57 protein-coding genes and 1 tRNA gene (2 of these 58 cut by a window edge) are annotated in these 55,619 nt (G+C 63.8%); 31 read left to right on the forward strand and 27 right to left on the reverse strand.

The genetic code is table 11. The annotated features are described in order from the left end of the window. A protein-coding gene (locus HDG32_RS04540; RefSeq protein WP_184029020.1) for a homoserine dehydrogenase crosses the window boundary here: on the reverse strand, positions 1–1,264 show its 5' portion. 68 nt of this gene lie to the left of the window's left edge; the window shows 1,264 of its 1,332 coding nt (coding positions 1–1,264); its start codon is at positions 1,262–1,264; its stop codon lies beyond the left edge, outside the window. A gap of 111 nt (positions 1,265–1,375) precedes the next feature. After that, complete coding sequence (locus HDG32_RS04545; protein ID WP_311539526.1) at positions 1,376–2,623, reverse strand: pyridoxal phosphate-dependent aminotransferase; 1,248 nt, start codon at positions 2,621–2,623, stop codon at positions 1,376–1,378. Between the two features lie 444 nt (positions 2,624–3,067). Here HDG32_RS04545 and HDG32_RS04550 point away from each other — a divergent pair, with 444 nt between their 5' ends. The 13 genes from HDG32_RS04550 (at position 3,068) to HDG32_RS04605 (ending at position 16,098) form a co-directional block, all read left to right on the forward strand. After that, positions 3,068–3,442: an Mth938-like domain-containing protein gene (locus HDG32_RS04550; protein ID WP_090804589.1), complete on the forward strand. Its 375-nt coding sequence runs from the start codon at positions 3,068–3,070 to the stop codon at positions 3,440–3,442. 71 nt (positions 3,443–3,513) lie between these two features. Next, entirely contained in the window at positions 3,514–5,367 is a 1,854-nt protein-coding gene (locus HDG32_RS04555) for a glycosyltransferase family 39 protein (protein WP_184063744.1), read from the forward strand. A gap of 24 nt (positions 5,368–5,391) precedes the next feature. After that, positions 5,392–5,763: an SMR family transporter gene (locus HDG32_RS04560; protein WP_013089326.1), complete on the forward strand. Its 372-nt coding sequence runs from the start codon at positions 5,392–5,394 to the stop codon at positions 5,761–5,763. A gap of 176 nt (positions 5,764–5,939) precedes the next feature. After that, positions 5,940–7,091, forward strand: coding sequence for a DegT/DnrJ/EryC1/StrS aminotransferase family protein (locus tag HDG32_RS04565; protein WP_184063747.1), 1,152 nt, complete (start codon positions 5,940–5,942; stop codon positions 7,089–7,091). A gap of 6 nt (positions 7,092–7,097) precedes the next feature. Then, positions 7,098–8,141: a glycosyltransferase gene (locus tag HDG32_RS04570; RefSeq protein ID WP_184063750.1), complete on the forward strand. Its 1,044-nt coding sequence runs from the start codon at positions 7,098–7,100 to the stop codon at positions 8,139–8,141. Then, positions 8,138–9,067 (forward strand): formyltransferase, encoded by a 930-nt coding sequence (locus tag HDG32_RS04575; RefSeq protein ID WP_184063753.1) that lies wholly within the window; start codon positions 8,138–8,140, stop codon positions 9,065–9,067. Before HDG32_RS04570 ends, HDG32_RS04575 begins: the two co-directional genes overlap by 4 nt. Further along, complete coding sequence (locus tag HDG32_RS04580; protein WP_184063756.1) at positions 9,064–10,110, forward strand: bifunctional UDP-4-keto-pentose/UDP-xylose synthase; 1,047 nt, start codon at positions 9,064–9,066, stop codon at positions 10,108–10,110. The genes HDG32_RS04575 and HDG32_RS04580 overlap by 4 nt, the downstream gene beginning before the upstream one ends. A 10-nt stretch (positions 10,111–10,120) precedes the next feature. After that, positions 10,121–11,014: a polysaccharide deacetylase family protein gene (locus HDG32_RS04585; protein WP_184029077.1), complete on the forward strand. Its 894-nt coding sequence runs from the start codon at positions 10,121–10,123 to the stop codon at positions 11,012–11,014. 197 nt (positions 11,015–11,211) lie between these two features. After that, positions 11,212–11,673: a peroxiredoxin gene (locus HDG32_RS04590; protein WP_184063758.1), complete on the forward strand. Its 462-nt coding sequence runs from the start codon at positions 11,212–11,214 to the stop codon at positions 11,671–11,673. 117 nt (positions 11,674–11,790) lie between these two features. After that, positions 11,791–11,925, forward strand: coding sequence for a hypothetical protein (locus HDG32_RS36160; RefSeq protein WP_260321379.1), 135 nt, complete (start codon positions 11,791–11,793; stop codon positions 11,923–11,925). A gap of 103 nt (positions 11,926–12,028) precedes the next feature. Then, positions 12,029–13,876, forward strand: coding sequence for a PhoH family protein (locus tag HDG32_RS04595; protein ID WP_184063761.1), 1,848 nt, complete (start codon positions 12,029–12,031; stop codon positions 13,874–13,876). Between the two features lie 212 nt (positions 13,877–14,088). After that, entirely contained in the window at positions 14,089–15,240 is a 1,152-nt protein-coding gene (locus HDG32_RS04600) for a C40 family peptidase (RefSeq protein ID WP_184063764.1), read from the forward strand. Positions 15,241–15,291: 51 nt separating this feature from the next. Continuing rightward, positions 15,292–16,098 carry an SDR family oxidoreductase gene (locus HDG32_RS04605; protein WP_184063767.1) on the forward strand — a complete coding sequence of 269 codons (807 nt, stop codon included), beginning with the start codon at positions 15,292–15,294 and terminating at the stop codon, positions 16,096–16,098. Positions 16,099–16,240: 142 nt separating this feature from the next. Here the strand turns inward: HDG32_RS04605 and HDG32_RS04610 are convergent, their stop codons facing one another. From HDG32_RS04610 to HDG32_RS04655, 10 genes are all read right to left on the reverse strand, one after another. Continuing rightward, entirely contained in the window at positions 16,241–17,251 is a 1,011-nt protein-coding gene (locus HDG32_RS04610) for an inorganic phosphate transporter (protein ID WP_184063769.1), read from the reverse strand. Continuing rightward, complete coding sequence (locus HDG32_RS04615; RefSeq protein ID WP_018418171.1) at positions 17,251–17,877, reverse strand: DUF47 domain-containing protein; 627 nt, start codon at positions 17,875–17,877, stop codon at positions 17,251–17,253. The genes HDG32_RS04610 and HDG32_RS04615 overlap by 1 nt, the downstream gene beginning before the upstream one ends. A 115-nt stretch (positions 17,878–17,992) precedes the next feature. Beyond that, entirely contained in the window at positions 17,993–19,381 is a 1,389-nt protein-coding gene (locus HDG32_RS04620) for a replicative DNA helicase (RefSeq protein ID WP_184029116.1), read from the reverse strand. 169 nt (positions 19,382–19,550) lie between these two features. Beyond that, on the reverse strand, positions 19,551–20,003 hold the full coding sequence (gene rplI / locus HDG32_RS04625; protein WP_184063772.1) for a 50S ribosomal protein L9: 453 nt from the start codon (positions 20,001–20,003) through the stop codon (positions 19,551–19,553). 27 nt (positions 20,004–20,030) lie between these two features. Continuing rightward, the gene (rpsR, locus tag HDG32_RS04630; RefSeq protein WP_013588504.1) at positions 20,031–20,306 is read right to left on the reverse strand and encodes a 30S ribosomal protein S18; all 276 of its coding nucleotides are present in this window, start codon (positions 20,304–20,306) and stop codon (positions 20,031–20,033) included. Between the two features lie 2 nt (positions 20,307–20,308). Continuing rightward, positions 20,309–20,608, reverse strand: coding sequence for a primosomal replication protein N (gene priB, locus HDG32_RS04635; RefSeq protein ID WP_008922420.1), 300 nt, complete (start codon positions 20,606–20,608; stop codon positions 20,309–20,311). Between the two features lie 69 nt (positions 20,609–20,677). Beyond that, positions 20,678–21,052: a 30S ribosomal protein S6 gene (gene rpsF / locus HDG32_RS04640; RefSeq protein WP_090804556.1), complete on the reverse strand. Its 375-nt coding sequence runs from the start codon at positions 21,050–21,052 to the stop codon at positions 20,678–20,680. Between the two features lie 191 nt (positions 21,053–21,243). After that, positions 21,244–22,260: an anti-sigma factor gene (locus HDG32_RS04645; protein ID WP_184063775.1), complete on the reverse strand. Its 1,017-nt coding sequence runs from the start codon at positions 22,258–22,260 to the stop codon at positions 21,244–21,246. Next, entirely contained in the window at positions 22,250–23,122 is an 873-nt protein-coding gene (locus HDG32_RS04650; RefSeq protein ID WP_184063778.1) for an RNA polymerase sigma factor, read from the reverse strand. Before HDG32_RS04650 ends, HDG32_RS04645 begins: the two co-directional genes overlap by 11 nt. Before the next feature lie 175 nt (positions 23,123–23,297). After that, entirely contained in the window at positions 23,298–24,212 is a 915-nt protein-coding gene (locus HDG32_RS04655) for a substrate binding domain-containing protein (protein WP_184063781.1), read from the reverse strand. A gap of 171 nt (positions 24,213–24,383) precedes the next feature. Here HDG32_RS04655 and gcl point away from each other — a divergent pair, with 171 nt between their 5' ends. The 3 genes from gcl (at position 24,384) to HDG32_RS04670 (ending at position 28,082) form a co-directional block, all read left to right on the forward strand. Further along, entirely contained in the window at positions 24,384–26,159 is a 1,776-nt protein-coding gene (gene gcl, locus HDG32_RS04660) for a glyoxylate carboligase (protein ID WP_184063784.1), read from the forward strand. Positions 26,160–26,288: 129 nt separating this feature from the next. Beyond that, positions 26,289–27,098 carry a 2-oxo-tetronate isomerase gene (otnI, locus tag HDG32_RS04665; protein WP_184063787.1) on the forward strand — a complete coding sequence of 270 codons (810 nt, stop codon included), beginning with the start codon at positions 26,289–26,291 and terminating at the stop codon, positions 27,096–27,098. A gap of 72 nt (positions 27,099–27,170) precedes the next feature. Further along, the gene (locus HDG32_RS04670; protein ID WP_184063790.1) at positions 27,171–28,082 is read left to right on the forward strand and encodes a 2-hydroxy-3-oxopropionate reductase; all 912 of its coding nucleotides are present in this window, start codon (positions 27,171–27,173) and stop codon (positions 28,080–28,082) included. A gap of 259 nt (positions 28,083–28,341) precedes the next feature. Here HDG32_RS04670 and HDG32_RS04675 read toward each other — a convergent pair whose 3' ends face one another. The 6 genes from HDG32_RS04675 to HDG32_RS04700 form a co-directional block, all read right to left on the reverse strand. Then, the gene (locus HDG32_RS04675; protein WP_184063794.1) at positions 28,342–29,388 is read right to left on the reverse strand and encodes an asparaginase; all 1,047 of its coding nucleotides are present in this window, start codon (positions 29,386–29,388) and stop codon (positions 28,342–28,344) included. 161 nt (positions 29,389–29,549) lie between these two features. Then, positions 29,550–30,476, reverse strand: coding sequence for a CysB family HTH-type transcriptional regulator (locus HDG32_RS04680; RefSeq protein ID WP_184063795.1), 927 nt, complete (start codon positions 30,474–30,476; stop codon positions 29,550–29,552). A gap of 118 nt (positions 30,477–30,594) precedes the next feature. After that, on the reverse strand, positions 30,595–31,653 hold the full coding sequence (locus tag HDG32_RS04685; RefSeq protein WP_184063798.1) for a sulfate/molybdate ABC transporter ATP-binding protein: 1,059 nt from the start codon (positions 31,651–31,653) through the stop codon (positions 30,595–30,597). Further along, a complete protein-coding gene (cysW, locus tag HDG32_RS04690; RefSeq protein ID WP_184063801.1) occupies positions 31,654–32,661 on the reverse strand; it encodes a sulfate ABC transporter permease subunit CysW in 1,008 nt (335 codons plus the stop codon). Next, positions 32,658–33,554, reverse strand: coding sequence for a sulfate ABC transporter permease subunit CysT (gene cysT / locus HDG32_RS04695; protein ID WP_184063804.1), 897 nt, complete (start codon positions 33,552–33,554; stop codon positions 32,658–32,660). Before cysT ends, cysW begins: the two co-directional genes overlap by 4 nt. Before the next feature lie 158 nt (positions 33,555–33,712). Next, positions 33,713–34,759, reverse strand: a complete 1,047-nt coding sequence (locus HDG32_RS04700) for a sulfate ABC transporter substrate-binding protein (RefSeq protein WP_184063807.1) — start codon at positions 34,757–34,759, stop codon at positions 33,713–33,715. A 311-nt stretch (positions 34,760–35,070) separates the two neighbouring features. On the opposite strand from HDG32_RS04700, the gene lexA reads away from it, so the two are divergent. From lexA to HDG32_RS04715, 3 genes are all read left to right on the forward strand, one after another. After that, entirely contained in the window at positions 35,071–35,721 is a 651-nt protein-coding gene (gene lexA, locus HDG32_RS04705; RefSeq protein WP_184029221.1) for a transcriptional repressor LexA, read from the forward strand. A 102-nt stretch (positions 35,722–35,823) separates the two neighbouring features. Further along, a complete protein-coding gene (locus tag HDG32_RS04710; RefSeq protein WP_018418189.1) occupies positions 35,824–36,168 on the forward strand; it encodes a hypothetical protein in 345 nt (114 codons plus the stop codon). Positions 36,169–36,287: 119 nt separating this feature from the next. Further along, complete coding sequence (locus tag HDG32_RS04715; protein WP_184063810.1) at positions 36,288–36,905, forward strand: DUF2939 domain-containing protein; 618 nt, start codon at positions 36,288–36,290, stop codon at positions 36,903–36,905. 118 nt (positions 36,906–37,023) lie between these two features. Here the strand turns inward: HDG32_RS04715 and HDG32_RS04720 are convergent, their stop codons facing one another. Next, positions 37,024–37,491, reverse strand: a complete 468-nt coding sequence (locus HDG32_RS04720; protein WP_018418191.1) for a universal stress protein — start codon at positions 37,489–37,491, stop codon at positions 37,024–37,026. Between the two features lie 421 nt (positions 37,492–37,912). Here HDG32_RS04720 and nodI point away from each other — a divergent pair, with 421 nt between their 5' ends. Both nodI and HDG32_RS04730 read left to right on the forward strand, forming a co-directional pair. After that, positions 37,913–38,827 (forward strand): nodulation factor ABC transporter ATP-binding protein NodI, encoded by a 915-nt coding sequence (gene nodI / locus HDG32_RS04725; protein WP_184063813.1) that lies wholly within the window; start codon positions 37,913–37,915, stop codon positions 38,825–38,827. Positions 38,828–38,846: 19 nt separating this feature from the next. Continuing rightward, entirely contained in the window at positions 38,847–39,674 is an 828-nt protein-coding gene (locus HDG32_RS04730; RefSeq protein WP_184063817.1) for an ABC transporter permease, read from the forward strand. Positions 39,675–39,766: 92 nt separating this feature from the next. Here HDG32_RS04730 and HDG32_RS04735 read toward each other — a convergent pair whose 3' ends face one another. Both HDG32_RS04735 and HDG32_RS04740 read right to left on the reverse strand, forming a co-directional pair. Then, positions 39,767–40,189, reverse strand: a complete 423-nt coding sequence (locus HDG32_RS04735; protein WP_090804526.1) for a hypothetical protein — start codon at positions 40,187–40,189, stop codon at positions 39,767–39,769. Between the two features lie 280 nt (positions 40,190–40,469). After that, positions 40,470–41,453, reverse strand: a complete 984-nt coding sequence (locus tag HDG32_RS04740; protein ID WP_184063820.1) for a LysR family transcriptional regulator — start codon at positions 41,451–41,453, stop codon at positions 40,470–40,472. Positions 41,454–41,708: 255 nt separating this feature from the next. On the opposite strand from HDG32_RS04740, the gene HDG32_RS04745 reads away from it, so the two are divergent. After that, positions 41,709–43,133, forward strand: a complete 1,425-nt coding sequence (locus HDG32_RS04745) for a M20 family metallopeptidase (RefSeq protein ID WP_184063823.1) — start codon at positions 41,709–41,711, stop codon at positions 43,131–43,133. A gap of 95 nt (positions 43,134–43,228) precedes the next feature. Here the strand turns inward: HDG32_RS04745 and HDG32_RS04750 are convergent, their stop codons facing one another. Then, positions 43,229–44,281 carry an NADP(H)-dependent aldo-keto reductase gene (locus tag HDG32_RS04750; protein WP_184029240.1) on the reverse strand — a complete coding sequence of 351 codons (1,053 nt, stop codon included), beginning with the start codon at positions 44,279–44,281 and terminating at the stop codon, positions 43,229–43,231. Positions 44,282–44,449: 168 nt separating this feature from the next. On the opposite strand from HDG32_RS04750, the gene HDG32_RS04755 reads away from it, so the two are divergent. After that, positions 44,450–44,677: a DUF3820 family protein gene (locus HDG32_RS04755; protein ID WP_184063826.1), complete on the forward strand. Its 228-nt coding sequence runs from the start codon at positions 44,450–44,452 to the stop codon at positions 44,675–44,677. 247 nt (positions 44,678–44,924) lie between these two features. Beyond that, a complete protein-coding gene (locus HDG32_RS04760) occupies positions 44,925–45,170 on the forward strand; it encodes a hypothetical protein (protein WP_184064178.1) in 246 nt (81 codons plus the stop codon). An 86-nt stretch (positions 45,171–45,256) separates the two neighbouring features. Here HDG32_RS04760 and HDG32_RS04765 read toward each other — a convergent pair whose 3' ends face one another. Then, a complete protein-coding gene (locus HDG32_RS04765; RefSeq protein WP_260335664.1) occupies positions 45,257–45,751 on the reverse strand; it encodes a sulfotransferase in 495 nt (164 codons plus the stop codon). A 272-nt stretch (positions 45,752–46,023) separates the two neighbouring features. On the opposite strand from HDG32_RS04765, the gene HDG32_RS04770 reads away from it, so the two are divergent. From HDG32_RS04770 to HDG32_RS04780, 3 genes are all read left to right on the forward strand, one after another. Further along, positions 46,024–46,422: a hypothetical protein gene (locus HDG32_RS04770; RefSeq protein ID WP_184063830.1), complete on the forward strand. Its 399-nt coding sequence runs from the start codon at positions 46,024–46,026 to the stop codon at positions 46,420–46,422. A 124-nt stretch (positions 46,423–46,546) separates the two neighbouring features. After that, positions 46,547–47,548, forward strand: a complete 1,002-nt coding sequence (dusA, locus tag HDG32_RS04775) for a tRNA dihydrouridine(20/20a) synthase DusA (RefSeq protein ID WP_184063833.1) — start codon at positions 46,547–46,549, stop codon at positions 47,546–47,548. Positions 47,549–47,637: 89 nt separating this feature from the next. Next, a tRNA-His gene (locus HDG32_RS04780) sits at positions 47,638–47,713 on the forward strand. Between the two features lie 624 nt (positions 47,714–48,337). Here HDG32_RS04780 and HDG32_RS04785 read toward each other — a convergent pair. Then, positions 48,338–49,324, reverse strand: coding sequence for an aldo/keto reductase (locus HDG32_RS04785; RefSeq protein ID WP_184063835.1), 987 nt, complete (start codon positions 49,322–49,324; stop codon positions 48,338–48,340). A gap of 754 nt (positions 49,325–50,078) precedes the next feature. Between HDG32_RS04785 and HDG32_RS04790 the strand changes: the two genes are divergently transcribed. Continuing rightward, entirely contained in the window at positions 50,079–50,345 is a 267-nt protein-coding gene (locus tag HDG32_RS04790; RefSeq protein ID WP_184063838.1) for a hypothetical protein, read from the forward strand. An 819-nt stretch (positions 50,346–51,164) separates the two neighbouring features. Here the strand turns inward: HDG32_RS04790 and HDG32_RS04795 are convergent. Together HDG32_RS04795 and HDG32_RS04800 are read right to left on the reverse strand one after the other, a co-directional pair. Next, positions 51,165–52,316, reverse strand: coding sequence for a C1 family peptidase (locus HDG32_RS04795; protein WP_184063842.1), 1,152 nt, complete (start codon positions 52,314–52,316; stop codon positions 51,165–51,167). A 180-nt stretch (positions 52,317–52,496) separates the two neighbouring features. Beyond that, entirely contained in the window at positions 52,497–52,760 is a 264-nt protein-coding gene (locus tag HDG32_RS04800) for a hypothetical protein (RefSeq protein ID WP_184063845.1), read from the reverse strand. On the opposite strand from HDG32_RS04800, the gene HDG32_RS04805 reads away from it, so the two are divergent. The 3 genes from HDG32_RS04805 to HDG32_RS04815 all read left to right on the forward strand — a co-directional run bounded on the left by HDG32_RS04805 (position 52,720) and on the right by HDG32_RS04815 (position 55,155). Further along, positions 52,720–53,049 carry a hypothetical protein gene (locus HDG32_RS04805; RefSeq protein ID WP_184063848.1) on the forward strand — a complete coding sequence of 110 codons (330 nt, stop codon included), beginning with the start codon at positions 52,720–52,722 and terminating at the stop codon, positions 53,047–53,049. The genes HDG32_RS04800 and HDG32_RS04805 overlap by 41 nt on opposite strands. Before the next feature lie 485 nt (positions 53,050–53,534). Then, a complete protein-coding gene (locus tag HDG32_RS04810) occupies positions 53,535–53,876 on the forward strand; it encodes a DUF4148 domain-containing protein (protein ID WP_184063851.1) in 342 nt (113 codons plus the stop codon). A gap of 1,009 nt (positions 53,877–54,885) precedes the next feature. Then, the gene (locus HDG32_RS04815; RefSeq protein ID WP_184003324.1) at positions 54,886–55,155 is read left to right on the forward strand and encodes a hypothetical protein; all 270 of its coding nucleotides are present in this window, start codon (positions 54,886–54,888) and stop codon (positions 55,153–55,155) included. A gap of 223 nt (positions 55,156–55,378) precedes the next feature. Here the strand turns inward: HDG32_RS04815 and HDG32_RS04820 are convergent, their stop codons facing one another. Then, positions 55,379–55,619, reverse strand: the 3' portion of a protein-coding gene (locus HDG32_RS04820; protein WP_184063854.1) for a DUF6566 family protein. The gene runs 2 nt beyond the window's last position; the window shows 241 of its 243 coding nt (coding positions 3–243); only part of the start codon is in view: it crosses the right edge, with 1 base visible at position 55,619; it ends in the stop codon at positions 55,379–55,381.

Genomic DNA, 55,619 nt, shown 5'->3' on the forward strand with positions numbered 1-55,619 from the left:
TGATCGCGGCATTGACCTGCTTTTCGACCGTCTCGTGCGTGATCAGCAGAATGTCGGTTTCGCCCTTGCCGTTCGCGTCGACGAGCTCCGATTCCTTTTGCAGCAGCGCGTCGATCGAAATGCCGGTGTCCGCCAGAATGCGCGTGATGTCGGCGAGCACGCCGGTCACGTCGGCGACGCGCAAACGCAGGTAGTAGCCGCTCGTGACTTCTTCGATCGGCAGGATCGGGGTGTTCGACAGGCTGTCCGGCTGGAATGCCAGATGCGGCACGCGGTGCTCGGGGTCGGCCGTGTGCAGACGCGTCACGTCGACGAGATCGGCGACCACGGCGGAAGCCGTCGGCTCGGCGCCCGCGCCCTTGCCGTAGTACAGCGTCGTGCCGACCGCGTCGCCATGCACGACGACCGCGTTCATCGCGCCTTCCACATTCGCGAGCAGGCGCTTTTCCGGAATCAACGTGGGGTGCACGCGCAGCTCGATGCCCTTGTCGGTGCGTCGCGTGATGCCGAGCAGCTTGATGCGGTAGCCGAGCTCCTCGGCGTATCTGATGTCGATCGCGGCGAGCTTGCTGATGCCTTCGACGTACGCGCGGTCGAACTGCACCGGCACGCCGAACGCGATCGCGCTCATGATCGTCGCCTTGTGCGCCGCGTCGACGCCCTCGATGTCGAAGGTCGGGTCGGCTTCCGCGTAGCCGAGCTCCTGCGCGGCCTTCAGCGCGGTCGCGAAATCGAGCCCACGGTCACGCATCTCCGACAGGATGTAGTTCGTCGTGCCGTTGATGATGCCCGCGATGTACTGGATGCGGTTCGCCGTCAGCCCTTCGCGCAGTGCCTTGATGATCGGAATGCCACCCGCCACCGCCGACTCGAACGCGACCATCACGCCGTTCGCGCGCGCCGCCTCGAAAATCTCCGTGCCATGCACCGCGAGCAGCGCCTTGTTGGCGGTGACCACGTGCTTGCCGTTGTTGATCGCGCGCAGCACGAGGTCGCGCGCGATACCGGTGCCGCCGATCATTTCCGCGACGATCGCGATCGAAGGATCGTCGACGACCGCGTTGAAGTCATCGGTCAGCGCCACGCTGCCGGCTTCGCCGCCGAGCGCCGCGGTCGCCTTGGCCGGGTTGCGCACGGCAATGCGCGCAATCTCGATGCCGCGACCCGCGCGACGTTTGATTTCTTCCTGATTGCGGCGCAGTACCGTGAAGGTCCCGCTGCCTACCGTGCCGAAGCCCAGCAGTCCAACTTTGATCGGTTCCATGCAGCGTGTGTTTCTAGTAGAGGTTTGAAAAGGGTGTCGAGGGTGTCGGGGGTGGCACGAGCGGCGCGCCTCATTTGACACATCAGGCGCCACATCGTACGCGACCCCGGCTCAGGCTGTGTGACGTTTGCGGTAGCCGTCGAGGAAGCGCGCGATCCGGTTGATCGAATCCGCGAGGTCGTCGACGTTCGGCAGGAACACGACACGGAAGTGATCCGGCGTCTTCCAGTTGAAGCCAGTGCCCTGCACGAGCAGCACGCGCTCTTCGAGCAGCAGGTCGAGGATGAACTGCTGGTCGTTCTGGATCGGATACACCTTCGGGTCGAGGCGCGGGAACATGTACAGCGCCGCCTCGGGCTTCACGCAGCTCACGCCGGGGATCGCCGTCAGCATGTCGTAGGCGAGCTCGCGCTGCTTGTACAGGCGCCCGCCCGGCACGATCAGGTCGTTGATGCTCTGATAGCCGCCGAGCGCGGTCTGGATCGCGTACTGGCCGGGCACGTTCGGACACAGCCGCATCGACGCGAGAATGCCGAGCCCTTCCAGATAGTCTTTCGCGAGCCGGCGGTTCTCGCCGGTCAGGCCCGAAATGGCCATCCAGCCGGCGCGATAGCCGCACGAGCGGTAGCTCTTCGACAGGCTGTTGAACGTGACGGTCAGCACGTCTTCGGACAGCGACGCCAGCGACGTGTGCGTCTTGCCGTCGTAGACGATCTTGTCGTACACCTCGTCGGCGAAGATCACGAGGCCGTGCTGGCGCGCGATCTCGATCAGGCCGAGCAGCAGTTCGTCCGAGTACAGCGCGCCGGTCGGGTTGTTCGGGTTGATCACGACCAGCGCGCGCGCGTTCGGCGTGATTTTCGCGCGGATGTCATCGAGGTCGGGCATCCAGCTATTCGACTCGTCGCAGATGTAGTGCACCGGCGTGCCGCCCGCGAGGCTCACGCCGGCGGTCCACAGCGGGTAATCGGGCGCGGGCAGCAGCACTTCGTCGCCGTCGTTGACGAGGCCCTGGAGCGCCATCACGATCAGCTCGGACGCGCCGTTGCCGATGTAGACGTCGTCCAGTTCGACGCCGTGCACGCCCTTTTTCTGCGTGTAGTGCATGATCGCCTTGCGCGCGGCGAACACGCCCTTCGAGTCGGAGTAGCCCGACGAGCTGGGCAGGTTCAGGATCATGTCCTGAATGATCTCGTCCGGCGCCTCGAAGCCGAACGGTGCCAGATTGCCGATGTTCAGCTTGATGATGCGGTGACCCTCTTCTTCGAGCCGCTTCGCATGTTCGAGGACGGGCCCGCGAATGTCGTAGCAGACATTCAACAACTTGTTGGATTTGAGAATTGGTTTCACGGCGGGCACTTGATCCTGGTTGATGGCTGGGGCAAACCTTGGGCAAACGGGGCCTGGCTGACGACGCCGGGCCGCTCGGATTCACCGCTACGGGGAATTCGGACGCGACGGCGGCCAGTCGCGAAATGGGGTCGAACTGTCGAGCGGCCGCGGCTTTTCGGGTTCCGGCGTGAAAAAAAACGCAGCGAAAGCGGGCGATGCCAACCCAGGTGGCCGGTGGGCCACGGCGATGCGCCCAGCGCGGCTTGTGGCGGCACTTGAGCGAGGGGCGCCGCAAGGCGGCTAAAAAGTTATAATTTAGCGGATTTTGGCCGACTTCCGCAATGCACCACCCGCATCGGCAAGCCTTTTCGGCCTTCTCGTGTGTCACACGCGTCGAACCGCGCGGCCTGTGCGACGTGCAGCCAGGCCGGCAACACGCATGACGTCTCACGACGACTTCGGAAAACCAATTTGAAATTACATCAGGATTCCAGCGGCGCGCTCAATACCGTTACCGGCTACGGCGCCGACTACGTCGAAATCAATCTGGTGCGTCACGCGGGCAGTATTCTCGTGCTGCCGGACGCGCCGGTCATTCCCTGGCCCGTCTCGTCGTTCGAGCAGTTGAGCGCCGAGCATTTCGCGATGCTGGTCGACGCCGCGCCCGAAGTGGTCGTGTTCGGCAGCGGCGAGCGGCTGCGCTTCCCGCACCCGCGCCTGACCGCCGCGCTGACCGCGAAACGCATCGGCGTAGAAACGATGGACTTCAAGGCCGCCTGCCGCACCTACAACATTCTGATGGCCGAGGGCCGCAAGGTCGCGGCCGCGTTGCTGATCGAGGCCTGAGCGTGCCCGGTTCTGGCCCCCCGCGTCGCGCCCGTGCGCGCGCCGTCGATAACAAGAAGGGTTGATATTTCATGAACGATACGCCGTCGAGGCTACCGCTCAATCGCACCGCGATCCTGTTGCTGGTGCTGGTTCTCGCCGTGATCTGGTTCGTGCCGCTCGGCTGGCGCCATCTGCTGCCGAGCGACGAAGGCCGCTACGCCGAAATGGCGCGCGAAATGTTCCTGACCGGCGACTGGATCACGCCGCGCTACAACGCCTACAAGTACTTCGAGAAGCCGCCGCTGCAAACCTGGGCGAACGCGCTGACGTTCGCGTGGTTCGGCATCGGCGAATGGCAGGCGCGCCTCTATACCGCGCTGACGGGCTTCGCCGGCGTGCTGCTGATCGGCTTTACCGGCGCCCGCGTGTTCAACGCGGCGACCGGCGTGTTCGCGGCACTCGTGCTCGCCTGTTCGCCGTACTGGAACCTGATGGGCCACTTCAATACGCTCGACATGGGCCTGTCGCTCTGGATGGCGCTCACGCTGTGCGCGCTGCTGCTCGCCCAGCGCCCGAATCTGCGGCCCCCATGCGTGCGCGGCTGGATGTGGGTGTGCTGGGCGTCGATGGCGCTGGCGGTGCTCTCCAAGGGCCTGGTCGGGCTGATCCTGCCGGGCGCGGTGCTGGTGCTCTACACGCTGATCGCGCGCGATTGGGCGCTGTGGAAGCGTCTGCATCTGGTGAGCGGGCTGATCGTTTTTTTCGCGATCGTGACGCCGTGGTTCGTCCTCGTGCAGCAGCGCAATCCGGAATTCCTGAACTTCTTCTTCGTCGTTCAGCAGTTCAAGCGCTATCTGACGCCCGAGCAGAATCGCCCCGGCGCGTTCTACTACTTCGTGCCAGTACTGCTGGTGGGCTTCCTGCCGTGGCTGTCGGTAACCGTGCAAAGCGTGCGCCACGCGTGGCGCCAGCCGCGTCAGCCGAACGGCTTCGCGCCGGTCACGCTGATGCTCACGTGGATCGTCTTCATTTTCCTGTTCTTCAGCGCGTCGCACTCGAAGCTGCTGTCCTACACGCTGCCGATCGCGCCGCCGATCGCGATGCTGATCGGCATGTATCTGCCGCTCGTCACGCGCGAGCAGCTGCGCCGGCATCTGGCGGGCTACGCGCTGTTTTTCGTGGTCGCCGCGTTTGCGGCGCTGTTCCTGCCGCGCTTCGGCACCGCGCGCAATCCAGCCGAGCTGTATGCCGAATACCGCGTGTGGGTGCTCGCCGCGCTAGCCGTCGCGTTCGTGCTCACGCTGTTCGCGCTGTGGCTGAACCGCCGCGGCCAGGGCGGCGTGGGCGCCAACGCGCGAGTCGGTCTCGGCAGCCTCGCCGCGTTCGGCGCGGGCTGGCTGCTGCTCGGCACCATCGCGGGCACCGGCCACGACGTGTTCGGGCGCCTGAGTTCCGGCGCGCCGCTCGCGCCCGCGATCAAGGCCGAGCTCGCGAAGCTGCCGCCCGACACGCCGTTCTACTCGGTCGGCGTGCTCGACCACACGCTGCCGTTCTACATCGGCCACACGATGATCATGGTCGCGCACCCGGACGAGCTCGCATTCGGCGTGTCCGTCGAGCCGCAAAAATGGGTGCCGACGGTCGACGCGTGGATCGAGCGCTGGAAGGCCGATCGCTACGCGCTCGCGCTGATCCCGCCGCCGACCTACGACCGCCTCGTCAAGCAAGGCGTGCCGATGCAGGTGATCGCGCGCGATCCGCGCCGCGTGGTGGTGATGAAGCCGCTCGCCGACGCGGCTCCCGCCGCCGCCCCGGCCGCAGCGGCAGCAGCAGCGCCCGCTACCCCCGCTACCCCCGCTAACGCCGCCTCGGCAGTCGTGGAAGTGAGGCCCGCGGCATCGGCCACGCCGGCCCCCGTCTCCACGCCCGCGGCAAAGCCCTAACCCTTTCGAGAACCAGACCGTTCGATGAACCCGATTTCCCTGTTCTGCATCCTGGCCGGCGTCACGCTGAATGCCGGCGCGCAGCTGCTGCTCAAGGCCGGCACGAATGCCGTTGGACACTTCGAATTCACCCGTGCGAACATCCTGCCCATCGGCTTCAAGCTGGCAACCCAGCCGCCGATCATCGGCGGACTCGCCTGCTACGTGATCAGCGTGGCGGTGTGGATCATCGGGCTCTCGCGCGTGGACGTGTCGATCGCCTATCCGATGCTGTCACTGGGCTACGTCGTCAACGCGATCGCCGCGTGGTACCTGTTCGGCGAAGTGATGTCGGTGCAGAAGCTGGTCGGCATCGGCATCATTCTCGTCGGCGTGGTCGTGCTCGCGCGCAGCTAGGCGCGGCGCCCCGCGTAGGAACCGGCGCGGCACACGCGCCGCCTAAGCGTGACGTAAGGTAGGCCGCGGTAAGCTGTGCGGTTGCGTTTTTTAAGCCGCGGCCTTGGGTTTGCGGGTAGTTTGTGGTTTACTTCGCGCCCGTCGGGCGGCGCCCCTTTCAATCGAGCGATGCATTCATGAGCCAGTCACAAGTCCCGTTTTTGCCGTTTGTCAAACCCGAGATCGACGAGGAAACGATCCAGGGCGTCGCCGACGTGCTGCGTTCCGGCTGGATCACCACCGGCCCGCAGAACCAGAAGTTCGAGGCCGCGCTGTCCGAGTTCTGCGGCGGCCGCCCGGTGCGCACCTTCAATTCCGGTACCGCGACGCTCGAAATCGGCCTGCGCATCGCCGGCGTCGGCCCCGGCGACGAAGTGATCACGACGCCGGCCACCTGGGTGTCGACCTGCAACGTGATCCTCGAAACCGGCGCGACGCCAGTGTTCGCCGACATCGACCCGATCACGCGCAACATCGATCTCGACCTGCTCGAAAAAGCGATCACGCCGCGCACCAAGGCGTTGCTGCCGGTGTTCCTGTCGGGCCTGCCGGTCGACATGGACCGTCTGTACGGGATCGCCCGCGCGCACGAGCTGCGCGTGATCGAAGACGCCGCGCAGGCATTCGGCTCCACCTGGAACGGCGAGCGCATCGGCAAGCTCGGCGACATCGTGTCGTTCAGCTTCCACGCGAACAAGAACCTGACCTCGGTCGAAGGCGGCGCGCTGGTGCTGAACAACGAGGAAGAAGCGGTGCTCGCGCAGAAGTACCGGCTGCAGGGCATCACGCGCACCGGCTTCGACGGCATGGACTGCGACGTGCTCGGCGGCAAGTACAACCTGACCGACGTCGCCGCGCGTGTCGGCCTCGGCCAGCTGCCGCATCTCGAGCGCTTCATCGCGCAGCGCAAGAAGCTCGTGCGCGCGTACTTCGCGCAACTCGAAGGCGGCGCGGCCCTTCGGCTCGGCGTCGGCCTGCCGCCCGCGGACTTCGAAAACAGCAACTGGCACATGTTCCAGATCACGCTGCCGCTCGAAAAACTGTCGATCGACCGCGCCGGCTTCATGGGCGAGCTGAAGGAGCGCGGCATCGGCTCGGGCGTGCACTACCCGGCGCTGCACCTGTTTTCCCTGTACCGCGCGCGCGGCTTCAGGGAAGGCATGTTCCCGCACGCGGAGCGCTTCGGCGCCACCACCGTCACGCTGCCACTCTTCACGCTGATGAACGAAGGCGACGTCGAGCGCGTGTGCCGCGCGGTCAACGAAATTTGCGAACACTACGGAAAATAAGCGGACATGACTTATTCGGAACATCGCGCCGTCGCACCGGAAGTGTCGATCATCATTCCGGTGTATAACGAGGAAGCCGGACTGGCCGCGCTGTTCGCGCGCCTCTATCCGGCGCTCGACGCGCTCGGCACCGGTTATGAAGCGATCTTCATCAACGACGGCAGCCGCGACAAATCCGCGGCGCTGCTCGCCGGGCAGTTCCGCGCGCGCCCCGACACCACGCGCGTGATCCTGCTGAACGGCAACTACGGCCAGCACATGGCGATTCTCGCTGGCTTCGAGCAGTCGCGCGGCGACATCGTGATCACGCTCGACGCCGACCTGCAGAATCCGCCCGAGGAAATCGGCAAGCTCGTCGCGAAGATGCGCGAAGGTTTCGACTACGTCGGCACGATCCGTCGGCAGCGCCAGGACAGCCTGTGGCGCCGCAAGGCGTCGCGCGCGATGAATCATCTGCGCGAGCGCATCACGCGCATCAAGATGACCGACCAGGGCTGCATGCTGCGCGCCTACAGCCGCCATATCGTCGATACGATCAACCGCTGCGGCGAAATCAACACGTTCATCCCGGCGCTCGCGTACACGTTCGCGCAGAATCCGGTGGAAATCGAGGTCGCGCACGAGGAACGCTTCGCCGGTGAGTCGAAGTACTCGCTGTACTCGCTGATCCGTCTGAATTTCGACCTCGTCACCGGCTTCTCGGTAGTGCCGCTGCAATGGCTGTCGTTCATCGGCGTGATCCTGTCGCTAGGGTCTGCGGCGCTGTTCGTCCTGCTGCTGATTCGCCGTTTCATCATCGGCGCGGAAGTGCAAGGTGTGTTCACGCTGTTCGCCATCACGTTCTTCCTGCTCGGCGTGATCATCTTCGCGCTCGGCCTGCTCGGTGAATACATCGGCCGGATCTATCAGCAGGTGCGTGCGCGGCCGCGTTATCTGGTGCAGACCATTCTCGAGCAACGCGACGGCGGGGCCGTCGCCGAAGCGCCGCGTCAGACCGTCGTGCAAGGCGTGCAGCCGGTGCCGGTCGCCGACCAGGGACACCATCCATGAAGCCGCGCGCCGTCGTATTCGCGTATCACAACGTCGGCGTGCGCTGCCTGCAGGTGCTGCTCGCGCGCGGCGTCGAGGTCGCGCTCGTCGTGACCCACGAAGACAACCCGAGCGAGAACATCTGGTTCGGCAGCGTCGCATCGGTGGCAGCCGGGCACGGCATTGCCGTCGTCACGCCGGCCGATCCGAAGAGCCCCGAACTGCGCGCCGCGGTGAGCGCCGCGCGGCCGGACTTCATCTTCTCGTTCTACTACCGCCACATGTTACCGCTCGACCTGCTCGCGATCGCCGCACGGGGCGCTTACAACATGCACGGCTCGCTGTTGCCGAAGTATCGTGGACGCGTGCCGACCAACTGGGCGGTGCTCAACGGCGAAAGCGAAACCGGCGCAACGCTGCACGAAATGGCCGCGAAGCCCGACGCCGGCGCGATCCTTGCGCAAACACCGGTGCCGATCCTGCCCGACGACACCGCCGCGCAGGTCTTCGACAAGGTCACGGTCGCCGCCGAGCAAACGCTGTGGCGCGTGCTGCCGGCACTGCTCGCGGGCGAGGCGCCGCATCTGCCGAACGATCTCGCGCATGGCAGCTACTACGGCGGGCGCAAACCGGAAGACGGCCGCATCGACTGGAATCAGTCCGCTCAACAGGTCTACAACCTGATCCGCGCGGTCGCGCCGCCGTATCCGGGCGCGTTCACCGAGCTGAACGGGCGCCGTTTCATCGTCGCGCGCGCGCGTCTGGCCGCGCCCGGCGCGCTCCGCTCGGATTTGCCCCCGGGCCTGCACGTAAGCGATAATGCCGTTTTCGCGATCTGCGGCGACGGCCGCGCGATCAACATCCACGAATTGCGGCACCAGCACGACGGCGGCGAGTCTGCCGTCAGTCCGGCGGAATTCGCCCAGCTCATCCAATCTCATTCATGAAAAAAGTCCTGATTCTGGGTGTGAATGGCTTCATCGGCCATCACCTGTCCAAACGCATTCTCGAAACCACCGACTGGGAAGTGTTCGGGATGGACATGCAGACCGAACGTCTCGGCGACCTCGTCAATCATGAGCGGATGCACTTCTTCGAAGGCGACATCACGATCAACAAGGAATGGGTCGAATATCACGTCAAGAAGTGCGATGTGATTCTGCCGCTCGTCGCGATCGCCACGCCCGCAACGTATGTGAAGCAGCCGCTGCGCGTGTTCGAACTCGACTTCGAGGCGAACCTGCCGATCGTGCGTTCAGCCGTCAAGTACGGCAAGCATCTGGTGTTTCCGTCGACCTCCGAGGTCTACGGCATGTGCACGGACGAGCAGTTCGATCCGGAAGAATCGCAGCTGTCGTACGGCCCGATCAACAAGCCGCGCTGGATCTACGCGTGCTCGAAGCAGCTGATGGACCGCGTGATCTGGGGCTACGGCATGGAAGGCCTGAACTTCACGCTGTTCCGTCCGTTCAACTGGATCGGCCCGGGCCTCGACTCGATCTACACGCCGAAGGAAGGTAGCTCCCGCGTGGTCACGCAGTTCCTCGGCCACATCGTGCGCGGCGAGAACATCAGCCTCGTCGATGGCGGCGCGCAGAAGCGCGCGTTCACGGACATCGACGACGGCATCAGCGCGCTGATGAAGATCATCGAGAACAGGAACGGCGTCGCCACCGGCAAGATCTACAACATCGGCAACCCGATCAACAACTTCTCGGTGCGTGAGCTCGCGCACAAGATGCTGGCACTCGCGGCCGAATTCCCCGAATACGCGGACTCGGCCAGGAAGGTGCAACTGGTCGAAACGTCGTCGGGCGCGTACTACGGCAACGGCTATCAGGACGTGCAGAACCGCGTGCCGAAGATCGACAATACGAAGCAGGAACTCAGCTGGGCACCCACGTCGACTTTCGACGAAGCGCTGCGCAAGATTTTCGAAGCGTATCGCGGCCACGTCGCGGAAGCCCGCGCACTCGTCGAACAGCAATAAGGGCGCGTCCTTGGCTCGCATCGTCCTGAAGATCGACGTCGACACGCTGCGCGGCACCCGCGAAGGCGTGCCGAATCTCGCGCGCATCTTCGACCGCTTCAAGGCGCGCGCCACCTTCCTGTTCAGCCTCGGGCCCGACCACACCGGTTGGGCGATGCGCCGCGTGCTGCGGCCGGGCTTTCTGAAGAAGGTGTCGCGCACGTCGGTGGTCGAGCATTACGGCGTCAGGCAGTTGATGTACGGCGTGCTGCTACCCGGTCCGGACATCGGCGCGAAGGCCGCGGCCGAGATGCGCGCGATCCACGAAGCCGGCTTCGAGTGCGGCATCCATACGTGGGATCACGTGTATTGGCAGGACAACGTGCGCGCCAAAGATCGCGCGTGGACCGTCGCGCAGATGCAGCGGAGCCACGCGCGGTTCATCGAGATATTCGGCGCGCCGCCCGTCACGCACGGGGCCGCGGGCTGGCAGATGAACGGCCACGCGTTCGAGCAGATCGACGCGTGGGGCATGCGCTACGCTTCCGACGGCCGCGGCCACTCGCCATATCTGCCGGTGGTCGACGGCAGGACGCTGAAGCACGTGCAGATGCCGACCACGCTCCCGACGCTCGACGAAGTGCTCGGTGTCGATGGTGTCGATACGCACAACGTCGCCGCGTGGATGCTGAAACAAACTGAAAAAAATCCGCACGACCAGGTGTTCACGCTGCACGCGGAACTCGAAGGACAGAAACTCGCGCCGGTTTTCGAACAGTTGCTCGAAGGCTGGCGCGCCCAGGGCCACACGTTCGCGACGATGGGCGATTACTACGCCACGCTAGACCGCGACACGCTGCCATCGTACCCTGTCGCGTGGGGCGAGATTCCGGGACGCTCCGGCGAACTGATCGTCCAGCCCTGAAGGCCCGCGACGCGGGAGTCGTTAGAAGGCGCGCCGCTTGTTACCCGCCCGTTGCCCGCCTGTTGCCCGCTTCCTTGCCGGGTCTGACGATCGGACGACCGCGCGCCGACCGTATTCCCGAACAACAACAACCTCGACGACAGACCGGCCGACGCCGCGGCACCTAGCGACGCCAGCCCCAATAACCGGAGAACCTCGTGTCCATCGCAGTCGACCAACCCATCCCCGACTTCACCGCCGCCGCGACGGGCGGCGAAATTACGCTGTCAAAGCTGCGGGGCAAGAAGGTGGTGCTGTATTTCTATCCGAAGGACAACACGCCGGGCTGCACGACCGAAGGGTTGCAGTTCCGCGATCTGTATCCGAAGTTCAAGAAAGCCGGCGCGGAAGTAATCGGCGTGTCGCGCGACAGCCTGCGTTCGCATGACAACTTCAAGGCTAAGCTCGAACTACCCTTCCCGCTGATTTCCGACCCGGAAGAAACGCTGTGCGCCCTCTTCGCCGTCATCAAAATGAAGAAAATGTATGGCAAAGAGGTACGGGGCATCGAGCGCTCCACGTTCCTCATCGACGCCGATGGCGTGCTGCGCCGGGAGTGGCGCGGCGTTAAAGTGCCGGGCCACGTCGACGACATTCTGGAGGCTGTACAAGCGCTTTGATGCGCGTTATATTGGCCCGCAATGAGTGCCTGTCCACCCCACATTGTTCTCCGCTGCGCCAGCCCTGACGGCCGCCTGACCGGATCCACCGGTGCCGTGCGGAGCGTGAGGCGCAACGTGAGCATCATCGTCGAGCCGCTTGCCCCGAATGCCGGGGCGGCGGCTTTTTTAATTGCGCGCGACCGTTCGTTCATTGGTTCACGCGCTTCCGTCAAGGAGCCTATCGAAAACCAGGCGAACCGGCATCTCTAGACCGAATGCGCGCCTCCTTGCGCAAACTCGATGTCCCATGAGGGCATCGTCAGAATGCGACGGGCGGCGCACGATATGTGACCCGATCATTCCGAGGGAAACCATGCCTTTGCCTACTCCCCCCAACAAGCTCGGCAATCTTTTGTCGCCTGACGAATACAAGGCCAAAGCCGTCACGCCCGCGCGCTCCACCGCGAAAAAACAGGCGCGTGAAGGGGAATCCGCAGAGTCGGCCGATTACGGCCGCGTCAATGTCGCCACACCGATGGCGCACGCTGCCAACGCCGCCACCACGTTGTGGCCCGTGCCCGCCGTCGAGTCGCCGCCCGCCGCGCAACCCGCGCCCGCGCGCGGCCGCAAGACCAGGCAGACCGCCGCGCTGTTGCAGCCGGTTCCGTCCGCGCGAGCGCAGCTCGAAGCCGACGCGGCCGAAGCGCAGACGATCGTCGCACGCGCGCCTGCCGCGAAGCAGCGCACGGACGAAACAGCCGCCGCGCCCGCCGCAGCGAGCCCTGCCGCCACGCGCAAGAAACGTGGCACGGGCGCCACGCCAGCCGAGGTGCAGAAGCTTTTCGTGCTCGACACCAACGTGCTGATGCACGATCCGAGCTGCCTGTTCCGCTTCGAGGAGCACGACGTCTATCTGCCGATGATGACGTTGGAAGAGCTCGACAACCACAAGAAGGGAATGTCGGAAGTCGCGCGTAACGCGCGTCAGGTGAGCCGCACGCTCGACGCGCTCGTCGCGAACGCGGGCGACATGGCCGACGGCATTTCGCTCGCGCGTCTGGGCAGCCGCGAGGCGTCCGGGCGGCTGTACTTCCAGACCCGGCTGACCGCGATCGAGCCGGTCGAAGGTCTGCCCGAAGGCAAGGCCGACAACCAGATCCTCGGCGTCGTGCGCGCGCTGCAGCGCGATCGCGCGGATCGCCAGGTCGTGCTGGTGTCGAAAGACATCAACATGCGCATCAAGGCGCATGCGCTCGGTCTGCCCGCCGAAGACTACTTCAACGACCAGGTGCTCGAGGACAGCGACCTGCTGTACACGGGCATCCGCGCGCTGCCGCAAGACTTCTGGACCAGGCACGCGAAGGGCATGGAAAGCTGGCAGGACACGAAAACCGGCACCACGTACTACCGCGTGACGGGTCCGCTGTGCGCATCGATGCTGGTCAACGAGTTCGTTTATCTGGAGCCGCAGAACGGCGAGCCCGCATTTCATGCGCTGGTGCGCGAACTGAACGGCAAGACCGCGCTGCTGCAAACGCTGCGTGACTATGGCCACCACAAGAACAACGTGTGGGGCATCACGGCGCGCAATCGCGAGCAGAACTTCGCGCTGAACCTGCTGATGAATCCGGACATCGACTTCGTCACGCTGCTCGGCCAGGCCGGCACCGGCAAGACGCTGGTCGCACTCGCGGCGGGTCTCGCGCAGGTGCTCGACGACAAGCGCTACAACGAGATCATCGTGACGCGCGCGACGGTCCCGGTCGGCGAAGACATCGGCTTTCTGCCGGGCACCGAAGAGGAAAAGATGCAGCCGTGGATGGGCGCGTTCGACGACAACCTCGAAGTGCTGCAGAAAACCGACGACGCCGCCGGCGAATGGGGCCGCGCCGCCACCCAGGAGCTGATCCGCTCGCGCCTGAAGATCAAGAGCATGAACTTCATGCGCGGCCGCACGTTCGTCGACAAGTATCTGATCATCGACGAGGCGCAGAACCTGACGCCGAAGCAGATGAAGACGCTCGTCACGCGCGCGGGTCCGGGCACGAAGATCATCTGCCTTGGCAACATCGCGCAGATCGATACGCCTTACCTGACCGAGGGCAGTTCGGGCCTGACCTATGTGGTCGATCGCTTCAAGGGCTGGGCGCACAGCGGACACGTAACGCTCGCGCGCGGCGAGCGCTCGCGCCTCGCTGACTACGCGTCGGAGATTCTCTAGAGGTTTGCCGTTTTTTTCCGGCGTTTGATCGCAGGCCGCGTCCGGTTCGTTCCGGACGCGGCTTTTTTTGTTGCGTCGACGTTCCACGCAGGCAACACTTAGCGCACAAACTTCAAGTAATTTATCAACAATTCTTGCCGCAGCCTTGTTGGGCGGCTACCATCCCGACATCCTCAGTGAGTAAATGGGCGCTTACCGCCCGTGCCGTCTTCATGCGCCGACTCGCCTTATCGCTGCTGCCCGTCCTGCTGCTCGCCGCCTGTGCCGGCGCGCCGCAGAAGACGTCGCGCGGGTCAGGCGGCAGCGTCGTCGCGAACGGCGCCTATCGCGCGCCGCCGCCCGGCTTTCCCCACTTCGTCGATCACAGCATCGGCCGCGAGGAAATCTCCATCCAGGCGATGAGTCTCGTCGGCGTGCCCTACCGGTGGGGCGGCAATACGCCCGACAGCGGCTTCGATTGCAGCGGGCTCGTGCGGTACGTCGTGCTGCGCGCGGCGTCGGTGAACCTGCCGCGCACGACGGCCGAGATGAGCGGGCGCGGCGAGTCGATCGAACCGGACGAAATCGCGCCGGGCGATCTGATCTTTTTCAACACGACCGGGCGCGCGCATTCGCACGTCGGCATCTACGTGGGCAAGCTGCGCTTCGTCAACGCGCCATCGACGGGCGGCACCGTGCGGCTCGACTATCTGACCAATCCCTACTGGGCGAAGCGCTTCGACGGCATCCGCCGGATGGCGGGACCGGCGGCAACGCCGGCGCCGTTCGATACGCCGAGCTATCAGGCTGCGGCGCCGCAAACCGAGCGAGGTGCTGCGGTCGCGGCGACGGGCACGGCAACAACCGTGGCAGTTCCGGCAGCGTCGACCTACGCGGGCCCGACGGCGCTGTCCAGCCCGGCGTCGATGGCAACGGCCCGGCCGGTCGCGAGCGCGACGCCGGCGACCCGTGCAGGCGGCGGCACGTCCGTCGTGCAAGCCGATCAATTCGAGCCGCCGCCGTCGGGCCTCGGCGCCGCGCAGCTGCAGGCACGCTCAGCGGGCGCCGTGGCAGCGACGATGGTCCCCGCGGCTCAGGCGAGCACGTTTGAAAGCGGCGCTCGTTCGCCCGCTCAACCGATGCAGTCCGCGACGACCGCCCGCACCCTTGCCCAACCTTCACCCGACCCGATCGACGCCGCCGCCGATGCATTCGAACCGCCGCCACCCGCCTCCATCGCGGAACGCCAGGCGCGGCAGATGCAGCAGACCGAAGGCACTGGATCCGTGCAGCTCATGCGTGCGTCGACGGCTTCCCACGGCGTGCCCGCACCCACGCAAAGCAGCGACGACCCGATCGCCCGTTTCGCGAACGGCAACTTCTGACGCCGTGATCTGCTATCGTCATCGATATTCTTTCGACGGCGGGTAACGACCATGGAACTCGGGCTCAGAAATAAGGTGGTGCTCATCACCGGCGGCAGCAAAGGCATCGGTTTCGCGTGCGCGCGCGCCTTCGCACAGGAAGGCGCGAAGGTCGCGATCGTGTCGCGCGACCCCGCCAACCTTGCGCGCGCCTACGAACAGCTGAAACAGGAAGGATTCCACGTGCACCGCACGCGCGCCGACCTGCACGAAGCGCACAGCGCCGCCGATATCGTCGAGGAAGTCAGCACCGCCGTGGGCCCGATCGACGTACTGGTCAACAGTGCCGGCGCCGCGCGCCGGTACGACCCCGAGGCGCTCGATGCCGACGCATTCCGCGCGACGATGGAAGCGAAGTATTTCCCGTATATCTATCCGCAGCAGGAAGTGCTGCGCCGTATGGCCGAGCGCGCGAAAGCCAACGGCGGTGCCGAGCCGGGCACGATCGTCAATATCATCGGCATGGGCGGCAAGGTCGCGAGCGACATCCATATCGCAGGCGGCGCGGCCAACGCGGCGCTGATGCTCGCGACCGTCGGCCTCGCGCACTACTACGCGCGCTATGGCATCCGCATCAACGCGATCAATCCGGGCTCGACGCTGACCGAGCGCGTCGAGGAAGCGGTCCGGCTGGAAGCGGCGCAGCAAGGCATCGGCAATGACGAAGCGCTGGCGCGCGGCCAGGCCCGGATGCCGCTCGGGCGCTATGCAAAGCCGGAGGAAATCGCCGACGTGGCGCTGTTCCTCGCGAGCCGCCGCGCGAGCTATGTGACGGGCGCGATCATTCCGATGGATGGTGCGAATGCGCCGCTGATCTGAACGCGTCGTGCCACGCGCTTTTTAGTCGAACTGCGTAGGGACACCGGTGCGATGCCAAGGGCGGCATGTAGCCGAAGCCCGCGCGTGCTGTTCAGCCAGACTCAGCCGAACCCGGCAGCGCAGGCCATGCATCGCATGGTGATTACAGGAAGTGGTGGCCCAGCCACCAGGCCCCGCCGGACAGCACCGCGGAAGCCGGGATCGTCAGCATCCAGGCCCAGACGATGTTGCCGGCGACACCCCAGCGCACCGCGCTCAGCTTCTGCGTCGCGCCGACTCCGACGATCGCGCCGGTGATCGTATGTGTGGTAGAGACGGGAATGCCGAGCGCCGAGGCGGTAAAAAGCGTGATCGCTCCGCCCGCCTCCGCGCAGAAGCCGCCGACCGGCTTCAACTTCGTGATTTTCTGGCCCATCGTGCGCACGATGCGCCAGCCACCGAACAGCGTACCGAGGCCCATCGACAGATAGCAGCCGCCGATCACCCACAGCGGCGGTGCGTCCGCCTTCATCGACGCGAAGCCGGTGGCGATCAGTAGCATCCAGATGATGCCGATGGTTTTCTGCGCGTCGTTGCCACCGTGACCCAGGCTGTACAGGCTAGCGGAGAACAATTGCAGACGCCTGAAGCGACGGTCGACCCTGCTAGGCGGCGTGCGGAAGTACAGCCACGACACCAGCAGCATGAAAAACGAGCCGAGCACGAAGCCGAGCAGCGGTGAAATGAAGATGAACGCGACGGTCTTCATCAGGCCATCCCAGTTCAGCGATCCCCAGCCCGACTTCGCGAGCGCCGCACCCACGAGGCCGCCGATCAGCGCGTGCGACGAACTGGACGGAATGCCGTAGACCCAGGTGATCACGTTCCACGCGATCGCGCCGACCAACGCGCCGAAGATCACGTAGTGGTCGACGATGTCCGGGTCGATCGTGCCCTTGCCGACGGTCGTGGCCACCTTCAGGTGAAACACGAAATACGCGATGACGTTGAACGCCGCCGCGAACGCCACCGCCTGCTGTGGCTTCAGCACGCCGGTCGACACGACCGTGGCGATCGAATTCGCCGCGTCGTGAAAACCGTTCATGAAGTCGAACACCAAAGCAATGGCAACCAGGCCGGTGACGACCCAGATAGCGAGTTGTATCGATTGCATTATGCGTTTTCCAGCACGATGCCTTCGATGATGTTGGCCACATCCTCACACTTGTCCGTGATCGTTTCGAGCAGCTCGTAGATCGCCTTGAGCTTGATCAGGACCTTGACGTCGTCTTCCTCGCGGAACAGCTTCGACATCGCCGCGCGCAGCACGCGGTCGGCTTCCGATTCGAGCCGGTCGATGTCCTCGCAGGCCTTCAGGATCTGGCTCGCCTGCTTCATGTCCGACAGCAGGCTGACCGCGAACTGCACGCGCTCGCAGGTCGCCGTGCAGATATGCGCAAGCTGGCTCGCCTCCGACGTGACCGCTTGCACGTCGTACAGCGAGATCGCGGTGGCGACGTCCTCCATCAGGTCGAGGATGTCGTCCATCGTCGTGATCAGCTTGTGGATCTCGTCGCGGTCGAGCGGCGTGATGAAGGTCTTGTGCAGCAGGTCGATGGCTTCGTGCGTGAGCTTGTCGGCCGCTTTCTCGGCCTTTTGTACGTTCTGCTTGTGGGTTTCGGCGTCCTGCAGATTGTCGATCAGGAGCTCGAGTTCGCGGCTTGCCGAGATGATGCACGTTGCGTGCGAATTGAAGATTTCAAAGAACTTGCCCTCGGTGGGCATGAATCGACCGAACATTGGGATCCTGGAAATGGGTCACGTTATGGCTGACATAAAACCGCCATATTGTACCGATCCGCCATCATTGCCGCACTCGCGACAGCGCCGTTACAACAGCCCACGGCGCTTTGCGTCACTCGCCGCCGTAGAAGTTCTGCGCGCCCGCAAAGTTATCGAACTTCGTGTATTGGCCGTGAAAAGTGAGCCGGACGGGACCGATCGGACCGTTCCGCTGCTTGCCGATGATGATCTCCGCGGTGCCCTTGTCGGGGCTGTCCGGGTTGTACACTTCGTCGCGGTAGATGAACAGGATCACGTCGGCGTCCTGTTCGATAGCGCCCGATTCGCGCAGGTCCGACATGATTGGCCGCTTGTTGGGCCGCTGCTCGAGACCGCGGTTCAGCTGCGACAACGCGATCACCGGCACGTCGAGCTCCTTCGCGAGGCTCTTCAGCGAACGCGAGATTTCCGAGATTTCGGTCGCGCGATTTTCGCCCGACGACGAGCCGCTCATCAGCTGCAGATAGTCGATGATGATCAGCCCGAGCTTGCCGCACTGGCGCGATAGCCGGCGCGCGCGCGAGCGCAGTTCCATCGGGTTCAGACCGCCGGTTTCGTCGATGAAGATCTGTGCCTCGCTCATTTTCTGCACCGCGTGCGTGAGCTTCGGCCAATCCTCGTCGGTCAGGCGCCCGGTTCGCATGCGATGCTGATCGAGCCGGCCGACCGAGCCCAGCATACGCATCGTGAGCTGCGTGCCCGGCATTTCCATCGAGAACACCGCGACGGGTAGTCCGTACTCGACCGCGACGTATTCGCCGATGTTCATCGAAAACGCCGTCTTACCCATCGACGGACGGCCCGCGACGATGATCAGCTCGCCGCCGTGCATGCCCGAGGTCATACGATCCAGATCGACGAAGCCGGTCGGCGTGCCGGTCACGTCGCTCGGATTGGCGGTGTGATAGAGCGTGTCGATCCGCTCGACCACCTGGGTCAGCAGCGGCCCGATCTCGAGAAAGCCCTGGGTGCCGCGCGCGCCGTCTTCGGCGATCGAGAACACCTTCGATTCCGCTTCGTCCAGCAATTGCCGGACTTCCTTGCCTTGCGGGTTGAACGCGTCGGCGGAGATTTCATCGGCGACCGACACGAGCCGGCGCAGCACCGCGCGGTCGCGCACGATTTCCGCATAGCGGCGGATGTTGGCCGCGCTCGGCGTGTTCTGCGCGAGCGCGTTCAGGTAAGCGAGGCCGCCGACCTCTTCCGCCTTGCCCGAAGTGCCGAGCGCTTCGTAGACGGTGACCACGTCGGCCGGCCGCGTGGCCGCAATCAGCTTGCCGATGTGCTCGAAGATGATGCGGTGGTCGTAGCGGTAGAAGTCGCTTTGCGCGAGGAAGTCGGCGATGCGGTCCCAGGCCGCGTTATCGAGCAGCAGGCCGCCCAGCACCGATTGCTCGGCTTCGATCGAATGCGGCGGGACTTTCAGCGACTCGAGTTGGGGATCTTTGGACGGTGCGTTCATGGGGAGGAATTATCGGGCAATCCGGCGACGGCTGCGAGCGGAAAAAACGCAAATACGGGGATATACGAGAGATAGTCGGGCACAAAAAAAGCAGGGGCTGGTTTCCCGGCCCCTGCTTTTCACCAGCAATACGCTGGCTGATCCTGCCTGATGCTTAGATGCGGTCTGCTTAGACGTGCTCGCCGATCACGGCCACCGTTACATCGACGAGAACGTCGGTGTGCAGCGAAACCTGAACCGGGTGCTCGCCAACCATCTTCAGCGGGCCTTCCGGCAGACGCACTTGCGCCTTTTCCACTGCGAAGCCTTGCTTGCCGAGCGCTTCGGCGATGTCAGCGTTCGTCACCGAGCCGAACAGACGGCCGTCGACGCCAGCCTTCTGATTGACCTGAACGGTCCGGCCTGCCAGCTTTTCGCCTTGGGCCTGAGCGGCTGCCAGCTTTTCAGCGGCGTGCTTTTCGAGTTCTGCGCGGCGCACTTCGAATTCAGCGAGGGCTTCCTTCGTTGCACGGCGAGCTTTCTTGTTCGGGATCAGGAAGTTACGTGCGTAACCGTCCTTGACCTTCACGATGTCGCCGAGGTTACCCAGATTGACGACTTTTTCCAGAAGAATGATTTGCATTCGGATGCTCCTTATCGCGTCGTCGGGTTAGGCCTTGTGCTGGTCGGTGTACGGCACCAGCGCGAGGAAACGTGCGCGCTTGATAGCCGTGTCCAGCTGGCGTTGATAATGCGCCTTGGTACCCGTGAGACGTGCCGGCGTGATCTTGCCGTTCTCGCCGATGAAGTCCTTCAGCGTTTCGATGTCTTTGTAGTCGATGTACTCGACGCCAGCAGCCGTGAAACGGCAGAACTTCTTGCGCTTGAAGAGCGGGTTCTGTTGCTGACGACGCTTGTCGAATTTCTTACCAGTCGGGCGGGGCATGATTAGTCCTTTCCAATGTCCTGCAATGCTGTGATGTGAAATACCAGAGTTCGCGCGTTACGGTGCTTTTTAGCCAGAAAACCTGTGAAGAGCGTTTCGACGCCCATCTGACAGTTTTCGAGCTTACCGCTCGCTTCGCCCGCGGCGACCGCCTGCATGGTCAGTTCGACCTGACGGGCAATGCCCGCCTCGACGACTTCCGTGCGGTGGTGCAACGTGCAGCTTGCAATCGGAACGCCGGCGGGGGTGTACCGCACCGGTTCGCGTTCGACGACGCTCGCCGTAAGTTGCAGCCGGTTCATGTACCTGTTTATGTCTTCGTGTACGTGAGCGAAGCGACGCTGCGTGTCTGGCAGCTTAAATAATGAGTCTTAAGCCTGCGCTTCGGTCGGCTGAGCTGCTGCCGACTTCTTGGCTTCTTCGCGCTGCACTTCCTTCATCATCGGCGACGGGCCGGTTTCGGCCTTCTTCATCTTGACGATGAGGTGACGCAGAACGGCGTCGTTGAACTTGAACGCGTGTTCCAGCTCGTCGAGCGTGGTCTGGTCGCACTCGATGTTCATGCAGACGTAGTGAGCCTTCGCGAGTTTCTCGATCATGTAGGCCAGTTGGCGACGGCCCCAGTCTTCGACGCGGTGGATCTGACCACCGTGCGACGTGATCGTGCCCTTGTAACGCTCGATCATGGCGGGCACCTGCTCGCTTTGATCGGGATGCACGATAAAGACGATTTCGTAATGACGCATTACACACTCCTTGTGCTGACTTTTGGATAGAAGCCGCCCGGGCGTCGGAACCGGTGCGGCAAGTGAGAAGCCGAAGAGTGTAACCCGAATGGGGACGGGTTGCAAGGAATTCCGCCGATTCGGCGGCGGAATCGGATGTGTTTTCAAGAGCTTAGGGTGGTGGGTCGCGGAAGTCGTGCCGTTCTTGCCCCTCAACCCGCTTCCGTGCGCTGGCTGCCGCTCTGCAAACGCGCTCTGAGCGCCGCTTCGAGTCCCTTGAGCGCATCGGGCGCGGCGTCCGAGATCGCCCACCAGGTCATGCCCGCCGCGTCCCAGTGCGCGATCGAATAGCCGTCGTGGGCGAGCGATGCCGGCGCCGCGCCGTCAATGCCACGCGTCGTGGACTGCGGAAACACATACACGTCGATCACGTGCTTGCCGTAGCGGTACACGAGCACCGCGACCCGCTGGTGCGCGAGGTAGTCGAGCCGGCCCCCCTCCAGCGCGAAGCCGGCCGCCGCGAGGTCCTCGACCGGCGGCGAATAGTCGAGCCGACCGTTGAACCATGGCTTGACCGTGTGACGGTCGGTCGAAATTACGTCGATGTCGCGGCCGGAAACCTGCGCGCGCACATGGCTTTCGATGAGTTCGTCGGTGAATGGCGTGAATTCGGCGGGACGGCGCAGCGTCAGCGTCAGGACAGCGGTGGCCGCACACAGCGCGATCACGAGCACCGCGAGACCGCCGCGCGCGACCACGCGGTTGGCGCCGCCGGCGGCATGCGGTCCGTTGAAGCCGATTAGCCGGCCGCGTGAACCGCCCGAGCGACCCGGACCGCTGAAGCCACCGAGCCACCGGTCGAGCCACGCTGGCCGCCGCGCCCAGCGACGCTGACGCTGAGGTTCGTACGTCGCCATGTCGGTCATCCCGGCGCTAGCGCTGCCGGTAGCCTCCTCCTCTGCATCTTCAGGCGCCGCCGTCGTGGCCAACCCCGCAGTTCCTCCCTCGACCGCGCCGGGCAAGCCCGCCACGATCCGCGCCCGCAACGACTGCGGCGCCCGATGATACGGCGCCGCGCGCAGCGCGCCGCTCAGCGCGCGCAGGTTGTCGCTCGCGCGCCGGCAGTCGTCGCAGCTCTCGATATGCTGCTGGACCCGGCGCGCATCGGGTGCCGGCAGTTCGTGATCGGCATTCGCCTCGAGGAGCGGCCGAGCTTCGTTACAGTCCATCCGGCGTCTCCTGAGCGGGGTCGGCGGCAGCGCCGGGAATGTTGAGGGGCCGGCCGTCGGCAAACGCCCGGAGTTGCGTCACTGTTGCGGTGGCGGGCACGACCGCCGATGATGCCGCGCGGCCGTCGCCGGAACTTCGCGGTGACCGGTCGGACGGCGCGCAGGGCGTGGACGACCCCGAGGGCGCGACTGCCGCCGACTGCACGACTCGCCCGGACTGCGCCCCCTGCTCCAGCGGCGCTTGCGTCGACCCGCGCCGGTCACCCTGCCCGCCTTTGCGCCCCCCGCCAACCGACTCCCCCCCGCCTCGCTGCTGCGCCATCAACACCTCCGCCAGCTTGCGCCGCCCACGCGCGAGCCGCGACATCACCGTACCGATCGGCACATCGGCCACCACCGCGATCTCCCGATATCCCATCTCCTCGAGCTCGCGCAAGATCAGCACCTCGCGATACTCGACCGGCAAACGCGCCAACGCGTCGTGTACCTGGCGTGCATCCTCGTCGCGGATCAGCAGCGTCTGCGGATCGTCGCCGCCCGCGCTCCAGCCGTCGAGGGTCGCGTCGTCCATCGTTTCGTCGAACTCGAGCATGTCGTGCGACGGCGCGCGCCGGCGCCATTCCGTGTACCAGGTGCGGCGCACGATCGCGAGCAGCCACGGCCGCGCGGAATCGCCGCGAAACGTATCGAAGAAGCGGAACGCGCGCATGAACGCTTCCTGCACGACGTCCTCGGCATCGTTCGGATTGCCGCACAGCCAGCGCGCGAGGTTGTACGCGGCGTCGAGATGCGGCAACGCCAGCTGCTGGAAGCGGCGGCTTTTCGCTGCGTCGGCATCAGCGTCTGAATCGGTCTGGACCACGTGGGCCCCTCCAAGGGCATGGCGGCTGCGTCGTGCGGGTCGCTGTTGCGCGTCCCGCGTGGTGTCGTTCCCGACGTGTCTTTCACAGCAGAACTGGCCATAGACCGAGTTTATTCCCGACTCAGGCGAGCATTCGCAAGAAAGACCGCGATCGCCTGCGCGCCCCGCTCGCCAGCTAGTACGATGGCCGGTTCCAGTAGTCGTCGCTCGCGTACACGTCTTTCAGATAGTCGATGAAATAGCGCACGCGCGCCGGCACGAAGCGCTGCTGCGGATAGACCGCAAGGATGTCGTAATCGGGCAGCGCATAATCGTCGAGCACGGTTTCGAGCTCGCCGCGCGCGAGCTGCCGCTGGATTTCCCACGTCGAACGCCAGCCGAGTCCGAGCCCCTCCGAAACCCAGCGATGCAGCAGTTCGCCATCGTTGCAGTCGAGCGAGCCGCCCACCCGCACCGTCGCGAGCTTGCCGTTGCGGCGGAAATACCAGCCGCGGTTCTGCCCGCCTTGCAGATTGAACGCGAGACAGTTGTGGGCCGGCAGATCCTCGAGCGTCTTCGGCTTGCCGTGACGGCGAAAATAGTCGGGCGTACCGCACACCACGCGCCGGTTCGACGCGAGCTTCACCGCGACGAAGTTCGGATCGACCGCGCCGCCGATGCGGATCGACAGATCGTAGCCCTCGCGCACCAGATCGACGACCCGGTCGGTCAGATTGAACGACATCTGCAACTCGGGTTTGTCGCGCAGAAATGCAGGCGCGAGCGGCGCGACGTGCTTACGCCCGAACGCGGCGGGCGCCGACACGATCAGATGGCCGTTCACCGCGCGGCGCCCCGCGCTCAGTTCGTTTTCCGCCTGATCCCATTCGCCGAGAAGCCCGCGGCAGCGTTCGAGAAACGCGGCGCCGTCCTCGCTGACGACGAGCCGCCGTGTCGTGCGATACATCAGCTTCACGCCGAGGCGCTTCTCGAGCGCATCGATGCGCCGCCCGAGAATCACCGGCGACACGCCTTCCTCAAGCGCCGCCGCCGCGAGACTGCCCGCATCGGCGACCCGCACGAAGGTTTCGATCTGTTTGAAGCGGTCCATGTTCGTCTCCCACCTGTCTCTTGCCGGGCTGATGCCGGCCGTGCGCCGGGCTTCACGTTATTCCATACTTTTTGTTTCGGAATAAGCGACCCGGACTGATCTTATCAAACCTTTGGCGCAGGCCTACAGTGTCCCTCAACCGACGTAATTCCCGACCTTGAGGAGACATTCATGGCCAAAATGAGAGCCGTCGACGCCGCCGTTCTGGTGCTCGAAAAAGAAGGCATCGATACCGCGTTCGGCGTGCCGGGTGCCGCGATCAACCCGTTCTACTCGGCGATGCGCAAAGCCGGCGGCATCAGCCACGTGCTCGCGCGTCATGTGGAGGGCGCATCGCACATGGCCGAGGGCTACACCCGCGCGCAGCCGGGCAACATCGGCGTGTGCATCGGTACGTCGGGACCCGCCGGCACCGACATGATCACCGGTTTGTACTCCGCGCAGGCCGACTCGATTCCTATTCTGGCTATCACAGGCCAGGCGCCGCGCGCGCGTCTGTACAAGGAAGACTTCCAGGCCGTCGATATCGAATCGATCGCCAAGCCCGTCACCAAGTGGGCCGTGACCGTGCGCGAGCCGGCGCTGGTGCCGCGTGTGTTCCAGCAGGCGTTCCATCTGATGCGCTCGGGCCGCCCGGGCCCGGTGCTGGTCGATCTGCCGATCGACGTGCAGCTCGCCGAAATCGAATTCGACATCGACACGTACGAGCCGCTGCCGGTCTACAAGCCGAAGGCGACCCGCAAGCAGATCGAAGCCGCGCTGACGCTGCTCAACGATGCCGACAAGCCGTTGATCGTGTCGGGCGGCGGCGTGCTGAACGCCGTAGCCGAAGACCTGCTCGTGAAGTTCGCCGAAACGCTCGGCGTGCCGGTGATCCCAACGCTGATGTCATGGGGCGCGATTGCCGACGACCATCCGCTGATGGCCGGCATGGTCGGTCTGCAGACCTCGCATCGCTACGGCAACGCGACGATGCTCGCGTCCGACTTCGTGCTCGGCATCGGCAACCGCTGGGCCAACCGTCACACCGGCAGCGTCGATGTCTATACGAAGGGGCGCAAGTTCGTGCACGTCGATATCGAACCGACGCAGATCGGCCGCGTGTTCGGCCCGGATCTCGGCATCGTGTCGGACGCGAAGGCCGCGCTCGAACTGTTCGTCGAAGTGGCCAGCGAATGGAAGGCCGCGGGCAAGCTGAAGGATCGCGCCGCGTGGGTTGCCGATTGCCAGCAACGCAAGCGCACGATGCTGCGCAAGACGCACTTCGACAACGTGCCGATGAAGCCGCAGCGCGTCTACGAAGAGATGAACCAGGTGTTCGGCCGCGACACGTGCTACGTGAGCACGATCGGCCTGTCGCAGATCGCCGCCGCGCAATTCCTGCACGTGTACAAGGCGCGCAACTGGATCAACTGCGGCCAGGCCGGCCCGCTCGGCTGGACGATTCCGGCGGCGCTCGGCGTGCGCGCGGCCGATCCGCAACGGCCGATCGTCGCGCTGTCGGGCGACTACGACTTCCAGTTCATGATCGAGGAGCTTGCGGCCGGCGCGCAATTCAAGCTGCCGTACGTGCATGTCGTCGTGAACAACTCGTACCTCGGGCTGATTCGCCAGGCGCAGCGCGCGTTCGAAATGGACTACTGCGTGCAGCTCGGCTTCGAGAACATCAACTCGCCGGAGATGAACGGCTATGGCGTCGATCACGTCGCGGTGGCCGTTGGTCTCGGCTGCAAGGCGATTCGCGTGTTCAAGCCGGAAGAGCTGAAGCCGGCGCTGCAAAAAGCGCAGTCGATGCTGGCCGAGTTCAACGTGCCGGTGATCGTCGAAGTGATTCTCGAACGCGTGACCAACATCTCGATGGGCACCGAGATCGACGCCATCAACGAGTTCGAGGAACTCGCGGAAAAGCGCGAGGACGCGCCGACGGCGATCAGCCTGCTCGATTGAGCGTTGCGTCTTCGCGGTATTCGCAGCATTCAGCGCGCTCGATGCGCGAGGTCCGGGCTCATGCTCCGCGCCCTCGCCTCATCGAGACCAGCGCGCCACTCCCTGACCGACCTGAGAGACAAAAGCACCATGCCTAAATTCGCAGCGAACCTGACGATGCTGTTCAACGAAGTGCCGTTCCTCGACCGTTTCGCGGCAGCGGCCAACGCCGGCTTTCATGCCGTCGAATTCCTGTTTCCCTATCCGTATTCGATCGCCGAATTGAGCGCACGTCTGCAACAGAATCGCCTCAAGCTGGTGCTGCACAACCTGCCGGCCGGCAACTGGGAAGCCGGCGAACGCGGCATCGCGTGCCTGCCCGATCGGGTCGCCGAGTTTCAGGAAGGCGTGGGCCGCGCGATCGAATACGCAAGCGCGTTGAAGGTGCCGCAACTGAACTGCCTCGTCGGCATTGCGGGCGCGAACGTCGACGCCGACACCGCCCGCGCAACGATCGTCGACAACCTGCGCTTTGCCGCGCGCGAGCTCAAGAAGGCCGGCATCCGGCTGCTCGTCGAGCCATGCAACTCGTACGACATTCCGGGCTTCGCGCTGAACCGTTCGCGCGATGGACTCGACGTGATTCGCGAGGTCGGCTCGGACAATCTGTTCCTGCAATACGACATCTATCACATGCAGCGGATGGAAGGCGAACTCGCGGCGACGATCGAAAAGAACCTCGCGCAGATCGCGCATATCCAGCTCGCGGACAACCCTGGGCGGCACGAACCGGGCACCGGCGAGATCAACTATCCGTATCTGTTCGCGCTGCTCGACTCGCTCGGCTTCGACGGTTACGTCGGTTGCGAATACAAGCCGCGCACGACGACCGATGCCGGCCTCGGCTGGGTGCAAAGCGTGGCAGGTCAGGCGCGCGGCGCGGCGCATGCGGCGGCTTGAGGCGCCTTGGGGTTCCTGACGGAACCCTGAAGCCTCAACGCACGCCCCCTATAACCCTGGAGATTCACACACATGGCAAAGATCGGCTTCATCGGACTCGGCATCATGGGCGCGCACATGGCGCGCAACCTCATCAAGGGCGGTCACGCGCTGTTCGTGAACGGCGCGTATCCGGTACCGGACGACATCGCGAAGAGCACGAGCGTGGTGGCCAGTTCGACCGCGGTCGCGCAGGCCGCCGACATCGTCATCATCATGGTGCCGGACACGCCGGACGTCGCCAACGTGCTGTTCGCCGACGACGGCGTCGCCGCCGGCCTCGCCAAAGGCAAGCTCGTCATCGACATGAGCTCGATCTCGCCGCTCGACACCCAGGCGTTCGCGAAGAAGATCAACGCGCTCGGCGTCGACTATCTCGATGCGCCGGTGTCGGGCGGCGAAATCGGCGCGCGGGATGCGTCGCTGACGATCATGGTCGGCGGTCCCGAGAAAGCCTTTGCGCTGGCCAAGCCGTTGTTCGAACTGATGGGCAAGAACATCTCGCTGATCGGCGACAACGGCGCGGGTCAGACCTGCAAGGTCGCGAACCAGATCATCGTCGCGCTGAACATCGAAGCGGTCGCGGAAGCGCTGCTGTTCGCGTCGCGCTCGGGCGCCGACCCAGAGCGGGTGCGGCACGCGCTGATGGGCGGCTTCGCGTCGTCGCGGATTCTCGAAGTGCATGGCGAGCGCATGACGAAGCGCACGTTCAATCCGGGCTTTCGCATCGAGCTGCATCAGAAGGACCTGAATCTCGCGCTCGATGGCGCGCGTAAGCTCGGCATCGCGCTGCCGCATACCGCGAGCGCGCAGCAACTGTTCAGCGTCTGCGCCGCGAACGGCGGCAAGGCGTGGGATCACTCGGCGATGGTGCGCGCGCTCGAAATCATGGCGAATCATGAGGTCGCGCAGGCGCCGGATAGCGAGGAAGCGAAGGCGGCTTGAGGTCTTCGTGCTTCCTCTTCAGTTCAGCTCGCCGTTGATTCCGCCGGTTGCCGCTTCGGCATCGGCGAGCTCACGGTGAACACAGGTGGGGCGCCCGTTCGTTGCACGGCAGCTTGGGTTGCCGACGCGGCGCAACGGGCAAATCGCGCCGCTCTGGGCTGAGAGCGGCAAGTGGGGTCCGCAGCGGCACCCGTCGGTGACGGGGAAGCCTTGGTCGGTCAGACGTCGTCGTCGGGTGTCCGGCTGTCGGATTCGCCAATCAATACGTATCGAACACCTTCTGCAACGCCGCCGGCGCAGTGTGACCCGCGGCCAGCGCCAGCATCAGCAGCACCCTCGCCTTGTACGGATTCAGCGAACCCGCGCTGACGAAACCGAGCGCATCGTCGGCCGCCGCGCCGTTGCGCATCACATGCCCCGAACCCACGCGCGACGACCGCACCACCGCCACGCCGCGCAACGCGGCATCCGCCAGTGCCTGCTGCAACGACTGGTGGATCGAGCCATTGCCCGTTCCCGCCACGACGATGCCGCGCACATCCGCGGCGACCAGCGCATCGATGGCGATCCGCGACACGCCCGCATAGCTCGTGACGATCTCCACCTGCGGCCACGCCGCATCGATTGCGAATTCGCTCGCGACCGTATGCGCGCGCACCACGCCGCGCTGGAACTCGACGCGGCCATCCTGCACCCAGCCGAGCGCGCCAATCTCAGGCGACTGGAAAGCATCGACCGCATAGGTGCTCGTTTTCACAATGTCGCGCGCGCTGTGAATCCGGTTGTTAAACGCGACCAGCACGCCCTGCCCGCATGCCGCCGCGTGCGCGGCGACCGTCACCGCGTTTAGCAGGTTCAGCGGACCGTCGGCGGACAGCGCCGACGCTGGGCGCATCGCCGCGGTCAGCACGACCGGCTTGTCCGACTTGACGGTCAGATGCAGCAGATAGGCGGTTTCTTCGAGCGTATCGGTGCCGTGCGTGACCACCAGGCCGTCGACGTCGTCCGTCGCGAGCAGCGCGTTGATGCGTTGCGCGAGTGTGGTCCACAGCGGCAGCGACATGTCCTTGCTGTCGACGCTGGCGATCTGCTCGGGCGCGATTCGCGCGACCGTAGACAACGCCGGCACCGCCGCGAGCAGTTGATCGACGCCGACGACGCCCGCCTGATAGCCAGACGTATTGGCCGCATCCGGGGCCGCGCCGGCGATCGTGCCGCCGGTCGCGAGCACCGCGATGCGCGGCAGCGTCGACGCGGTGCTATGGCCGGGGGGAATCGGGAGAAAGGGAGAAGTCGAGGTATTCATGGCGGCGATTGTAAGCGATGCGCTTCGCGTCGCCATGCGTGGAAGACCGGACGCGGGTTCGGCTTGCGCGAGCGTGCGCAACGCGCGAGCGGGCTCAAATCTCATGCGGTGCCCAATTGCACTCATCACCACAAGTATTGACGACGGGTGCAAGTCCCACCCTAAGCCGCCTCGCGCAACTGCGCCGCGATGTCTGCCTCGCTCAACTGCGGCGCGAACATCTCGATCAACCGATAGGCGTACGCGCGCAGGAACGCGCCCTTGCGCAAGCCGACACGCGTCGTGCTCGCCTCGAACAGATGCTGCGTGTCGAGCGCGACGAGTTCGCTGTCGCGCTTCGGGTCGTAGGCCATTGCCGCGACCACGCCGATGCCCATGCCGAGTTCGACGTAGGTCTTGATCACGTCGGCGTCGATCGCGGTCAGCACGACGTCGGGCAACGCACCCACTTTCGCGAACGCCTGATCGATATGCGAGCGGCCGGTGAAGTCCTGGTCGTAGGTGACGATCGGAAATTCGGCGATCTCGTCGAGCGTCAGATTCGCTCGGCCGACGAGCGGATGATCCTTCGGCACCACCACGACGTGATGCCACGAATAGCACGGGAACGTGACGATGTCGGGAAAACGGTCGAGCGCCTCGGTCGAGATGCCGATATCCGCCTCGCCGTTGATGATCATCTGCGCGATCTGCTGCGGGCTGCCCTGGCGCAGCGCCAGATGCACTTTCGGGAACACCGACGTGAACTGCCGGATCACCTTCGGCAATGCGTAGCGTGCCTGCGTGTGGGTGGTCGCGACGACGAGGTGGCCGCTGTCCTGATCCGCGTACTGACGCGCGACGCGGCGCAGATTCTCCGCATCGAGCAGCATCCGCTCGATCAACTGATGCACGGCCTTGCCCGGCTCGGTGAGCCCGGTCAGACGCTTGCCGCGGCGGATGAAGATGTCGACCCCGAGTTCGTCCTCGAGATCCTTGATCTGCTTCGATACGCCCGACTGCGACGTGTAGAGCACGTTCGCCACTTCGGTCAGGTTCATGTTCTGCCGCACGGCTTCGCGCACGAAGCGCAATTGCTGGAAATTCATCGTTGTGTCTCCGGTTCTGCCAGAGTTGAGTTATCGGAGCCGCAAATGCCAGGCGATCCACGCGGTACGGCTGATACGTTCTCTCCTGTCCACAGGGCCGCACAGCGGCGCCGCCATCTCACTGCGCCGGAAACACCCGCAGCGCGCGCGGCACCGCGCTCACGCCGTCGCCGACCGCGAGTTGCAGATCACGCCACGTTTCGCGATCGAGTTCGGCTTCGAGCAGATTGCCCTCGCGACCGGCGAGCTCGACGCGCACCGAACCGCCGAGCGTCACCACGCGCCGCACGTCGACGACAATGCCCTCGCGATGCCCCGCCGCCTGCGGATACAACTGCAGATCGTGCGGCCGCACATAGGCGAACGCCGGGCCCCTAAAATCCGCCGCGATCGCGACCGGCAGCGCCGCGCCATCGACGACGAAGCCTTGCGCATCGACGCTGCCGTGCAGACGGTTCGCCGCGCCGAGAAACTCGTAGACGAACGGCGTCTGCGGATGGTCGTACACCTCCTGTGGGCTGCCGACCTGCTCGACATGCCCGCGATTGAGCACGACGATGCGGTCCGCCACTTCGAGCGCTTCTTCCTGATCGTGCGTGACGAAGATCGTCGAAATATGCAGATCGTCGTGCAGGCGACGCAACCAGCTGCGCAGTTCCTTGCGCACCTTCGCGTCGAGCGCGCCGAACGGCTCGTCGAGCAACAGCACCTTCGGCTCCACGGCCAACGCACGTGCGAGCGCGATGCGCTGGCGCTGGCCGCCGGACAGCTCCGACGGATAGCGCTGCGCGAGCCAGTCGAGCTGCACGAGCTTCAGCAACTCATGCACCTTCTCACGAATCACCTTCTCCGACGGACGTTCCTTGCGCGGCTTCACGCGCAGCCCGAACGCAACGTTTTCGAACACCGTCATATGCCGGAACAGCGCGTAGTGCTGGAACACGAAACCGACCTCGCGCTCACGCGCGCCGACCGCCGCGACATCCTGGCCTTGCAGCTCGACCCGGCCGCCGTCCGCGTATTCGAGGCCGGCGATCACACGCAGCAACGTCGTCTTGCCGCAACCCGACGGCCCGAGCAGCGCGACGAGTTCGCCCGGTGGAAAGTCGAGCGACACGTTGTCGAGCGCGACGAAATCGCCGAAGCGCTTTTGCAGGTTACGAACGGTGATACCCATTTACAGCTCTCCTTGCTTGAGCGGATGTCGCTGCGACGCAGGCGTGGCGTTGACGAAAAACGAATGAGAAGCGGACTGCGCGCTATTGGGCTGCGAAGCGCCGGAAGGCGACACGGGCCCCGCATACGCAGGCACTTCGCGCGCCGCCGACAGTTCCGCCGACATATGACGCTCGGCCAACAGCTTGAGCCCCAGCGTAACCAGCGCCAGCAGCGCGAGCAGCGAGGCCACGGCGAACGCGGCCGAGAAGTTGTACTCGTTGTAGAGGATTTCGACGTGCAGCGGCATCGTGTCGGTCTGCCCGCGAATATGGCCCGACACGACCGACACCGCGCCGAACTCGCCCATTGCGCGCGCATTGCACAGAATCACGCCGTACAGCAGACCCCACTTGACGTTCGGCAGCGTGACGCGACGGAACGTCTGCCAGCCCGATGCGCCGAGCACGTGCGCGGCTTCTTCCTCGTCGTTGCCCTGCGCCTGCATCAGCGGAATCAGCTCGCGCGCGACGAACGGGAACGTGACGAAGATCGTCGCGAGCACGATGCCCGGCACCGCGAAGATGATCTGCACGTCGTGATCTTCGAGCCACGGGCCGAACCAGCCCTGCGCGCCGAACATCAGCACGTAGATCAGACCGGAGATCACCGGCGACACCGAAAACGGCAGATCGATCAACGTGGTCAGCAGCGCCTTGCCGCGGAATTCGAACTTCGCGATACACCACGACGCCGCGAGGCCGAACACGAGGTTCAGCGGCACCGCGATCGCCGCGGTGAGCAGCGTCAGTTTGATCGCCGACAGCGCATCCGGATCGGCGAGCGCTTCGAAGTAAAAACGCAGCCCCTTGTTCAGCGCCTGGTAGAACACCGCGGCGAGCGGCACGGCCAGAAACAGCGCGAGAAACAGCAGTGCGAGGCCGATCAGCAGCCAGCGCACGACCGCCGGCTCGCTGACCGGATCGGGGCGACGCGCCACGCTCGCCGGGTGGGTCGGAACGCGGCTCATTGCACACCTCCACCGATAGCGGCGACGCTCGTGGCCACTGGCGCCGATCCCGTATTGCCGCGGCTCGTGCGCCGCTGCAGATACCACTGCAGCGTGTTGATCGACAGCAGCATCAGGAACGACACGACCAGCATCACGACCGCGAGCGCCGTCGCGCCCGCATAGTCGTATTGCTCGAGCTTCGTGATGATCAGGAGCGACGTGATCTCCGACTTCATCGGCACATTGCCGGCGATGAAGATCACCGAGCCGTATTCGCCGAGCGCGCGCGCAAAGGCGAGCGCGAAGCCGGTCAGCAGCGCCGGGAACACGGCCGGCAGCACGACGCGGCGAAACGTGAGCCAGCGCGACGCGCCGAGACACGCGGCCGCCTCCTCCTGCTCGCGCTCGAACTCCTCGAGCACCGGTTGCACCGTGCGCACGACGAACGGCAGGCCGATGAACGTCAGCGCGACCAGCGCGCCCGCCGGCGTGAACGCGATCTTGATGCCGAGCGGCGCGAGGAACTGGCCGATCCAGCCGTTGCCCGCATACACGGCCGCGAGCGAAATGCCCGCCACCGAGGTGGGCAACGCGAACGGCAGATCGACGACCGCATCGACGACACGCTTGAACGGAAACGTGTAGCGCACCAGCACCCACGCGACGAGAAAGCCGAACACTGCGTTGATCAGTGCGCCGCCTAGCGCCGAGAAAAACGTCAGCCGATACGACGCGAGCACACGCGGCGACGTGACCGCGCGCACGAACTGATCCCAGTCGAGCGTCGCGGTTTTCAGAAAGGTCGCCGCCAATGGAATCAGCACCACGAGGCTCAGATAAGCCACCGTGATGCCGAGTGTCAGGCCAAAACCGGGCAATGCGCTCGGCTTGCGGAAGGTCAACATGGTCATGCTGGATACTCGTTCATGGTTGATGCTCGCGCGGTTGTTCGTTTTGCCGTGTTCCGCACTGCGGCGGTCCTGCCGCACCGCTGGCCACCGGACCCCGTTAGCCGAAAGCGCGCCCATTGGGCGCGCCCTTTTTCCCCTGGCGGTGATTCAGGCGGTGGTTACTGCGGCTGATAAATCGAATCGAACACGCCGCCGTCCGCGAAATGGGTCTTCTGCGCGTTGGTCCAACCGCCGAACGAATCGTCGATCGTGTACAGCTTCAGCTTCGGAAACTTCGCGGTCAGATCGGCGGGCACCTTGGTGGAACGCGGACGATAGAAATTGCGCGCGGCGATCTCCTGACCTTGCTCGCTATACAGGAAGTTCAGATATGCCTCGGCCAGCTTGCGCGTGCCGTGTTTGTCGACGACCTTGTCGACCACCGCGACCGGCGGCTCGGCCAGAATGCTCACCGACGGCACCACGATCTCGAACCTGTCCGGACCAAACTCCTTCAGCGACAGGAACGCCTCGTTTTCCCACGCGATCAGCACGTCGCCGATACCGCGCTGCACGAAGCTCGTGGTCGCGCCGCGCGCGCCCGAATCGAGCACGCCGGCGTTCCTGTACAGCTTGCCGACGAACTCCCTGGCCTTCTGGTCGTTGCCGCCCGGTTGATGCTCGGCGTACGCCCACGCGGCCAGATAATTCCAGCGCGCGCCGCCCGAGGTCTTCGGATTCGGCGTCACGATCGACACGCCCGGTTTCACCAGATCGTCCCAATCCTTGATGTGCTTCGGGTTGCCCTTGCGCACCAGAAACACGATCGTCGACGTGTACGGCGATGCGTTGTCCGGCAGACGCTTTTGCCAGTTCCTGTCGACGAGCCCCTTGTTCGCGATCGCGTCGATGTCATAGGCGAGCGCAAGCGTCACGACGTCGGCCTGCAGTCCGTCGAGCACCGAGCGAGCCTGCGCGCCCGAGCCGCCGTGCGACTGCCTGAAGGTGACGGCTTCGCCGGTCCTGGCCTTCCATTCCTTGCCGAATGCCTGATTGATGTCCTGATACAGCTCGCGCGTCGGATCGTAGGACACGTTCAACAGCGTGGTGTCGGCGTGCGCGACGCCGCTTGCGCCCAACATGCCGAGCGCCCCCGCCGCGCCGACGGCGAGCGCCGCGATCAGTTTTCTGGTTCGAGCCGCAAGCCCCATATGCCGATGGTTCATTTCGATTTTTCTCCGCGTGATGGTCCGCTGATGAGCGTCTGGTGTTGTTCTGCGTCGCGGTCACGTGCCCATGAGCGCCAACCGGAGGCCAGTCTATCGAAGCGCTTTCATTATTAAAAATAATGTTTCTTCATTTTTTAATGCTCAAAAGTGGTAACGACAGATGCGCCGGCGGTTGGGACGCCGACAACGCCGTCATGTCGCCGACAAACGACGCCCCAGCGCGACCCTTGCGCCGAACTTAAAGTAAAGCTTGAAATGCGCCGAATACTGTATAAAAATACAGTCACCTGTTCATACATACAGTGGCCATGACAAAACTCACCGCACGACAGCAGCAGGTTTTCGATCTGATCCGCCGCGCGATCGAACGCACCGGCTTTCCGCCCACTCGCGCGGAAATTGCCGCCGAACTCGGGTTCAGCTCGGCCAATTCCGCGGAAGAGCATCTGCGCGCGCTGGCGCGCAAGGGCGTGATCGAACTCGCGGCCGGCGCGTCGCGCGGCATCCGCCTGCTGTCCGGGCAGGAGGACGCGCCGTACCAGTTCACCCTGCCGCATGCGGGCCTGATGCAGTTGTCGTTGCCGCTGATCGGCCGGGTCGCGGCGGGTAGCCCGATCCTCGCGCAGGAACATATCTCGCAGCACTACGCGTGTGACCCGGCGCTGTTCTCGAGCAAGCCCGACTACCTGCTGAAGGTGCGCGGCCTGTCGATGCGCGACGCGGGCATTCTCGACGGCGACCTGCTCGCGGTGCAAAAGCGCACCGAAGCGAAGGACGGCCAGATCATCATTGCGCGGCTTGGCGACGACGTGACGGTCAAACGTCTGAAGCGCCGGCCGAACGGCATCGAACTGATCGCCGAAAACCCCGATTACGACAACATCTTCGTGGAATCCGGCAGCGCCGATTTCGCGCTCGAAGGGATCGCGGTCGGGCTGATCCGCCCCAGCGAGTTCTGATCTTTCGCTGTCGCCGGAACGCTTGCGCCGGTTTGTCCAACCCAAGCCGCATTTACGCCCGCATCTACGCCCGCATCTACGCCGAATTACCTGGAGAGACTCATGGAACGCCTTGCCCGCCTGTTGCCCTTTCGCCAGTTCGGCCGTCTGCGCCATCTGCGCAAGCTCACGCCCTGCGCGCTAATCGAGGCGCCCGCTGCGCGCACGCCGTCGCTGTTCGACGCGACTGCCGAAGCTTCCGGTCTGCCGTCGTCGTTGCCGGCGTTCGCGCGCGTGTCGCTGAATTCGGCGCTGAACATCGCCGAGCCCGCGCGTCGCGCGCCGGTGCGGGTCTATCATGGACCGTCGCGACTGATCATGGTCGGCACGGTCGACGCTGTATGCCGTATGATCGATCGTTGCATAGCCGACGAAGCCAACGTGCACGGCGCGGTGTTCGAAGCCTGAGCGAATCCTGAGTACGCATGCAACAAGCACTTCGGATGTTCAGAGATTCGCGTGGGATGGGATCGTTTCGACCTCGCCGTGGTCGACGTTAGATCATCACTGACGTGGAGTCCCATTCGATGACAATTCGGAAACGCACACAGGGCAGCGCCACCCGGCCGCTGCTGATCACGCTGATCGTGGTGATCGTGATTGCCGCGCTGGGCTTTATTTATGCGTCACCGTATCTCGCGGTGAACAATCTCAAACGCGCCGCCGATGCGCGTGACGTGCAAACCGTCAATCAGTATGTGGACTTTCCCGCGCTACGCGATAGCCTGAAGCAACAGGTGGGCGCCATGCTGACACGCCGGCTCGAGGCGGATGCCGGCAACAAGATGGCCACGATCGGCGCGGTGATCGGCGTGACGCTGATCGGCCCGCTCGTCGATGCCTATGCGACACCCGACGGCGTCGCAGCGCTGCTGAACGGCATGCCGCCGCGTGGCACGCCGGGCGAGCAACCGTCCGCGCCGCCAGCCGCGGGCGGCGAAGCGCCGGCCGCACCAGCCGCGGGCGACACCACCACGCAGGCAAGCGCCCCGCCGCCCGGGCGTCAAAGCACGGCCGGCTATCGCAGTCTCAACGAGTTTGTCATTACGTACCGGCGTGGCGAAGGTAACGCGAATTATTCGGCAATCTTTCGTCGCGAAGGTCTGGTCACGTGGAAGCTCGCGGCGATCAATCTGAACGAGTGAGATTGAAGCCTGGCCGGATGGGATGCGTGGCTGGCCATCGGGGCCGGCCACGCGACAGGGTCTATTCACCTCTGGGCTAGATGACGGGGCGCGCGGCTTCGCGTCCCTCACTAGCCCATTACGCCGCAGCCGCCTGCTGCTGCTCCTGCGCGGACGAGCACGCCACCAGAATGCTGCACGACACGCGGTCGAGCAGCGGCGTGTTGCCCGCCCCCATCCACCACCGCGACAAACCGGTCCGGCAGCGATGACCCACCACCACGAGGTCGACCTGCAACTCGTTGGCAAGATTGGCGATCTCGTCGATCGGATGACCGAATGCGAAATGCCCTTGCGCGCTCACGCCTCGCTCGGTCAGCCAGTTCACGCCCTCCTGCAGAATCTCGCGGGCCGTTTTTTCGAAGCTGCCGCAGGCGACGTCCGTCAACAGGCCCGCGCTCTGCGCGATGCTCGAACGCATGTCGACGACCGACAGCAGATGCGTTTCCGCCTTCAGTTCCAACGCCAGATCGGCACCGCAACGCAGGGCTTTGCGGCCTTCGCGCGAGCCGTCGTAGCACAACAGGATTTTCTGGTAGCTCGCCATCTGTTTTCTCCATTCGCGCGGAAAGCGCGGTCTGAATCAATCATGGTGCGCCGCAATTCGGCTTGCAAGGGATGGAAAACGCTAAGTGCATACTCGGTGCATGCCGATCCAGTCTGCACAAGCGTTGGGCGACCCGACGCAGCGTTTGCACACAGATGCCGCAATGCAAAATTTCGTTTGCGAACGCTGCGTCGACACACTGCGGGCCGGTTGACGTGCCAGTCGTGCCACCGCCAATCAGCGGCGCCAATCGACACCGACGAGCGCATCGCACCCCACGCACGACGCGTTCCCGGACACCCGCTCGCATCAGCGATCCGATACCTGGAGTAAGCGGCTTCGCGTGCGCAATGCGTGCATCGCAGGTATGTTGTGTGTCTTGCGCGTACGTTGTATCTTCTTCCGGAGCCTTGCTCGAGCCATGCCCACCGCCCCCATCGAATTCCATCAGGTCAGGAAAAGCTACGGCGAAAAAACGGTCGTCGACGGATTGTCGTTTCATGTGAACACCGGCGAATGCTTCGGGCTGCTCGGCCCCAACGGCGCCGGTAAGACCACGACATTGCGCATGCTGCTCGGCATTGCGGCGCCCGACGCCGGCGCGATCCGGCTGTGCGACGAGCCGATCCCGGGCCGCGCGCGCCTCGCGCGCTCGCGCGTCGGCGTGGTGCCGCAGTTCGACAACCTCGATCCCGATTTCACGGTGCGCGAAAATCTGCTCGTATTCGGCCGCTACTTCGGTCTGAGCGCCGCGCAGTGTCGCGCGGCGGTGCCGGGTCTGCTCGAATTCGCTCGCCTCGAGAACAAGGCGGACGCGCGCGTGAGCGAACTGTCGGGCGGCATGAAGCGGCGCCTCACGCTCGCGCGCGCGCTGATCAACGATCCCGACGTGCTGATCATGGACGAGCCGACCACCGGTCTCGATCCGCAAGCGCGCCATCTGATCTGGGAGCGGCTGCGCTCGCTGCTCGCGCGCGGCAAGACCATCCTGCTGACCACGCACTTCATGGAAGAAGCCGAACGGCTCTGTCATCGCCTGTGCGTGATCGAGGAAGGCCGCAAGATCGCCGAAGGCGCGCCGCGCGAGTTGATCGAGTCCGAAATCGGCTGCGACGTGATCGAGATCTACGGCCCCGATCCGTTTGCGTTGCGCGACGAACTCGCGCCGCTCGCCGAGCGCACCGAGATCAGCGGCGAGACACTGTTCTGTTATGTGAACGACGCGCAGCCCGTGCATATGCGCCTCAAGCAGCGCGCCGATTTGCGCTATCTGCATCGGCCGGCGAATCTCGAGGATGTGTTTCTGCGGCTCACCGGTCGCGAAATGCAGGACTGAACCCATAGCGAGACACTTGATGGACGCACGTACTTACGAAACCCACGACGGCACGCCATCGGCGCAGGAACCGTTCGGTGCCTTCCCCGCCAATGCCACGAACTGGATCGCGGTGTGGCGCCGCAATTACCTGGTGTGGAAAAAGCTCGCGATCGCGTCGATGTTCGCCAACTTCGCCGATCCGATGATCTATCTGTTCGGTCTCGGCCTCGGGCTCGGGCTGATGGTCGGGCACGTCGACGGCGTGTCGTATATCTCGTTCCTCGCGGCGGGCACGGTGCCGTCGAGCGTGATGATGTCGGCGAGCTTCGAGTCGATGTATTCAGGCTTTTCGCGCATGCACGTGCAGCGCACGTGGGAAGCGATCATGCATACGCCGCTCACGCTCGGCGATATCGTGCTCGGCGAGGTGGTGTGGGCCGCCAGCAAATCGGTGTTGTCGGGTGTGGCGATCATGCTGGTGGCGGGCGCGCTCGGCTATGCGAGTTTTCCGTCGATGCTGCTCGCGCTGCCGGTCATCGTGCTGGCCGGTCTCGCGTTCGCGAGCCTCGCGATGATCGTGACGGCGCTCGCGCCGTCATACGACTTTTTCATGTTCTATCAGACGCTCGTGCTCACGCCGATGCTGCTGCTCTCCGGCGTGTTCTTCCCGATCTCGCAACTGCCCGGCGCCGCGCAAGCGGTGACTGCCGCGCTGCCCCTCGCCAATGCGGTCGATCTGATGCGCCCGGCGATGCTCGGTCGGCCGATGGAGCACGCGGCGCTCCATGTGAGCGTGCTGGCCGCTTATGCGGTCGGCGGCTTCATCGTGTCGGCGATCCTGCTTCGGCGTCGCATGATGAAGTAAGCCGAACGCGCGGGCGGCGCGTCGCGCCTGCACCCGCGCAAGACGACGCCGCGTCGGTCGTCGCACGGCGTGTTTGCTATCGTTGCGCGCGCTCAGTCCTCGTCATCGGTCCACGGAATATCGACGTCGGAGATGAACGCGACCGTCGCGAACGGGCCGCCCTCGTGACGCCCGATCTTGCCATCGGCGCGCTGCCATTCCACCCGGAACACGGTGACCGGATCATCCGCGATCAGCCGCACCGTGCGCAATTCGTCGGGATCGGCGTCCTCGACCGGACCGTCGAGCGAAATCAGCAGCGCCTGTGGCCATAGACCATCGGCGGGATCGTAGATCTTGTCGCCGTCGTGAATCAGCGTGAAGGCTTCCACGCCGATGGTCGCCGAGGCATCGACGATCATCTTGGCGAGCGCACGCAACAAGGCGGTCGCCCGCGCCGAGTTTGCCTGACGGATCGCGAGATCACCGCGCGTGAGAGCCTGCTCGAGTTTTGGATTGGTTTTCTGTTGCGCCATGGCTGTGTTGGTCCTATCGCTCTGTCGTGGGCAACGCGCCATCGGGACGACGCGCCGCGTTTCTATTTGGGTCCATCTATTGCCGCTTGTGTGCATTGCAGCATCGCGGGCTGGGCGGCAGGTCCGCGGTTCGACTGTCATTGTTCCGCGTTTCCCCTGATCGTGGCGCGCACCATCAGGGTCGTTTTCTCAGGGCCGTCCTTGCCGTCCACCACAGTTTAGGTCGTGATTCGGATTCCGGGAGAACATTTGCCGCTTAGTGCGGGGCATGTGTCGCATTTCATGCATCGGCTCGCGGGCGCCGCGGCGTACGTTTACCGCGTCCACCGGCGACCTTCGACGCCTGCGCCCCGACCGGCTTCGCATCCGCGATCCGCGCGATCAGATGGTCGCGAAACGTGCGCACCGACGGGGGCAACTCGCGCCTCGCCATCGTCTGCACCTGGATGCTGCGCTGGCGCATCTGCGGGTCGGTGAGCGGAATCACGACGAAGCCGTCGTCGGCATAGCGGTCGCGCACCGACAGCAGCCCCGTGAACATGATCGCGCCGGACCGCTGCGCGTAGCGATAACTCGCGCCGCTGTTGTTGCAGATCAGGTCCGGCTCGAGGAGGATGCCTTCGAGCGCGCACGTGATGTCGATCAACTGGCGAATCGTGGTGCCCGTCTCCGACAACACGAGCGGATAGCGACTCACCTCGGCGAGCGACAGTTTCGCGCGCGCCGCAAGGGGATGATCGGCGCGCAGCAGCACGAACACCGGCGCGCGTTCGGTGTGCTCGACCTTCACACCCTTCTCCGGCGCGAGGCTGAACGACAGCGCGATATCGACGTCGCCGTCGCGCACGTGGCGAGTGGCGTCGGCCGGCGACATCACGGTCAGCGTGAAATCGATGCCGGGGTGCTCGGCGCGGAAATCCGCAATCGCGGCGGGCAGGAAGTCGACCGCAAAGCCCTCGGCGGTCGCGATCTTGATCCGGCTGCCGTGCAAGCTCGCGAGGCCGCTAATCTCTTTCATCACGTGCTCGGCTTCGAGCAGGCTGCGTTGCGCGTACGCCAGCAGCCGCTCACCGGCCTCGGACAGCGTCATGCCGCGCGGACGCCGCTCGAACAGCGTCACGCCGAGTTCGCTTTCGAGCCGCACGATTTGCCGGCTGATCGCCGATACCGCGACGTGCAGCCGCTCGGACGCGTCGCTCAGCGAGCCGCTGCGCGCGACTTCGACGAAATAACGCAACGCGATGCCATGCAGTGAACGTGCCATCCTGGACGCCTCGATCGAATCAGTTGCAACGGTGCCATGGGTGGGCGGGTGCCGCGGTTCGAGCCGACGCGCGACGCTTTGCTTTTCCGGCAAGGCAAGCTTCGAAACATGATCATTGTGACAAAAATGGCGCGCTTCTAGAATCGGTCGCAATCACGTTGCAGACGATTCGCCTGAACGCCGCGCCGAGCATCGAGCCATCGAGCCTCGCGGCCCTCCGCCCCTTCACCCATCCCCCGCATCGGAGACATCGACATGAGCCGCAACCAGGCCATCGAGCTTGCCACCCGGCACTTCGAATCCGGCGCTTTTCTCGCCGATCTGAACCGCCGCGTCGGTTTTCGCACCGAAAGCCAGGAAAGCGATCGCGGCGCACTGCTGCTGTCCTATCTGACCGACGAAATCCAGCCCGAAGCGGAGCGCCTCGGCTTCAGCACGCGCATCGTCGATAACCCGGTCGATGGCTTCGGTGCGTTCCTTATCGCCAACCGTCACGAAGGCGATCATCTGCCGACCGTGCTGATCTACGGCCACGGCGACGTCGTGCGCGGCTACGATAGCCAGTGGCGCGCGCCGCTGACGCCGTGGGCGGTGACCGTGGAAGGCGAGCGCTGGTTCGGTCGCGGCACCGCCGACAACAAAGGCCAGCACTCGATCAACCTCGCCGCGCTCGCGAGCACGCTCGCCGCGCGCGACGGCAAACTCGGCTTCAACACGAAGCTGTTGATCGAGATGGGTGAGGAAACCGGCTCACCGGGGCTCGACGCGATCTGCCATGCGCATCGCGACGAACTCGCCGCCGACGTGCTGATCGCCTCCGACGGTCCGCGTCTCGCAGCGCGTCGTCCGACCGTGTTTCTCGGCTCGCGCGGCGCGGTCAATTTCAGGCTGTCGCTGAACCTGCGCGACGGCGCGCATCACTCGGGCAACTGGGGCGGCTTGCTGCGCAATCCGGCGACGGTGCTCGCCAACGCGCTCGCGAGTCTCGTCGATGCGCGCGGCGTGATCGCAGTCGACGGCCTGCGTCCGCCGCCGATCCCCGAGGCCGTGCGCCGCGCACTTGCCGACATCACGGTGGGCAACGGTCCGGGCGACCCCACCGTCGATGACAACTGGGGCGAGCCGGGTCTTACCGCGCCCGAGCGCGTGTTCGGCTGGAACAGCTTCGAAGTGCTGGCCTTCAAGGCGGGCAATCCGGAGAACCCGGTCAACGCGATTCCGCCGTCGGCGTTCGCGGTCTGCCAGTTGCGTTTCGTGGTCGGCACCGATTGGGAAAACCTCGGCGAGCACCTGCGCGCGCATCTCGATGCGCACGGTTTTCAGCTGGTCGAAATCGACGTCGAACGCGGCGCGCCAGCCACGCGGCTGGATCCCGACGATCCGTGGGTCACGTGGGCGATCGCGTCGCTCGAAGCGACCACCGGCAAGAAGACCGCGCTGCTGCCGAATCTCGGCGGCACGCTGCCGAACGAGGTATTCGCCGACACGCTCGGTCTGCCGACGATCTGGGTGCCGCATTCTTATCCGGCCTGCTCGCAGCATGCGCCGAACGAGCACCTTCTGGCTCCGGTGGTGCGCGAGGGCCTGCAGATGATGGCGGGACTGTTCTGGGATCTCGGCGAGAATTCGCCGCTTGCGGCGAAGCGCGAGACGGTGGACACGGCAAAGGCCGCGGGTTGAGTTCGGCCGACGCCGAGTGATTCGCTGCGCCTTCCGCGGCCGCCCCGGCAATCGACCGGGGCCACCGCGGCAAGCGCGTCGCGCTTACCTCGACATCAAGGCGCCGGATTCGGCTGCAGCTCGTGCAGCCTGTCGATTTCCGCCAGCACTTCCGGCGACAGCTTCACGTCCGCGCTGGCGATGTTTTCCTTCAATTGTTCGAGCGAGGTCGCGCCGATCAGATTGCTGGTCACGAACGGCCGGCTATTGACGAACGCGAGCGCGAATTGCGCGGGGGTCATGCCGTGGCGCTTCGCGAGCTCGACGTAACGCGTGGTCGCCTGCACGGCTTGCGGCTTGCTATAGCGCTGGAAGCGCTCGAACAGCGTGATGCGCGCGCCGGCAGGACGCGCGCCGCCTTCGTACTTGCCCGACAGCCAGCCGAACGCGAGCGGTGAATACGCGAGCAGACCGATGTTGTCGCGATGCGCGTACTCGGACAGACCCACTTCGTACGTGCGGTTCAACAGGCTGTACGGATTCTGGATGCTGACGATGCGCGGCAAGCCGAGTCTTTCGGCCGCGCGCAGAAACTGCGCGACGCCCCACGGCGTTTCGTTCGACACGCCGATATGGCGCACCTTGCCAGCCTTCACGAATTCGGCGAGTACCGTCAGCGTTTCCTCGATCGGCACCGTGTACGCGTCGTCGACCCACGGATACGACGGACGGCCGAACGTCATCGTGCTGCGATCGGGCCAGTGCAGCTGATACAGATCGACGTAGTCCGTTTGCAGACGTTCGAGGCTGTCGTTGAGCGCCTCGGTCAGGTTCTTGCGATCGAACTGGTTGCCCTCGCCGCGAATATGACGCGGATTGTGCGGCTGACGCGCGGGGCCCGCGATCTTGGTGGCGAGCACGATCTTCTCGCGCGCGCTCTTGTGCTGCGCGAGCCACGTGCCGATGTAGCGCTCCGTCGAGCCTTGCGTTTCGGCGCGCGGCGGCACCGGATACATTTCCGCGGTGTCGATCAGGTTCACACCGTGATCGAGCGCGTAGTCGATCTGCGCGTGCGCTTCCTGCTCGGTGTTCTGCTCGCCCCACGTCATCGTGCCGAGACCAATCAGGCTAACCTGCACGTCGGAGTCGCCGAGTCTGCGGTATTCCATCAAACTTGTCCTGTTGAAGAGGTGAGCGGAAAGCGCAGACGTTACCACGCCGACGCATTACCTGCAGCACGGCTAGAATGCGGGGCCATGCGTTGCAGCGCGCCGCCGGGTGCTTGCGCGTTGCGCGCTTTGCGCTCTCGATGCGCGTTTCATCATGACTTCGTTGCCATGAATCACGAACACCTCGAATTGCTGGTCACGCGCGTGATGCCCTACGGGAAATATAAAGGCCGCGTGATCGCCGACCTGCCCGGCCACTATCTGAACTGGTTCGCGAGCCAGGGCTTTCCGCCCGGCGAGATTGGCCGTCTGCTCGCGTTGATGCACGAGATCGATCACAACGGCTTGAGACCGCTGCTCGCCCCCTTGCGCAAACCGAAGCCCCTGGAGCGTTGAGACCGTGGCCGTGAAAGCGTTGCCAGGCCGGCTGAAAGTCGCGGCGCAGGCAAACTGCAAGCAATGTAGGACAGTACAAATTCATACAGGTTTTTTCTTGCGGATCGCGTTTGCGTGGCCTTTAATCGCCATAGGTCGTCGCGCTGTGAAACGTCGGGAGTGAAGCGGATCAGTCGTCATTCGCTGAACAATTTCGATGTGTTCCGGCGTCGTGCGATCCCCCGCCTTCGTGACTCCCTGCATGTCCATGTCGCAATTCAACCTGTCGGCGTTGCTCGAATTCATCGGCCACGATCTGTCGCCGGTGCGCGCGGTCATCCTGTTCTTCGTGATCGGCTACGTCGTGGTCGGACTGCCTGTGCATTTTCGCCAGGGCGCGGTCTCGCGCGACATCTGGGGCACGGCCGCCGGCGTAACGATGGCCGTGATCTACGCGGCGTTCATTGCCGGCGTGTACCCGTGGCTGCATCACGTATCGGCGATCGCGCGTTGAGCGTCGGCCGCCGTCAGGTGGGGTCCGAGACCTTCCCATAGCGGTTCACGCAATTCGCCTCGCGGCTGCCAGCGCCGCATCGACGTTCAATACAACGGTCGGCGCATCTGTGCGGAACTCGCGGTACTGACACGCCGCATCGTCTCGCGAAATGCAAGGCAACGTTCGTCCCACTCGAGCCCGCAATGCGCGAGCATGCGACGCACGTTCGCTTCGCAAGCGTCGACCAGCTCCTCGTGCTCGATCTCGATCATCACGCCCGCGTGTAGAACGCGCCGCCAGTGCGTTATCAACGCATCGTACGCGCGCTGACAGCGGCCCAGCTCGCCGAGGTGGCAGCCGAACGCCACGTCGTGAAAAATGCGCGAGAAAATCGATAGACAGGTCTGTAATCGCGAGCGGCGGCCATGATCGATGCGCGCGTTCGGCAGCGCGAGATCAATGAGGCCGACGTTGATGAAGTTGAACGGGTATTTGTCGGCAAAGCGCGCGAGCGGGCCAAGCGATTCCGGCTCGTTGTCGCGCATGCCCTGGCGATACAGCACGTTGCCTTTGAGCAGATGATCGAACGGGGCGGGCAAGCGAATCGCTTCCGACTTAAACGACGAATCGTCCGATGGAAGTTAGCAGCCACGCCCTTCAGTAACGTATCAGATCGCTAACGAAGTGTTACCGCAACGCCGCCCGGTAATACGCGAGAAGATTGGCGAAACGGTCGAGCGTCGCGGCAACGGCTCGCGTGGTCGAAGCCCCGAGCGCGCACCGCCGCGCCGGCGCCGGTAACGCTCGGACACAAACGCGGCTGAACTCCGTTGCGCGCGGTTTTTCTGAGGTTTACGTGAAGGAGAAAATCGTGACCAGGCTCATTGCATCGATGACGCTGCTAGCGGCCGCGGCAGCGAGCATCACTGGATGCGTCGTCGCGCCGCCAGCGGACTACGGCTATGCGCAACCCTACTATCCCTACGCGTATGGACCGCCTTACTACGGACCGGCGTACGGCTCGGTTGGTATCTATGGCGGTTTCGGAGGGTCGTGCTGCTATTACCGACATGGGTATTGGCACGGGCACGGCGGATGGCATGGCGGTGGCGGGCACGGCGGGCATGGCGGGCATGGCGGGCATGGCGGGCATGGCGGCGACGGCGGGGACGGCGGGGACGGCGGATGGCATGGTGGCGGATACGGCGGCATGCACGGCGGCGGCAGCTCGTGGAGCAGTGGCGGCGGGATGGGGGGACATGGACATTAAGGCATTGACGCATTGACGAACCGGTGCCCGCCTTTGTCGCGACAGTGATAGGGCTCCAGCGCGCCCGGCGGTTTCTGGCCTTGCGGTAAAATTATTGTTTTGATTCAAGCCGCCTGGCCGCTCCATGTCTTTACCTCGCACTCCCAGCCCCCGCCGCGTGTCCGTTGCCCCGATGATGGACTGGACGGATCGCCATTGCCGCTCGCTGCATCGAATGATTTCGCGCCATACCTGGCTTTACACGGAGATGGTGACGACCGGCGCGCTGCTGCACGGCGACGTGCCGCGTCATCTCGCATTCACGCCCGACGAAGCGCCAGTCGCGCTGCAACTCGGCGGCAGCGAGCCCGACGACCTCGCGCGTTCGGCCAAGCTCGGCGAGCAATGGGGCTATGACGAAATCAACCTGAATTGCGGCTGCCCATCCGAGCGCGTGCAACGCGGCGCGTTCGGCGCATGCCTGATGAACGAGCCGCAACTCGTCGCCGATTGCGTGAAGGCGATGCGCGACGTCGTATCGGTGCCAGTCACGGTCAAGCACCGCATCGGCGTCGATACGGTCGAGGAATACGGCTTCGTCCGCGATTTTGTCGGCACGATCGCACAAGCCGGCTGTGAGGTCTTTATCGTTCATGCGCGTAACGCGATACTGAAAGGCCTGAGCCCGAAGGAAAACCGCGAGATTCCGCCGCTCAAGTACGACTACGCGTATCAGTTGAAGCGCGATTTTCCGCAGCTGGAAATCGTCATCAATGGCGGTATCAAGACGCTCGACGAAGTCGACGCGCATCTTCAGCACGTCGACGGCGTGATGCTCGGGCGCGAGGCGTATCACAACCCCTACCTGCTCGCCGATGTCGACGCGCGCTTCTACGGCTCTGCGCAGGCGCCGCTGACGCGCGAGCAGGTCGAAGCGAAACTGATCGAGTATTGCGCGACCGAAATGGCGCGCGGCACCTATCTCGGCGCGATCACGCGCCATGCGCTTGGGCTGTATCGCGGCGAAGCGGGTGCGCGTGGTTGGCGTCGAGTTTTGTCCGACAGCAAGCGACTTGCCGCCCGTGATCTGACCATCTTCGACGAAGCAAGACAGCATCTGCGCGAGCCCATCGACATTTTTGAATAAAGGACTAGGCAAACCACCATCTAGTCCCTATAATCTCGTTTCTTCGTCGGCGAGACAGGTTTTTAGAGCAAGTCAAGCGGATGTTAGTGGTGGCTGTAGCTCAGTTGGTAGAGTCCAGGATTGTGATTCCTGTCGTCGTGGGTTCGAGTCCCATCAGCCACCCCACAGAATTCATTAGAATCAATCGTTTATTGAAAGCTCGTGGATTTCACAAAGTGAAATTCGGAACGAAAACGAGGATTTCGGAATAAGCCCGCCATCGAGCGGGCTTTTTTGCGTCTCAGTCGGGGCGAAGAGGACACGTCCCCGCTCCGAAGTCTGGCTGGCGCCGGAAAATGACGAAGGGCCGGTTTTTTCTTGACTACCAATAGTGGTGCGAGGGAGGGGACTCGGCCCACCACTCGTCGACATTCTCGCGTTTGATCGGCACGATGCAACGGTCATCACCAGTTGCCGAGACTTCCGGGCGGCGGTTCGTCGGCGACCGCACACGATCCTGAACCGACGTTCGACATGGCGAGCCATCTACGGCTCTTCCCGAGGTAGAGCAGACGTTCACGGTGTATGACTCAAGCACCCTTGGCCAAAGCTGCTATTTGCGTTGTCGCTCGTCAGGAGCGGCTGGATGACCTGACGATCATCCAGCGCCAATGCATCAGAATGTGGAACTGCCGAAGGTACTACAACGCGCTCAATAAAAACAAACCAAACCTCGACGACTGACGTCGACCGCCTGATCGCCACCTTCGAGGCTTGCCTCGCGGAGCTCGCCTGATCGTCCGTGCTGCGCTACCGATCGAGATTCGATAGCATCGCCGGCAGGTAGCGCGCACCCGCCGTCTTGTGCTGCGAGAGGAAAGCGCGAATGCTTTCCAGCTCGGCGGCCGTGAGCGTGACTGAAGCCGCCCCCAGGTTTTCCTCGAGGTACTTGCGCCGCTTGGTGCCCGGGATCGGCACCAGATCGTTGCCTTGATGAAGCAGCCATGCGAGGGCAATCTGGCCCGGCGTCACGGACTTGTCCTTCGCCAGCGCCTTGACGAAGTCGGCGAGCTTGATGTTCGCGTCGAAATTGCTGCCCTGAATTCGCGGATCGTTGGCAGCACGCCAGTCATCGGCGGGCAACTCTTCCGCCCGCTTCGCCGTGCCGGTCAGAAACCCGCGGCCAAGCGGACTATATGGCACAAAACCAATGCCGAGTTCACGAAGCGCCGGCAAGACCTTGTCTTCGACACCGCGCTCGAACAGCGAATATTCACTCTGCAGGGCGGAAACCGGTTGCACCGCGTGCGCCCGCCGGATGGTATCGACGCTCGCTTCGGACATGCCAAAAAAGCGCACCTTGCCGGCCGCGATCGCATCCTTCACCGTGCCCGCAACATCTTCGATCGGCACATCGGGATCGACCCGATGCTGATACAGTAAATCGATGTGATCGGTCTGCAAGCGCTTTAGCGAAGCATCAATCACTCCCTTGATGTGCGCGGGGCGACTATTGAGGCCGCGCACACCATTTTCAAAGGCAAAACCGAACTTGGTCGCGATCGTGACCTCGTGCCGGCGCCCCTTCAACGCACGGCCGAGCAGTTCTTCGTTGGTGAATGGGCCATAGATTTCCGCAGTATCGAAAAACGTACAACCCAGTTCGATCGCCCGATGGATCGTTGCGACCGATTCCTCGTCGTCCGGCGTGCCGTATGCAAAGGACATCCCCATGCAGCCCAGCGCGATCTCCGACACCACAAGTCCTTCACGTCCAAGCTTCCGAGTCTTAAGCATGCTGCTCCTCCATCGAAAAGTGCTCCGTTTACGATGGCATATGCAGGAAGAGGATGTTAGTCAGATCCTCTTGATTCATTGCCTGATTGTTCCGGACAGGCGCGCAATGAGAGTCGTAACTTCTTCGCGACCAAGACAGACCTTAAACCCAGCCGGTGTTTAGCCTACCGACTCCGGCAGCGTGCTCAAGCCATGTGCTAACCGCGCGCGATTACATGCCGGCGTGCCTGCCTTGATCTCGGGGTAATCGTTCGATCCGTGCAAAATCTGGCGGTAACGGCGCCATCTTTCAGTTCACGGTGCCCGTCGATCCAGCCGTTTCAGCGTAAGCCGGCCTCGTACTCTGCACCTCAGGGTATCGCGTCGCCAGCCTCCGCCCTCCGTCAATGGCTACGAGTTACATGATGGCCGGCCGGCGAGCGTCCGATGTCCGGCTCAGAGCCGATATCCGAATGTTCGCCACGACGCGCGGTCGAAGGGCTGAAGATGGCCGGTTGCAGTCTCATGCAATGAGCATACGCTGCCTGAACTTCGCACGAGCTGCGATCGGAAGCACGCGACCCCTATGCGCCATTCAAAGCGCCAATTTAGGTGACTGGTATGCAGCCAGAAGATGCCACCCCGCCGGGCAGCCTTCGACAACCAGCCGAAGCCGCCTGTCATCAGTGCGGCGTGATGTCGCCTGGCACCCGGCCATGAGGACGCGTTGTGGGACAATCCAGTTCGGCAACCACTAGTCTGGAGGGCGAACGCCATGGATTCGTCATACATCAAACTGACAACCCCAATCGTCGACAGCCGGTCAGCGCTGTGGTTCTCCGCGTATGGCTTCGGGTGGGGATACTGCGCCTTCGAACTCAGACCGGAGGTTGTTTGCGAATACCTCGGAGCGGCAGACGAAAGCCAGAAGCAGTTGCTGCTCGCGTTTCAGTTGGGAAAGCAAAAGTTAGTGGGAGTTGCGGAACGCAAAATACCTCCATCGAGTGGAGAGCGCATCGAGATTACTGGCCAGGATCTTTAAGCCGCGCTGCAGCAGTGCACACGACCGGCCGGTTCGGTCTAAGCACCCGTCATTCGCGCATGAAGTCGGACTGACCGGACCTGGCCGCCTCCTGCATACCGGGTTAATAAGGCCGGGATTGTTTCCAGCCGATGCACCGCCGCTGTGGTGCCAAAGCTTGTCAGGGTGCCAGCGACCGGGACGAGCGGCGTGCCGCGCCCAGTTCCGTCCTCGCTCGCGTCGAAGCCCCCCCCTCGCAATGAGTGCGCGACGAGCAACGTTTCAGATTCCGCGTCGATGCGCTGATTGCTCGTCGTGAGCGCTCGCGCGATTTCGGGTATCAAGCCACCGTCGCACTCGAAGTCCGTCCCGAGTCCACCACCGCCTTGAGTGCGCGCGCTAAGGGTTGGGGCAATTCCTTGCCCCGATTTGCGGCTCGGCGGAGGATGCCCGCGCAGGCTTTCTCGCCCAGCGCCGTGGCGGTGAGCCTGCCGATGCGGGACACTGCCGCGATTGCCTGGCACTCGGCTTCTCGCTTGTGCCATGCCCGCGATAGAGTCCGGACATAAGTCCACAACCACCCTTTCTCGTGATCAAGAATTGCCTTGCGAATGGGAGGCGACCATGTAAGAGATGTCGGGCTTGCTGCTGGTTTTGCCCTATCTTTCTTCAGGGTTCTGGGGCGGGGCGGCGCAGCCGCCCCCCTCCCATGACATTCGACAGAACTGGTTCACCGCTCGGCAGGGCGAAGCGGCATAGTTCCCTCAGCTATAGGACTCGCGAGACGAGGGCAACGTCAAGCTGACCAGTAATGTCAGTTGACGATACCGTTTCGCGCTACTAATCCGCGCTGTCGATCCGAACCAGCGCTTGTGCGTCCAGCAAACTGTGTTGCAGCCATTCGTAAGTGACATAGGCCAGCCCGCCGTCGCCCCAGCCCGATGACCAGGAGTTCTTAATGATGAAATATCCGCCGCCCGCGACCTGATCGCTGTCCTGGTAGCCGACGACTAGAATTTCGTGACCGCACAGGCTGGTCCCGCAGCTGTCCGCCTTGATGACCCACGACACGACGCCGCCCTTGTACGTCGCAACCTGAAAGTCGAGGTTCGCGTTGATGGCCATGACCACGGGGTAGCCGCGATACAGCGCTTGCTTGATCCGGCCAATGGACGCATAGAGCTTGTGCGCCGTGGTCGTCCGAAATCCTGAGGAACTCGCTGCGGTAGGATCCTGCTGCCGGGTATCGCTGCCGCCACCCTGCGCCTCGGTAGCCGAGCAGGTGGCATTGGGATACTTGCGGTTGTAGTTGGTGCAATACTTGTCATCGCCATTGTATGGCCAGGATTTCTCCGGAACGAACTTGGTCTTGTTGTCGACGAATGCAGCGATGGTGTCGTACGGGTCGAGTCCGGCGTTGTTCCAGGTGTTGGTCAGTCGCTTTCCCTGGAAGTACGTGTTCTGTTCCGACAGTTTGGTACTGTTCTGCTGCCTCGAGAGCAGCAATTCCGTTGCGGCGTTCAGGGAGAACGCTACGCACGTGCCCCGTTCGCTCTGATCTTTGATATCGCTCTTCAGGGATTCGAGATTCGTGATAAGAGCGCTGTGGCCCACCCCCAAGGAGTCCGAATCGGCCGTGTCACAACCTTCCAGGCCGCTCGGGCAACTGTTCTTGCTCGCCTGGGTCAGCCGCACCTTGTAGTTGCCGAAGAGTTGGACCATCGAGTCGGAGACCCCGACGTTGGAAACAAGGTCCTTTCCCACGTCCTGGTAGCTGATCACCTGACGGGTGACGCTGGAGAGGTCGGCCTCATAGCGGGTGTCGCTTCTCGCGTCACCGTAGCTCGGCGCGTAGAAGCCGGTATCTGAGGAGCTGTTACTGTTACTGTTACTGTTACTGCTACTGTTTCCACTGCTGCCATCGCCCCCGCCGCCCCCACAAGCTTGAAGCGAAAAGAGAATGACGAGCAGAGTTACACGGGCAAGTTTCATGAGATTTTCTTGTCGGCGCCGGCGCGACGGCGCTGCCGCGAACACAAACGACGCGATGTTTTGACGAACCCCGATTTGGCTCAAAGCCGCCTGCGCGGGTCAGACCGGGGACCATTGTGGCGTAAAGCGCGACTGCATCGGGTATGGCCTTACACTACAGCCGCCACCGGAATTGGGCTATCACACGAAAGTCTGGAACGCCTGTCCGGTGGGATATACCGGCACCGCGTTTAGCGTTGCCTCGATATACGGGCGCATAGTGATGCCTTCAGGATCGGGTGCGTACACCACCTTGGCAACGGAGTCCGCGTCGCCCCTTACTAGCGCCGCATTGCACCGATCGAATAGCGACGCGATTTCGTGATAGACCTGCGGTACGTGGACTTCGCCTGCAAAGACGCCAGTGCTGAAAACAACTGCAGCGGCGATCAGAATCTTCTTCATCTTTGCCTTCACTCCATTTAAATGGGACGCCAGCGCGGCATCGGGGAACTACGCCCAATTGGTGGCTCTGGTTACGCGCGAACCTCTCAGCTATCACCAGTTATCCCTGACTGGCAAGCAGCGCCAACATCAACAGAGCGGTTCGGTTGATTTCGGGATCCTGAGATTAATGCCGCCCAATCGCTCGCCCGCGACGACGAGTGGCGACATTACACCCAAAGTTGATTTTATCGTCAACTTTGATGTTGTTATTTTGTTTTCAGCGGACGCTGAGTCGGTCCTGGCGTGAACGAAGGCGCAGTTGCGGCGCCGCGGAGGACGGTAAATCGGCTATCAGGGGGTGTCGTTGCAGCCGAACTCCCGTAGACCATGTAGCAGCGATGAAGGGCGCCCCCCAGCGACCCGATATAGCAGCCTGCTGGCCCGGCCGGCTGCCGGCCGTGAAAGAGGAAATCTACGCCAGCGGATCCCGGCCCGGACGACACCATCGGGTGACGCAAAAGGTGCTGGCTTCGCTGCATGCCTGAGCGTTCAGGTGCCGATGCGCACGACGGAGGAAGTTCGGTTTTTTCGAACCTCATGCATCTTTTCTTCTGCTTTCTGTGGATAGCTCCTCTCCGTACGATTCTTCATGGTTATCGAGGAGGTGTCACATGCAAGCCCTGTTCAGGTCGCGCGACATTGAAGCTGTCCGCTTCCATACCGGCGCCCCGTGATTGTCGTTTCGCTAACCTGATATTTCTGTTTCTGACTTTTAGAATTGGAGAATTAACCATGGCTAAAACGTTTATCTCCGCTCTCGTACTCGTGCCCATCCTCGCGCTGCCCACGATCGCGTCCGCTAGCAGCAACGGTCCCCTGACGCGTGAGCAGGTGCGCGCGGAACTCGTCCAGCTGCACCAAGCCGGCTACGACCGCAACCACGGTGACGCGCACTATCCCACGCACCTCCAGGCCGCGCTGGAGAACGTGGGGGACCAGCAGCAGGCGCTCAGTGGCTACGGTGGGGCGTACTCGGGCTCCGCAGCCTTCGGTGCACCCACCAAGCCGGGCTCGTCAGGCACCGCCGCACCCGCCCAGCCGGGCTGGGATCATTCAATCTACAAAGGAAGCTGATCGGCTATCGGCCGAATGGCCGCGCGGTTTGAACCGCCCGGCGTAGTGACACACATGGCGAGCGGCATCGTCGCCGCTTCGTCGTCTGCAACACTGCGTCGCGTAGGTTGGCCTTCCATCGTCTTTTAGAACTGGCGACAGTTTCATTGCGTTTGGCGCCGGAGCGAATTCGTTATTCGCTCCGGCGCTTTGTCGTTTGCAATCGCTTAGCGCCAATGAACGCCCGGTGACGTTGCAGACTAACGGCAGGAAAGGCGAGCAGTTGCATACGCTGACGGCTCCGCACATTGTGAAAATGTCGCCAGCGATCCAAGCGCGGACGTTGCCGCTACACGGTCCGCTCCACCTCCGCGAAGAGACGCTAATGGGTCGGCATGCGCGAGTCCGCTCCGGGTCGATCTGAGCCTGTGCTCGTCGTCGCAATTCGCAACGAGCGGGCCACCACCAACACCACTGCATGCACATACAGTCCCAGAAGCGCAATGCACGGTCCAATTTTCGGAACGACTCACCGCGAACCCGCATGCCACCGTGCGTGAAAAGGCGCGTCTGTTCCGAATTTAGTTTGTGAGACCGTTGTCTGACCCGGCTGCGAGGCATTTTGACGGCTGGATTGTGATTCCTGTCGTCGTGGGTTCGAGTCCCATCAGCCACCCCAAAGAATTCAGGCAAACGGCGTTGTGAGCAATCACAACGCCGTTTTTGTTTTGCTGACGGCCTTCTGCGTTTTCCACGATATCTGTGCGGTTTTCCGCCCCGCAATCACCCCTTCCCGCCTTCTCCCGCCTCTCAAAAACCGCTTGGCCAACAGGGCCGGATCACCGGTCCGCCTTGCGGTGCGTACGTCTGAGCGATTGTTTCTTCGTCGAGAATAGTAATTTCAGATTATCGGCACAAATTTTCAATAGTAGGGGTATACACTGGCTTCCATCGACGTTGCAGACACCTGGTTGACTGGCTCCTGCAACATCTTCCTGAAATGCAGTCGAAACGTTATCGGAGTCCTACCATGAAGACCAAGTTTATCGCCGCCCTGCTGATTGCCGCTTCCGCCTCGATCGCCGCTCCCGCTTTCGCCAGCGGCTATGGTCCGGCACCGTACTACCGTCCGTCGGTTGGCGCGCCGGCTTCGCAACAAGGCCAGAACGCGCAGACCGTCGCTGCTGAACGCGCCAACGCGCAATCGAATGCATACGGCGGCGTGAATAGCGTGTCGACGCAATCGGGCACGCGCAGCGAACCCACGTCGGGTCCGCAATCGGTGTTCTTCGGCCACTAAGCCGCCAGCAGTACCGTCAGATCCGCTGCCTCTGAGGCAGCGATCAAACTGGGCGCCGCGCATGCAGTATCGATGCCGGCGCCCAGTTGCATTTACGGCAGCCGTGGTACCCGGTACGTTGCTCGGGTAGCGTTCGGTTTGCAACCGTTGTCTCGTGCGCCTGCCGCTTCCTTGCCTCATCCGAACACGGCGCCCCCTTCCATCGCGACGCGGCTATCCGCGGCTAACTCGCCAGCCCCGCATCGATCAATTCGCGCGCCGCGCGAAAAGCCGCCTCGGCGGCCGCATGCTCGGTGGACCACAAGCTATCGATATGCACGAGCTGCCAGTCGACCACCGTCGAATCGTCGCGCCGCACCCGGAAATGCGCCTTGACGCCGGTCAGCACCTGTTCGACCGCCACCTCGATGTCGTAGTCGCCATAGCGCGCCTGATGGTCGCCCATGTCGACGCCCTTCGGCTCC

It is taken from the genome of Paraburkholderia sp. CI2 (assembly GCF_014201055.1).
Lineage (GTDB): Bacteria > Pseudomonadota > Gammaproteobacteria > Burkholderiales > Burkholderiaceae > Paraburkholderia > Paraburkholderia tuberum.

Excerpts from the sequence above, each read along its gene's own strand:
- HDG32_RS04555 (WP_184063744.1), top strand. The coding sequence starts at position 3,514 with ATGAACGATACGCCGTCGAGGCTACCGCTCAATCGCACCGCGATCCTG.
- HDG32_RS04560 (WP_013089326.1), top strand. The coding sequence starts at position 5,392 with ATGAACCCGATTTCCCTGTTCTGCATCCTGGCCGGCGTCACGCTGAAT.
- HDG32_RS04565 (WP_184063747.1), top strand. The coding sequence starts at position 5,940 with ATGAGCCAGTCACAAGTCCCGTTTTTGCCGTTTGTCAAACCCGAGATC.
- HDG32_RS04570 (WP_184063750.1), top strand. The coding sequence starts at position 7,098 with ATGACTTATTCGGAACATCGCGCCGTCGCACCGGAAGTGTCGATCATC.
- HDG32_RS04575 (WP_184063753.1), top strand. The coding sequence starts at position 8,138 with ATGAAGCCGCGCGCCGTCGTATTCGCGTATCACAACGTCGGCGTGCGC.
- HDG32_RS04580 (WP_184063756.1), top strand. The coding sequence starts at position 9,064 with ATGAAAAAAGTCCTGATTCTGGGTGTGAATGGCTTCATCGGCCATCAC.
- HDG32_RS04595 (WP_184063761.1), top strand. The coding sequence starts at position 12,029 with ATGCCTTTGCCTACTCCCCCCAACAAGCTCGGCAATCTTTTGTCGCCT.
- HDG32_RS04600 (WP_184063764.1), top strand. The coding sequence starts at position 14,089 with ATGCGCCGACTCGCCTTATCGCTGCTGCCCGTCCTGCTGCTCGCCGCC.
- HDG32_RS04605 (WP_184063767.1), top strand. The coding sequence starts at position 15,292 with ATGGAACTCGGGCTCAGAAATAAGGTGGTGCTCATCACCGGCGGCAGC.
- HDG32_RS04610 (WP_184063769.1), bottom strand. The coding sequence starts at position 17,251 with ATGCAATCGATACAACTCGCTATCTGGGTCGTCACCGGCCTGGTTGCC.
- HDG32_RS04615 (WP_018418171.1), bottom strand. The coding sequence starts at position 17,877 with ATGTTCGGTCGATTCATGCCCACCGAGGGCAAGTTCTTTGAAATCTTC.
- HDG32_RS04620 (WP_184029116.1), bottom strand. The coding sequence starts at position 19,381 with ATGAACGCACCGTCCAAAGATCCCCAACTCGAGTCGCTGAAAGTCCCG.
- rplI (WP_184063772.1), bottom strand. The coding sequence starts at position 20,003 with ATGCAAATCATTCTTCTGGAAAAAGTCGTCAATCTGGGTAACCTCGGC.
- rpsR (WP_013588504.1), bottom strand. The coding sequence starts at position 20,306 with ATGCCCCGCCCGACTGGTAAGAAATTCGACAAGCGTCGTCAGCAACAG.
- priB (WP_008922420.1), bottom strand. The coding sequence starts at position 20,608 with ATGAACCGGCTGCAACTTACGGCGAGCGTCGTCGAACGCGAACCGGTG.
- rpsF (WP_090804556.1), bottom strand. The coding sequence starts at position 21,052 with ATGCGTCATTACGAAATCGTCTTTATCGTGCATCCCGATCAAAGCGAG.
- HDG32_RS04645 (WP_184063775.1), bottom strand. The coding sequence starts at position 22,260 with ATGGACTGTAACGAAGCTCGGCCGCTCCTCGAGGCGAATGCCGATCAC.
- HDG32_RS04655 (WP_184063781.1), bottom strand. The coding sequence starts at position 24,212 with ATGGACCGCTTCAAACAGATCGAAACCTTCGTGCGGGTCGCCGATGCG.
- gcl (WP_184063784.1), top strand. The coding sequence starts at position 24,384 with ATGGCCAAAATGAGAGCCGTCGACGCCGCCGTTCTGGTGCTCGAAAAA.
- otnI (WP_184063787.1), top strand. The coding sequence starts at position 26,289 with ATGCCTAAATTCGCAGCGAACCTGACGATGCTGTTCAACGAAGTGCCG.
- HDG32_RS04670 (WP_184063790.1), top strand. The coding sequence starts at position 27,171 with ATGGCAAAGATCGGCTTCATCGGACTCGGCATCATGGGCGCGCACATG.
- HDG32_RS04675 (WP_184063794.1), bottom strand. The coding sequence starts at position 29,388 with ATGAATACCTCGACTTCTCCCTTTCTCCCGATTCCCCCCGGCCATAGC.
- HDG32_RS04680 (WP_184063795.1), bottom strand. The coding sequence starts at position 30,476 with ATGAATTTCCAGCAATTGCGCTTCGTGCGCGAAGCCGTGCGGCAGAAC.
- HDG32_RS04685 (WP_184063798.1), bottom strand. The coding sequence starts at position 31,653 with ATGGGTATCACCGTTCGTAACCTGCAAAAGCGCTTCGGCGATTTCGTC.
- cysW (WP_184063801.1), bottom strand. The coding sequence starts at position 32,661 with ATGAGCCGCGTTCCGACCCACCCGGCGAGCGTGGCGCGTCGCCCCGAT.
- cysT (WP_184063804.1), bottom strand. The coding sequence starts at position 33,554 with ATGACCATGTTGACCTTCCGCAAGCCGAGCGCATTGCCCGGTTTTGGC.
- HDG32_RS04700 (WP_184063807.1), bottom strand. The coding sequence starts at position 34,759 with ATGAACCATCGGCATATGGGGCTTGCGGCTCGAACCAGAAAACTGATC.
- lexA (WP_184029221.1), top strand. The coding sequence starts at position 35,071 with ATGACAAAACTCACCGCACGACAGCAGCAGGTTTTCGATCTGATCCGC.
- HDG32_RS04710 (WP_018418189.1), top strand. The coding sequence starts at position 35,824 with ATGGAACGCCTTGCCCGCCTGTTGCCCTTTCGCCAGTTCGGCCGTCTG.
- HDG32_RS04715 (WP_184063810.1), top strand. The coding sequence starts at position 36,288 with ATGACAATTCGGAAACGCACACAGGGCAGCGCCACCCGGCCGCTGCTG.
- HDG32_RS04720 (WP_018418191.1), bottom strand. The coding sequence starts at position 37,491 with ATGGCGAGCTACCAGAAAATCCTGTTGTGCTACGACGGCTCGCGCGAA.
- nodI (WP_184063813.1), top strand. The coding sequence starts at position 37,913 with ATGCCCACCGCCCCCATCGAATTCCATCAGGTCAGGAAAAGCTACGGC.
- HDG32_RS04730 (WP_184063817.1), top strand. The coding sequence starts at position 38,847 with ATGGACGCACGTACTTACGAAACCCACGACGGCACGCCATCGGCGCAG.
- HDG32_RS04735 (WP_090804526.1), bottom strand. The coding sequence starts at position 40,189 with ATGGCGCAACAGAAAACCAATCCAAAACTCGAGCAGGCTCTCACGCGC.
- HDG32_RS04740 (WP_184063820.1), bottom strand. The coding sequence starts at position 41,453 with ATGGCACGTTCACTGCATGGCATCGCGTTGCGTTATTTCGTCGAAGTC.
- HDG32_RS04745 (WP_184063823.1), top strand. The coding sequence starts at position 41,709 with ATGAGCCGCAACCAGGCCATCGAGCTTGCCACCCGGCACTTCGAATCC.
- HDG32_RS04750 (WP_184029240.1), bottom strand. The coding sequence starts at position 44,281 with ATGGAATACCGCAGACTCGGCGACTCCGACGTGCAGGTTAGCCTGATT.
- HDG32_RS04755 (WP_184063826.1), top strand. The coding sequence starts at position 44,450 with ATGAATCACGAACACCTCGAATTGCTGGTCACGCGCGTGATGCCCTAC.
- HDG32_RS04760 (WP_184064178.1), top strand. The coding sequence starts at position 44,925 with ATGTCGCAATTCAACCTGTCGGCGTTGCTCGAATTCATCGGCCACGAT.
- dusA (WP_184063833.1), top strand. The coding sequence starts at position 46,547 with ATGTCTTTACCTCGCACTCCCAGCCCCCGCCGCGTGTCCGTTGCCCCG.
- HDG32_RS04785 (WP_184063835.1), bottom strand. The coding sequence starts at position 49,324 with ATGCTTAAGACTCGGAAGCTTGGACGTGAAGGACTTGTGGTGTCGGAG.
- HDG32_RS04790 (WP_184063838.1), top strand. The coding sequence starts at position 50,079 with ATGGATTCGTCATACATCAAACTGACAACCCCAATCGTCGACAGCCGG.
- HDG32_RS04795 (WP_184063842.1), bottom strand. The coding sequence starts at position 52,316 with ATGAAACTTGCCCGTGTAACTCTGCTCGTCATTCTCTTTTCGCTTCAA.
- HDG32_RS04800 (WP_184063845.1), bottom strand. The coding sequence starts at position 52,760 with ATGAAGAAGATTCTGATCGCCGCTGCAGTTGTTTTCAGCACTGGCGTC.
- HDG32_RS04810 (WP_184063851.1), top strand. The coding sequence starts at position 53,535 with ATGGCTAAAACGTTTATCTCCGCTCTCGTACTCGTGCCCATCCTCGCG.
- HDG32_RS04815 (WP_184003324.1), top strand. The coding sequence starts at position 54,886 with ATGAAGACCAAGTTTATCGCCGCCCTGCTGATTGCCGCTTCCGCCTCG.